The following is a 57,671-nucleotide window of genomic DNA, read 5'->3' as shown; positions in this document are numbered from 1 at the left end:
CCTCGGCGGGCTCGATCTCTTCCTCGATGGTCTGCACCTCGACCGGCAGGTCGCCCGGCAGTTCCTCGATCTCCTGCTCCGGTTCTTCGTAGCGGCGCGGCTCCGGCCTGCGGCCGCCCGGCAGCAGCGCGCTGCCGTCGAGCCGGCCGCTGTCGAGCGCGGCGCGGAAGAAGTCGCCCACCAGCAGCGCGGCGTTGTGGCCGCCCTGGCCCCAGTAGGAGCTGCGGATCGTCACGCGGTTGTCGTTGAAGCCGACCCAGGCGCCGGCCACCAGGTTGGGATGCATCAGGATGAACCAGCCATCGGTGTTGTTCTGGGTGGTGCCGGTCTTGCCGGCCACGTCGCCCTGGATGCCGAAGCGGTAGCGCACCCCGCCGCCGGTGCCGCGGTTGACCACGCCGCGCATCATGTCGATCAGGGCCAGCGCCGATTCCTGCGACAGCGCGCGCTCGGGCACGGCGGTCGAGAAGTCGGCCACGACCCCGCCGTCGCGGTCGAGGATGCGGCGCACGAACACCGGCTTGCGGTATTCGCCCTCGGCCGCGATGGTGGAATAGGTGCTGACCATCTCCAGCAGCGTGACCGGGCTGGTGCCGAGGGCCAGCGAGGGCACCGCGGACAGCTTGCTCTGGCGGATGCCCATGCCCTCGGCCAGGCGCACGATCGGCGACAGGCCGACATCCTGCATCACCTGGGCGGTGATGGTGTTCTTCGAGTACACCAGGCCGTCGCTCAGGGTCATCGAGCGCCCGCTGTTGCCCGACATGTCAGTCGGGCGCCACACGCTGCCGTCGGCGGCGCGGATATCCTGCACCGCGTCGCGGTAGGTCTTGTCGGGCGAGATGCCGCGTTCCAGCGCGGCGGCGTAGACGATGGGCTTGAAGGTGGAGCCGGGCTGGCGCGCGGCCTGGGCCACGTGGTCGAACTGGTCGCGCTCGAAATCGCGGCTGCCGACCCAGGCCTTGACCTCGCCGCTGGCCGGATCGATGGCGACGAAGCCCGCCTCCAGGCGCGACTTGGCGGTCTTGAGCGTGTTCATGAAGCCGCGGTCGGCCTTCAGGCGCTTGAGCGCGGCGGCCGGCGCCTCGCCATCCTCGACCGCGCGCCGGTATTCCCCGCTCTCGCGCACGAAGGCGTCGAGGGTGCGCCCGTGCGAGCTCCAGTAGTAGGAGAAGGGCTTGACCTCGTCGCGCATCTGCATGTACATGCCGGTCGAGGTCGAGCGCATCAGGCTGGGCGAACCCCATTCGACGTCGGCGATCGCCTGCAGGGCGTTGGCCTGGCGCTCGACGGCGCGCTCGGCCGCTTCCTGCAGCGCCAGGTCGAGCGTGGTTTCGACCTGCAGCCCGTCGAGCTGGAGGTCGTAGTCGTTCTCGTCGGCCCACTCGAGCAGCCACTTGCGCACGTGGGCGGTGAAATGGTTGTCGCGGCCGCTGCGGTCGGCCAGGCGCGCGAAGCGCACCCGCAGCGGGCGCTTGGCCAGCTGGCGGTAGCGCGCGTCGCTGAAGGCGCCGTGCTTGCGCATCTGGGACAGCACCACGTTGCGGCGCGTGAGCGAGCGTTCCGGATTGGTGACCGGGTTGTAGTAGTTGGTCCCCTTCAGCATGCCGACCAGGGTGGCCGCTTCCAGCACGTCGAGGCGCAGGGCCGGCTTGCCGAAATAGGTGCGCGCCGCCATCTCGATGCCGTAGGCGTTGTACAGGAAGGGCACCGTGTTCAGGTAGGCCTCGAGGATCTCGGTCTTGCTGTAGGTGTTCTCGATCTTGATGGCGGTGATCAGTTCCTTCATCTTGCGGTTGATGCTGCGCGCGCGGCCGATCTCCTCGGGGAACATGTTGCGCGCGAGCTGCTGCGTGATGGTCGATCCGCCCTGCGAATCGCCCTTCAGCGTGGCCAGCAGCGCGCCGGCGATGCGGGTGAAGTCGACCCCGTGGTGCTCGTAGAAGCGGTGGTCCTCGGTCGAGATCAGGGCCTTGATCACGTGCGGCGAGACCTGCGACAGCTTGACGCGCTCCTGCAGGCCCCGTTCGAAGGTGCCGAGTTCCCTGCCGTCGGCGGACAGGATCTTGGTCGGCCGCGCGGCGCGCGCCTGGTGCAGGTCGGAGATGCCGGGCGTGAGCGGGATCAGCGCGACCAGGTAGACCAGGAAGGCCATCAGGAAGGCGGCCAGCGACCATAGCCCGACCAGGGCGAGCTGCACGGGCAGCGGCCGGTCGCGAAGGCGGGCGCGGGCGCGCGCATATCCGGCCTGGGCGGTGCGTGTCGCGCCCTGGACCAGGCGCTTGCCCTGGCGGGTTACCGGGTTGTCTGTCTTTTCTTCCTGTTCCACTGAATGTCCTTGCCTGCAAGATGATACGTCATGCAGCAAGTATAGCTGACACGTGCAGGATCCAAGGGCACGGCAGGCCGCTCACACGTCGACAGGGGCCGGCTGGAAGCGCCCGGCGCGCAGCAGGGCCTCGACGATCGCCACCGGCTGCGGCTGGCTGAAGATATGGCCCTGCACTTCGTCGCAGCCGCAGTTGCGCAGGTAATCGAGCTGCTCCAGCGTTTCCACGCCCTCGGCGATCACCTGCATGCGCAGTCCGTGCGCCAGCGAGATGATGGCGTCGACCATGGCCGCGCTGTCGGCGCTGCTGACGATGTCGTGCACGAAGGAGCGGTCGATCTTCAGGACGTCGACCGGCAGCCGTTTCAGGTACGAGAGGCTGGAGTAGCCGGTCCCGAAATCGTCGATCGAGAGCTTGACGCCCATGCGCTTCAGGCAGCGCATGGTCTCGATGGCGGCTTCGACGTCGGCCATCATCATGCTTTCGGTAAGTTCGATCTCCAGCATGTCGGCCGGCAGTCCGGTGTCGTGCAGCGCCCGCGCGACCGTCTCGACCAGGTCGGGCTCGGCGAACTGGCGCGCCGACAGGTTGACCGCCACCCGCAGCGGGCCCACGCCGTCATGCCGCCAGCGCTCGTTCTGGCGGCAGGCGGTGCGCAGCGCCCAGGCGCCGATCGGCACGATCAGCCCGGTTTCCTCGGCCAGCGCGATGAAGCGGTCGGGCCGCACGGTGCCGAGCTGCGGATGGCGCCAGCGGATCAGGGCCTCGGTGCCGACCACGAAGCCGCTGGCCAGGTCGATCTGGGGCTGGAAATACAGCTCGAACTGGTCGTCGCGCAGCGCGTGGCGCAGCGCGCCCTCGAGGGCCAGGCGATCGGTCGCGTGCGCATTCATGTGGGGGGCGTAGAACTGGAGCCCGTTGCGGCCGATCTCCTTGGCGCGGTACATGGCGATCTCGGAGTGCTTGACCAGGGTCTCGGCGTCGGCGCCGTCGACCGGATAGCCGGCGATGCCCGCGGTGCAGGTCATCACCAGCACCTGCTTGTCGAGGGCGAGCGGCTCGGACACCGCCTCGCGCACCTCCTGCAGGCGCGCGGCGGCCTGGCGTTCGTCGGTGCAGCCGCACAGCACCAGCATGAAATTGTCGCCGCCGACGCGCGCCGCGGTGTCGGTCTGGCGCATCGTGCGGGCGATGCGGCTGGCGATCTCGCACAGCGCCCGGTCCCCTTCCCTGCGGCCCAGCGTATCGTTGATCAGCTTGAAGTGGTCGAGGTCGAGCGACACCGCCCACACCGGATTCTCGCGCGCGATCGCGATCGCGCGCTCCAGGCGGTCGGCCAGCAGCACCCGGTTGGCCAGCCCGGTCAGGGTGTCGTACTGGGCGCGGTGCTCGAGCTCCGCCTCGTAGTGCTTGGCGGTGGTGATGTCGTAGATCGAGACCACGAAGTGCTCGGTCACGCCGTCCGCGCGCCGCACCGGGGCGATGTAGATGTCGCACATCAGTTCCGCGCCTTCGCGGGTGAACTGGCGCAGCATCGCATGGCCCTCGCGCCGCTCCCGCAGCGCGCCGCGCAGTTCCTGCAGCGCCGGCTGGTTGGCCTCCTCGTCGGCGAAGGTCTCGAGCGGACGCCCGGCCAGCTCTTCTTCCTTGTAGCCGTAGGTGCGCTCGCAGGCGGGATTCACATACTCGATCGGGTAGTGCGGGCGCAGGGCGTTGATGATCAGGATGGGATTCGCGCTGGCCTCGATGGCGCGTTCGAACAGGCGCAGCGCGCTGCTGGCCTGTTCGAGCGCGGCGGTGCGCTGCTCGACCAGGGCCTCGATGCGCCGGGTGCGCACGCTGCGCTGCTGGACCAGTCCCGCGATCGAGAAGCTGAGCACCACGCCGAGCGCGAACACCGCCAGCTCGGCCAGGCTGCGGACGATGCCGTAGGCTTCCTGCTGTACCTCGACTTCCCACTGCTTGCCGGCCACGGTGAAGCTCTCGACATAGCGCAGCGGCGCGCCGAAGACGGTTTCGTGCAGCCAGGTGCGCTCGCCGGCGAAGTTGCCGGCCTGGTAGACCGGCACCACGGCGCCGTCGGTGCGCTGGCCGCTGAGCGTCAGCCCGAAGGACTTGTCGTCCAGCAGGCGGACGTTCTGCAGGCTGCCGCCGACCAGCAGGGCGACGTCGATCACGACCTCGGTGCTGCCGATCACGGAGCGGCGCCGCGCCGCGACGTCGACCAGGCTGGCCCCCGTGCGGTACACGGGCTGCACGATCACCACCCCGCGCCGCGTGCCGTCGCCCTGCAGCAGGTCGATCAGGGGGCTGGAGGTCGGCTCGCCGGTGTCGATGGCGCGCAGGATGTAGGCCCGCTGGTCGGGATTCGACAGGGAGTCGTAGCCATAGGCGATTTCGTTGCCGACGATCGGCACCACGAAGTCGTTGACCAGGTAGCGCAGGCGGTCTCCCGCCCGCACCAGGCCGCCGGGGCCGCGCTGCTTGATCTCGAAGCCGGGCCAGGTGCGCGCGCGGTCGGCCTCGAAGGCGGCCCGCTCGGGCGCGGTGACCATGCGCTGGAACACCAGCGCCTGCAGGTAGCCGTGCTGGCGCACCAGCGGCTGGGTGAAGGTGTCGAAGTCTTCATGGCTGACCTCGGTCGAGGCCTGGAACAGCAGGTTGACCGCGCGCACCGCGCCGGTCGCGTCGTTGAACGCGCGGGTGACCGCCGCCACCCGCATGCCCGAGCGCTGGTTGAATTCGGCGCTCATGCGCTGGGTTTCGATGTGTCGCATGCCGGCACACAACACCACGGTAATGGCCAAACACAGCAGGCAAGTCGCCACCGCGGCGCGCGACAGGTCGCGTGCCCTCTGGATAGACCCGATGGCTGGCAGGCTTCGCATTAACCGATGCTAGCAAAGAACGGTACGGCTCGGTGGGACGTTACGGAAAAGCAACCACGCCGGAGCGCGATGCATTATGATCACGCGATGCAAGCCGATGCCCCCTCTTTTTCGCCCGCCGATGTACCTTCGATCCGGGTCCTGCGCCAGTTCCGCGTAGTCTTCAATGCCGTCAAATCCCATTTCCGCCAGGTCGAGCGCGAAGCCGGACTGGGCGGCGCCCAGCTATGGGCGCTGTCGGTGATCGAGCGTCAGCCGGGCATAGGCGCAACCGGCCTGGCGCGCGAGCTGGATATCCACCAGTCCACCGCCAGCAACCTGGTGCGGACCTTGTGCGAGCGCGGCTTCGTGGCCGGCGCCCGGGACGGCGCGGACCGGCGCAGCATCGCGCTGCGCGTGCTGCCGCCGGGGCAGGAACTGCTGCGGCGCGCCCCGCTGCCGTTTGCCGGGGTGTTGCCGGAAGCGCTGGCCGGCCTGGACGACGCGACCCTGCTGCGGATGGAACAGGACCTGGCGCGCCTGATCGGGGAACTCGGGGCCGACGAGGAGAACGCGAAGGTGCCGCTGGCGCAGCTGTAGAGCGCATGACCATCGCTTGATTCGACTCGCATGGGACACAACGTTCCGCCCCGGCCCACGCAGGACTGCAAGATCAGCCCGGTGCAGTGGTTCATCACGATGGAGGCCGCGCATCGGCAGGCGGCTTTCCGGAAATCCGCTTCGACCTCATTCGGCGGTGCTCCTCGCAACTGTTGGAGTTTTTGCTTCGACAGGGCTACCTGGTCAAGCCAGTTCCGGCGTTCCTGGAAGAATTTTCCATACAATACCGTCTTCCCTACTCTCAACCTTGAAGGATGAATGTGATCACGATTCGTCAAGCCAGCGTGGCCGATGTCGCGCTCGTCGCGCCGCTGTTCAATGCCTACCGCCAGTTCTACGGCAAGCCGGACGATCTCCGGTTGGCGGAGCAGTTCCTGCGCGAACGTCTCCAGAACGGCGAGTCGACGGTTCTGCTGGCGCTCGATACGGATGGAAACGCCGCCGGCTTTACGCAGCTGTATCCATCCTTTTCGTCCGTCTCGGCGCGGCGGATCTATATCCTCAACGATCTGTTCGTAGCGCCCTTCGCCCGACGCGCATCGGTCGGCCGCCACTTGCTCGAGGCGGCAGCGGCATTCGGACGCGAACAGGGCGTGCCCCGTCTGTCCTTGTCCACGGCCCGGATCAACTCGACGGCCCAGGCGCTCTATGCATCGGCTGGTTGGGTACGCGACGATCAGTATTTCTCCTACTCACTGGAATTGTGATTCCCAATAAGACTTATGCGCAGGCACAATATGCTCGAACCGAACCTTCGATAGCTGAAAGATTCCGCGCGCGAATGGGTGGCGCGACCGGATGACATCCGCCGCCGCAACGCTTCCATGAAAGCCCACATCCTCGATTGCTGGGCCATTAAATAAACAGGGTCAGAGTCGAATTGCCGGGAAATTCCCCAGAATTTCCAATAATGCGACTCTGACCCTATTTTTTTTCATTACACCAATCCCACCGATAATTAGGGTCAGAGTCGAATTGTTTGACAACTCTGCGATATTTCCCATTAAATCGACTCTGACCCTCATTATTTTCTTGCGCATTTGGACATAACTTAGGGCTTTCCGTAGTAAAACGGCCGTCAAAATTCCTCAATGCAAGCATATCGCCTGCTCTGCTCGCCCTAAATAATCAGGGTCAGAGTCGATTTATTGGGAAACAAGGCAAAGTTGTCAAACAATTTGACTCTGACCCTAATTTTGATTCGGAGAAAGCCGTCAAAAACAAATAGGGTCAGAGTTCAATTAAGGGAAATGTTGGGGAATTTCCCGATAATTTGACTCTGACCCTATTTGTTTACTGGAGCGGTGTGAGGGGATTTTGCTATGGCTGTCGAGAAGCCGTGCCTAGCGCGAACCTGCCCCGTTCCGGCTCCGCGCGAGTTCGCGGTCGAGCGCGTTGGCGAAGTTCTGGCGGTCGGCCTGGCTGAATGCGGGCGGGCCGCCGGTGTCGACGCCGCTGCCGCGCAGCTCTTCCATGAAGGCCCGCATCGTCAGTTGCTGGGCAATGGTGTCCCTGGTGTACCACTCGCCGCGCGGATTGAGCGGCAAGCCGCCCTTTTCCAGCACCAGGGCGGCCAGCGGAATGTCGCCGGTCACGACGATGTCGCCGGGACTGACGCGCTCGACGATCTCGGCGTCGGCCGCGTCAGCGCCCGCCGGGACCTGGAGCGCGCGGATGAAGCGCGAGCCCGGCACGCGCATCAGCTGGTTGGCGACCAGCGTGACCTGGAGCTGCAGGCGTTCGGCCACCCGGAACAGGATGTCCTTGATGACGGCGGGACAGGCGTCGGCGTCGACCCAGATGTGCATGGAGTAGATTGGATGAGATCAGCAGGAAGGCGCCATTGTAAAGCAACAGCCTAGCGCTCGTAGCCGTTGCGGAAGCTGCCCAGCGCAAAGTCCACCATCGACTCCACGCTGCCCTGCTCTTCATGCGTGCGGCGCAGCTGTGCGGCGTCGCCGCCGGTCTCCAGCATGGCGCGCAGGCCGGCCAGCGCCTCCGTCGAACCCAGGCGCGCCGCATGCGCTTCGATGCGCCCGAGCGTGCCGCGGATGTCGTCGCGCAGCGACACCGCCTCGTGCTCCTGCGGCAGCACGATCGAGCCATCCAGCCCGAAGCGGCAGGCCTGGAAGCGGTTGTAGTTGTAGACCAGGTAGTCGTCTTCCTTCGGCGCCGGCTCGTTCCCCTCCAGCAGGTAGCTGCACAGGGCCTGCAGGTAGCAGGCCAGCGCCGCCGCATGCTCGACGCTCAGCGGCGTGTCGCACACGCGCAGCTCGATCGTGCCGTATTCCGGCTTCGGCCGCAGGTCCCAGTAGAAGTCCTTCATGCTGCGCACGATGCCGGTATCTTCCATGCGCGCGAAGTAGTCGCGCTCGAAGGCGTCCCAGCTGAGGAGGAACGGCGCCCGGCCCGACAGCGGGAAGGCGAACACGGAGTTCAGGCGCGCCGACTGGAACTGGGTGTCGCTGCCCTGCAGGAAGGGAGAGGACGCCGACAGCGCGATGAAGTGCGGAATGTAGCGGTTCAGCGCATGCAGCAGGAACAGCGCCTGGTCGCCGGACGAGCAGCCGATGTGCACGTGCTGGCCGAACACGGTGAACTGCTTGGCCAGGTAGCCGTACAGCGCCGACACTTCGCGGAAGCGCGGCTTTTCATAGATGCGGCGCTGCGACCATTGCTGGAACGGGTGGGTGCCGCCGCCGCACAGCCCGACGTTCAGGCGGTCGCCGGCGCGCAGCAGGGTGTCGCGGATGACGCGCAGTTCGTCCACCAGGGTGCCGTGCTCGCGGTGGATGCTGCTGTTAATCTCGATCATGCTTTCGGTGATCTCGGGCGTGACGTTACCCGGGAAAGGCGCACGGCCGAGCAGCTCGAGCATGTCCGGCGAGGCCGGCGCGAGGTCGAAGTCGGACAGATTGACCAGCTGGAGCTCGAGCTCCACACCCATGGTCAGGGATTCCGATTTGGTGAATTCAGGCAGCGACATGGCTCACCCCCTTTTCTTTTTCTTTCTTGAAGTGCGATTCGCGCGCTCCGCTCAGGGCGTGCTGGGTCAGGATCGGCGCCAGCACTTCCAGCAGCAGGGTCATCGCCGCCAGCGGCGCCAGGCTGTCGAACAGGTCGATGCCCAGGCGGCGGGTCTGCTCCAGCAGCAGGATCGCGAACACGGCCATCGGCATCATCGCCACCCCGGTCAGGGCGCCCTTGCGCGCACTGATGCCCGAGACCCGCGCGGTCGCGGTGCAGACGCCCACCTTGACCAGGGCGCGCACCAGCACCAGCAGCAGGCCGAGCGCGATCCCGTCGGCGGTCGGCGCCCAGTCGATGCGGGTCGCGACAAAGAAGAACAACAGCACCGCCAGCAGGTCGCCCAGCGCGCCGAAATTGCGCTGCGCGGGGCTGAGCGTGATGCGGCGGTGGCGCGCCACCAGGCCGAAGGTGAGCGCGGCCAGCACCGGCGACAGCATCAGCACGTGGGTGACCGCCACCAGGAAGAACACGGCCACCGCGAAGGTCAGCGTGGCGTCGCCGCTGGTGCTGCCGATGCGGCGTTGCCACAGCGGCACCAGCACGCCCAGCAAGGCGCCCAGGCCGCCCGACACCACCAGCACGACCAGGCTGGTCCAGCCGGCGTGGACGATGTCGCCCGAGGTCTGGAACACGCCGATGCCGACCGTGACGTTGAACACGAATACCGCCAGCACGCAGTTCAGCGCCGCCAGGTGCATGGCGCGCTCGGTGACCTGGCCGCCGCCGCCCTGCTCGTTGATCACGCGGATCAGGCCGGCCGGAGAAGTCGCCATCGCGAGCGCCGCCAGCAGGCAGGCCGAGAGCGGATCGGTATTGCAGACGCGGGCCACGGCATACACGGCGCCCCAGGTCAGGCCCGCCTCGAGCACCGAGGTGGCGACCATCCAGGGGTTGGCGCGCAGCCAGCGCAGGTTGATGCGGTAGCCCAGTTCGAACAGCATCAGGCCGAAGCCCAGGTTGGCAAGCATCATGAAATTGTCGGCCTGGGCCGGCGGCAGGTAGCCGGCGGCCAGGTTGCCGAAGACGAAGCCACACAGTCCGTAGACGGCGATCCGGGGCAGGTTCGCCCAGCGGTACAGCAGTTCGCCGGCCATCCAGGCCAGGGCAAGCGCAAGCGGCCAGGCCAGCGCATAAGTCAGGGAAAGTAATTCGCTCATGGATCCTCCGGTGGGGGCGCGCTCGAGGGCGGCGGATAGCCGCACAGGCGCGGTGGGCCGGCAGGCGCAGGGAGTGCGCCAGCCGCGGCAGGCAGGGCCGCGGCACCGAAAAAATCCCCCCGACACAGGCGGGGGGATGAAAAGAAACGGCTGAACCGCCTCATCGCTGATCGTGCGCCAGGATGTGCGCAACTCAGCTATACTGCCCGAAAAATACATCGGTGGCAATCACATTTGTCCGAATGTATTGACTGTCAATGCACTTTTGCCAGCTCGCAGCGCGAGCGTTTTCCCTCCACGAAGCAGCGGTTGCGGCGCTCGCCGTAGCGATCCCGGACCGTCACCTCCCAGCGCTCCGGGCCGCTGCGTTCCAGGGTCATGAAGCCGAAACCGTCGACCCAGGAACTGAAGTGCTCGACCACCGCGCCGGGCGCCGGGCTGGTCCCGGCGGGATCGCGTCCGGCAGCGGCGCGGTGTCCTCGGCCGTGCCAGAGAAGCCGCTGACGAACTGGGTCGGATGCGGGCTCGAGAAGCTCACCTGCTCCCACAGGTGGACGTGGCCCGACAGCAGCATGCTCAGGCCGGACGGCAGGTAGTGCGGATCGTGGTCGCCGAAGGCGTCCAGCAGGCCGCGGTCGCCGCCGAACAGGGTCACGGCGCCGGTCTGCGGATCGCGGTTGGCGCCCAGCGCGAGCAGCGGATGGTGGGCGACGCCGATGTTGTAGCGCGCATCGCGGCTCAGGAGGTCGATCCTGCGCCAGGCGTCGCCGTAGATGGCGCGCCGCGGATCCTGCGGCGGCAGGCCGCGCCAGCTGGTGTTGGCGGTGTCGAACACGATCAGCTGGGCGTCTCCGCCCAGCGGCACCGCGTACGGGTCGCCATGGTCGCCGGTCCGGTCCCGGGATGGCAGGTCGCAGTCGCGGCCCGGTACGTAGGGGCGCGGGTCGAGGTAGCGCCAGTAGCCCTGCCCTGCGCGTGCGCAGGATTCATGGTTCCCGCGCGTCATCACCCAGGGCGCCGCGCGCAGCAGCGCCGCGCCGGGGGCGAACAGGTCGGCGCGCCAGGCGTCCCAGCCATAGCCCCAGGGCGAACCGGCGCAACCCGGCCGTTCGGCGGGACACGGATCCTCGCGGTAGTGGTAGTCGCCGACGTGGACCACCAGGTCCGGCTTCCAGGCGGCGGCCGCCGCTGCCACCTGGGCGAACGGATAGGCATCCGGGTCCTCGCAGTCCTGGAAATGTGGTTGCTTCAGGCGGCAGCCGGTGTCGCCGATGACCACGATGCGGCGCGCTTCCCGGCGCGGCAGCGGCAGCGGCTGGCCGCGCACCGAGGCCGAGGCGGCGCCTGGCGGCAAGTCCGCTTCGCAGGCCAGCACGGCGCCGCCCGGCGCCTGCGCCAGGGCGGCCGGCGCACCCGGGCGCAGCGGAATCGCGCCGTACGGCACCCGCACGCGCATCGGCGTCGCGCGTCCGTCCAGCACGATCTCGGGGCAGGCCGCGGCGCGGGTCAGCAGGCGCGCGCTGGCCCGGCCCTGTTCGCCCAGCACCACGAAGGCCGGTTCGTCAGCCGGCGCCCCGGGCGTGGAGACGCAGCCGGCCGCAAGGAGGCCGAGGGCAAGCGCGCCCGCGGCATGGATAGGTCGAAGTGACATCATGTTCGGTCAAGGACAACAGCCGTGTTGCGGCCGGGGAAATGCAGGTCTTACTGCTGGCGCATGTGCAGCAGCGGATACGGACGGCCCGCATCGTCGAGGGGCGAGCGCCCGACGCAGCGGAAGCCCATGCGCTCGTAGAAGGCCACCGCCGGGGCGTTCTGCTCGTTGACGTCCACGCTCAGGGCGCCGGCGATGGCGGCCGCGTGGGCCAGCATGGCGCGCCCGATGCCCTTCCCGCGCAGCGCGGGATCGACGAACAGCGCATCCACGTGCGAGCCGCTCAGGCCCATGAAGCCGGCCGGACGGCCATCGGCCAGGAACACCCACAGCGGCGCCTGCGGCAGGTAATCCTGCTGCACGATGCGCTCGATCGCCACGAAGTCGCGCTCGGACAGGAAGCCGTGGGTGGCGCGCACGCTGCGGCGCCAGATGTCGGCCAGCGCCGCGACGTCGGCGGGTCCGGAAAGGCGGATGGTCGCCATGCTTGTCCCATAAGTGCCAATGTGTCCATTGTGCCCGACCTGCGCGAGCGTGGGAATCGACCAAAGGTGCATTCGTACGGCCGGGTTGGCGCCATGTGGTTATCATGCAGCGACGAGGAGGCGGCGGATGGAGGCGATACCGGCATGGCTGCAGGCGGGATTCTGGGGACTGGTGGCGGGCGCCGCCCTGCTGCTCGGCGCCTGGATCGGCTACCGCCTCAGCGTGCCGCAGCGCCTCACCGCCGCCGTCATGGCATTCGGCAGCGGCGTCCTGATCTCCGCGCTGTCCTTCGAACTGATGGACGAAGCCTATGCCACCGACGGACTGGCGTCGACCGCGACCGGCTTCCTTGCCGGCGCGGCCGCCTTCACCCTCGCCAACTGGCTGCTGTGCCGCCAGGGTGCGCGCCACCGCAAGCGTTCCGGCCCGCACCAGCCGACCGCGCAGCAGGACGGCGGCAGCGGGCTGGCGATCGCCATCGGCGCCCTGCTCGACGGGATTCCGGAATCGATCGTGATCGGCCTGTCCATGCTCGGCGGCCACGGCGTGAGCCTGGTCGCGGTGGCCGCGATCTTCATGTCGAATTTTCCCGAGGGCTTGTCGAGCGCCGCCGGCATGAAACGGGCCGGGCGCAGCGCCCATTACATCTTCGGGATCTGGGGCGGCATCGCGCTGGCCTCGGGCATCGCGGCCCTGGTCGGCTACAGCGTGTTCCAGCACTCCTCGCCCGAGGTGGTGGCCGCGACCATGGCGATCGCCGCCGGCGCCGTGCTGGCCATGCTGGTGGACACGATGATCCCGGAAGCCTTCGAGCAGACCCACGACTTCGCCGGCCTGATCACGGTGCTCGGCTTCCTCGCCGCCTTCGCGCTGAGCAAGGCGGCCGAAGGACGCTAGCGCGCCGCGCGCGGCGCCGTCGCCGGGGCCGCGTGGGAGCGCAGGTAGGCCAGCAGGTCGGCGATCTGGCGCTCGTTGTTGAGGCCCCAGAAACGCATCTTGTTGCCGGGCACCACCCGGTCGGGATCGCGCAGGAAGGCGGCGAGCGACTTCTCGTCCCACACGATGCGGGAGTTCTTCATCGCCGGCGAATACGCATAGTCGCCCGCCGCGCCGGCGCGCCGGCCGATGATGCCGTTGAGCTGGGGGCCGAAGGCGCTGTGCGCGTTCGGGCCGACCTGGTGGCAGTTGGCGCAGCGGTTGAAGACGCGCCTGCCGGCTTCCAGCGGGTCGGCGCCGTGGGCCGCGCCGGCGGCGGCCAACAGCAGCGGCAACATGGCGAGGCGGCGCATGTCCACCCTATTTCACGCGCTGCTTTTCCAGCTTGCGCGCCAGGGTGCGGCGGTGCATGCCGAGGCGGCGCGCCGCTTCCGAGATATTGAAGTCGGTCTCGGCCAGCACCGCGTGGATACGCTCCCACTCCAGGGTCTTGATCGAGGTCGAGCGGTTGGTGACCTCGATCTCGGTGCTGCCGGCCACGTGGCCGAACGCGGCCTCGATGTCGTCGGCGTCGGAGGGCTTGGCCAGGTATTGCACCGCGCCCAGCTTGATCGCCTCGACCGCGGTGGCGATGCTGGCGAAGCCGGTCAGCACCACGATCAGCATGTCCGGCTCGTGCTCGTGCAGCAGCTGGACACAGGCCAGCCCCGAGGTATTCCCCTTGAGCTTGAGGTCGACCACGGCGTAGCCCGGCGTGTGCTGTTCCAGCAGCGCCGCCGCTTCCTCGTAGCCGGAAGCGCCCAGCACCTGGTAGCCGCGCCGCTCGAAGGAGCGGCTCAGGGTGCGGGCGAAGGCCTCATCGTCTTCGATGACGAGCAGCAGGCGCTCAGTGTTGGTCATGGTGCATTTCCTCTTCCAGTTCAATCGCCGACAGCGGCAGGGTGAGCGTGACTTCCGCCCCGCCCTCGGGACGGTTGCGCGCCGTGACCGTGCCGCCGAGCTTGCGCACGACGTTCACCACCAGGAACAGGCCCAGGCCGCTGCCGGGCTTGCCCTTGGTCGACTGGTAGGGCTTGCCCAGCTGGGCCAGCATGCCGGGGGCGAAGCCGGGCCCCTGGTCGGCCACCATCACGCTCAGGACGCCGTCCTCGATGTAGGCGTTCAGGCCGACCCAGTCGGGAGAGGCTTCGAGCGCGTTGTCGAGCAGGTTGTCGATGGTCTGCTTGAGCGCGGAGTCGGACGCCACCGGCAGGTCGTCGGCAATCCGGTTATTGTAGTTGAAGCCGCGCACCGGGCGGCTTTGCTGCCATTGTTCGACCAGGCCGTCGAGGAAGCTCCGGATCGTGGTGCGCACCGCCGATTCGCCGCGCGCCTCGCCGGCCGAGAGCAGGATGCCGCTGACGATCGACTTGCAGCGCTTGAGCTGGGTCTGCATCTCGGTGATTTCTTCCAGCAGCTCGGGATGATTGCGGAATTCGGGCATGCGCTTCCAGTCGCCCAGGATCACCGAGACCGTCGCCAGCGGCGTGCCGAGTTCGTGGGCCGCGCCGGTGGCCAGCAGGCCCATGCGGACGATGTGCTCCTCCTCGGCGGCGCGCTGGCGCAATGCGGCCAGCTGGGCCGCCTTTTCGCGCAGGGTGTCGGAGATGCGCGAGATGAACATCACCAGCAGCGCCGCATTCAGGGCGAAGCACACCAGCAGCCCCTGCACGTACAGGCTGGCGATGCCGCGCGCATGGTCGAACGGCAGCGCCAGCGGCTCGGCGTACATGGCCAGGCCCGCCATGCAGACGATCGTGATCAGGACGATGGACCAGGTCCAGAGCACGTCCAGCAGCACCACCGAGATGATCACCTGCAGCAGGTAGAGGAAGGCGAAGGGATTGGTGGTGCCGCCCGAGAGGTAGAGCAGCACCGTCAGGCTGGCCACGTCGACCAGCAGGGCCATGAACATCTCGCCGTTCGAGACCGGCCGGCGCTCGTGCCAGCGCAGGTGGCTGGCGATGTTGAAGGCGATCAGGCAGGCCAGCACCTGCAGCATGTGCAGCAGCGGCAGTTCGATCCGGAAGATCAGGATCGCGGCGGCGATGGTGGTGACCTGGCCGATCACGGCGATCCAGCGCAGCTCGATCAGCTGCAGCATGTTCTTGTGGCCGGCCGCGAATTCGACATTCGCGGCGGCCGCGGACGGCGAACTGCGCGCCGCCTTGGCGAAGAAATCCAGGGGTGATTGCATCGAAACCTGTCTCGTTGGGGTCAGTCGTCGGCGCTATTGGCGCCATGGCGGCCGACCCACCACCAGGCGCCGGCCACCATCAGGGCCAGAGCATACCAAGTGAGAGCGTAGACGAGGTGGTTATTCTGGAAAGCGATGACGGTCAGGCCGCCCACGGCGCGTTCCGGCGCAGCAGGCGGGTCCTGGTCCTTGCCGGCGTCGACGAAGTACGGGGCGACCCGGGACAGGCCGCGCGCCGCGGCCATGCCGGCGACATCGCGCGAGTACCAGCGGTTGTTGACCGGATCGTTCTCGCGCAGGAAGCCGCCGCCCGGCTCGGCGATGCGCAGCAAACCGGTGACTGTGACCGGCGCTTCTTGCGCGGTGGCGCAGGCGCCCGCATCGGCGCGGCGCGCCGGATAGCGGCCGGCCTTGTTGGCGGCGGCGGGGATGAAACCGCGGTTGATGAAGACGATGTGGCCCTCCGCCGTGCACAACGGCGTGAGCAGCCAGAAGCCTGCGCCCAGTTCGGAAACCGCCTGGACGGGCGTGGTGAATTCGTAGAGATAGCGGCCCGACAGGCGCACGCGCCGGTATTCGTCGGACTGCTTTGACACCTGCGGCCAGCGCGCCGCCGGCGGCGGCGCGGCGGGTTCCGCATGCACGCGTGCGTTCACGCGTGCGATCAGGTCCAGTTTCCATTGCAGGCGAACCACCTGCCAGGTCCCCAGACCCGCGAACAGCACGATCAGCAGCAGGGCCAGCGCCACCAGCATGCGGCGCGCGAACGCGCCGCGCGGCTGGGCGGAGGCCGGACCTGCCGGCCGATCGTGCATCGCCTCCATTACGGCATGTCGTGGGTGCCGTGGGTGGTGGCACCCGCGCCCATGCCAGGCATCATGTTGGCGTTCATGTGGTACATGACCCAGATGGAGCCGGACAGCACGATCACCAGCAGGATCACGGTCAGGATCAGCGCCATCATGTTCCAGCCTTCCTCCGACTTCGCGTTCAGGTGGAGGAAGTAGATCATCTGGACCACCATCTGCACGCCCGCGAAGCCGAGGATGACGAAGCGGGTCGTTTCCGGCGGCAGCACGTTGCCCATCACCAGCCAGAACGGGATCGCGGTCAGGATCAGCGACAGCACGAAGCCGATCGCGTAATCCTTGGGGCTGTAGTGCGTCACGTAGACGTCGTGGCCATGGTGGCCGTGGTTGTCGTGGTGGTCGCTCATGGCAGCACTCCCATCAGGTAGACAAAGGTAAACACGAAGATCCAGACCACGTCCAGGAAGTGCCAGAACAGCGACAGGCATTGCAGGCGACGGAAGTTTTCACCGGTCAGGCCATGCTTCTTCAGCTGGACCGCCAGGGTCACCAGCCACACGAAGCCGAACAGCACGTGCAGGCCGTGGGTGCCGACCAGCGAGAAGAACGCGGTCAGGAAGCCGCTGCGGTTCGGACCGGCGCCCTGGTGGATCAGGTGCAGGAACTCGTAGATTTCCAGCGACAGGAAGGCCAGGCCCAGCGCGCCGGTGACCGCCATCCAGAAGATGGTCTTGCCCAGGTGTTTCGCCTGGGCCGAGATCATGGCGAAGCCGAAGGTGATCGACGACAGCAGCAGGAAGCCCGTGTTCAGGGCGATCAGGCTGAGGTCGAACAGCTCGGCGCCGGTCGGACCGCCGGCGTAGTTACGGCCCAGCACCGCATAGGTGGCGAACAGGGACGCGAAGATGAGGCAGTCGCTCATCAGGTAGATCCAGAAACCAAGCAGGGTGCCGTTTTCCGGATGGTGCTCGCGCACCAGGTAGCGCGAGCTCATGTCGACGGCAGCGCCGCCATTCATCGTTGCTTTAATTTCAGACATGGCTTTCCAGCAAACGGGTATGCGCGTTTTCGGTACGGGTCACTTCTTCCGCCGAAATGTAGTAGTCGCGCTTGTAGTTGAAGGTGTGGATGATGACCGCGGCCATCATGGCGACGAAGGACAGGCCGGTCAGCAGCCACATGTGCCAGATGATCGCAAAGCCCAGCACCATCGCCAGCGCGGAGATGCCGAAGCCCGCCCAGGTGTTCTTGGGCATGTGGATCGGGACATAGTCCTTCAGCGGGCGCTGGTAGCCGTTCTTCTTCATGTCGGCGAAGGTGTCGTTGTCATGCACGACCGGGGTGAACGCGAAGTTGTAGTCCGGCGGCGGCGACGAGGTCGACCATTCCAGGGTACGGCCATCCCACGGATCGCCGGTGACGTCGCGCAGCGCCTTGCGGTCGCGCCAGGTCATGAAGAACTGCATCAGCAGCGCGCCGATACCGCCGGCGATCATCAGGGTGCCCACGAACGAGATCTGGAACAGCCACTGGACCGACGGATCCTCGAAGTGGCTCACGCGACGGGTATAGCCCATGAAGCCCAGGATGTACGGCGGGGTGAAGGCGACCCAGAAACCGATCGACCACAGCCAGAACGAGACCTTGCCCCAGAACTGGTTCAGCTTGTAGCCGAAGGCTTTCGGGAACCAGTAGTTGATGCCGGCGAACAGGCCGAACACGACACCGCCGATGATCACGTTGTGGAAGTGGGCGATCAGGAACAGCGAGTTGTGCAGCACGAAGTCGGCCGCCGGGATCGCCAGCATCACGCCGGTCATGCCGCCGATGACGAAGGTCAGCATGAACGACACGGTCCACATCATCGGCAGCTCGAAGCGGATACGGCCGCGGTACATCGTGAACAGCCAGTTGAAGATCTTGGCGCCGGTCGGGATCGAGATGATCATCGTGGTGATGCCGAAGAACGAGTTGACGCTCGCGCCCGAACCCATGGTGAAGAAGTGGTGCAGCCAGACCAGGTAGGACAGGACCATGATCACGACGGTCGCGTACACCATCGAGGTGTAGCCGAACAGGCGCTTGCCGCAGAAGGTCGAGACGACTTCCGAGAAGATGCCGAAGGCCGGCAGGATCAGGATGTACACCTCCGGGTGGCCCCAGATCCAGATCAGGTTCACGTACATCATGGCGTTGCCGCCACGGTCGTTGGTGAAGAACGCGGTGTCGAACAGGCGGTCCATGCCCAGCATGGCCAGCACGGCGGTCAGGATCGGGAAGCTCATCACGATCAGGATGTTGGTGCACAGCGAGGTCCAGACGAACACCGGCATCTTCATCAGGCCCATGCCCGGAGCGCGCATCTTGACGATGGTGACGATCAGGTTGACACCGGACAGCAAGGTGCCGACACCCGCGATCTGCAGCGACCAGATGTAGTAGTCGACGCCGACGCCCGGGCTGGCGAGGATGCCCGACAGCGGCGGATAGGCCAGCCAGCCGGTGCGTGCGAACTCGCCCACGAACAGCGAGGCCATCACGAGCACGGCGCCCATGGTGGTCATCCAGAACGAGAAGTTGTTCAGGAACGGGAACGCGACGTCGCGCGCGCCGATCTGCAGCGGCACGACATAGTTCATCAGGCCGGTCACCAGCGGCATCGCCACGAAGAAGATCATGATCACGCCGTGGGCGGTGAAGACCTGGTCGTAGTGGTCCGGCGGCAGGAAGCCGTGGTTGGAGCCGAAGGCGAGCGCCTGCTGGGCGCGCATCATCAGCGCATCGGCGAAGCCGCGCAGCAGCATCACCAGGCCCAGGATCATGTACATGATCCCGATTTTCTTGTGGTCGATGGAGGTGATCCAGTCGCGCCACAGGGTGCCCCACAGGCGGAAGTAGGAGATCAGGCCCACCAGGGCCAGGCCACCCACGATCACGCCGGCGAAGGTAGCGATCAGGATCGGCTCATGGAAGGGAATCGCATCCCAGCCGAGCCGACCGAAGATAAGCTTCGTCAAGTCGAGAGAGTCTTGCATGGTTACTTCTTCACAGAATTATTAGGGGTGACGCACATTTCCAGGGCTTGCGCCAGCTGGGAAGCGCCGTCCTTCGGCAGGCGACGGATCTCGGCGGCCACCTGGTTGCGCTTGGCGTCCGCGGCCATCTGCTCGTTCATGCACATGGTGCCTTCGGCCACGCAGCGGTTCAGGACACGGTTGTACAGCGCCGGTTCGACCTGGCCGTAGTAGCGCACCGGCTCACGCGAGGACGGCTTTTCCAGCTCCAGGTAGTCGGTACGGTTCAGCACGCCCGGATTGGTCTTCATCTTCTGCACCCAGCCGTCGAAGTCGGCGGCGGTCACGCCCTTGTAGGCGAATTTCATGTGCGAGAAGCCTTCGCCGCTGAAGTTGGCCGAGAGGCCCTGGTAGTCGCCGGTCTTGTTCAGCACGGCGTTCAGGGTGGTCTCCATGCCCGGCATCGCGTAGATCATGCCGGCCAGCGTCGGGATGTAGAAGGTGTTCATCACGGTCGACGAGGTGATCTTGAAGCGCACCGGCACGTCGATCGGGGTGACCAGTTCGTTCACCGAGGCGATGCCCTGCTCCGGATAGATGAACAGCCACTTCCAGTCCAGCGCCACGACCTGCACTTCGAGCGCCTTGGTCGAGGCCGGGATCGGACGGTTTTCATCGATGCGGTCCAGCGGACGGTAGGGGTCCAGCTTGTGGGTCGAGACCCAGGTGATCAGGCCCAGCACGATGATGATCAGGAGCGGCGCGCCCCAGATCACGAGTTCGAGCTTGGTCGAATGGTCCCAGTCGGGTTCGTATTTCGCATTGGCGCCCTTGCGGTAGCGCCAGGCGAACAGGACCGTGAGGATCATCACCGGGACAATAATAATCAACATCAGCAGGACCGACACGGTGATCAGGTCGGCCTGCTGCTTCGCAATATCGCCGGTAGGGTTCATCACGACCGTATTACAGCCGGACAGCACTGCAATCAGAAGTAATGGAAGTCCGCGGCGGACAATTTTAGGAATCATGCTAGGTATCTAACGTTACATGGGAATAAGAACATGCTACTGTAATGCCAACGGCCGTTAATGGACATTGGACGTTTTGTCCCACCCCTCGCCATCATGTGGTTGGCAAGCCTGGTGTGACGGCCGTGCGACCTATGGAGACGAAGAATATGCAAAGCTCGACGACGTACGGCGACGCAGGCGCCGCTCCCATTTCCCACCCGCACAGCGGGGCTCGCAACATCAATGCCCGGGATTCCCACATATCCCCGGGTGAAATTGCCGTTGGCGTGGTCATTGGCCGCGTCTCCGAATATTTCGACTTCTTCGTCTATGCAATCGCCTCGGTGCTGGTATTCCCGGCAGTCTTTTTCCCATGGGCCGACCGGCTCGAGGCAACGCTGTACTCGTTTATCGTCTTTTCCTTCGCGTTCATCGCGCGCCCGCTCGGGACCGTGGTGTTCATGTGGATCCAGACCCGCTTCAGCCGGGAGATCAAGCTGACCATCGCCCTGTTCATCATGGGCACGAGTACCGTGGTCATTTCCTTCCTGCCCACCTATGGGCAGATCGGCGCGGCCTCGATCGTGGTCCTGTCCCTGATGCGGATCGGCCAGGGCGTGGCCCAGGGCGGCTCGTGGGACGGACTGCCTTCGCTGCTGGCCCTGAACGCTCCCCAGAACAAGCGCGGATGGTACGCGATGCTGGGACAACTGAGCGCACCGATCGGCTTCCTGATCGCGGCCGGCCTGTTTGCCTATTTATTGACCAACCTGAGCTCGGATGATTTCCTGGTGTGGGGCTGGCGTTATCCGTTCTTCTGCGCCTTCGCGATCAACGTGGTGGCCCTGTTCGCGCGCCTGCGCCTGGTGTCGACCACGGAATATTCGCGCCTGCTGGACGCCCACGAACTGGACCCGGCCCCGGTCGGCGAACTGGTGCGCACCCAGGGCAGCAATATCGTGATCGGCGCGCTGGCCGCGCTGGCCAGCTACGCCCTGTTCCACCTGGTGACGGTCTTCCCGCTGTCCTGGATCCAGCTGTATGACACCCGCCCGGTGGCCGAGTTCCTGCACGTCCAGATGTGGGGCGCGGTCCTGGCCCTGGTCGCGCTGCTGGCCTCGGGCATCATCGCCGACAAGGTCGGCCGCCGCACCACCCTGGGCACCCTGGCGGCCCTGATCGCCCTGTTCTCCGCCTTCGTGCCGACCCTGCTGGACGGCGGCGTGGCCGGCCAGAACACCTTCATCCTGGTCGGCTTCACCCTGCTCGGCCTGTCCTACGGCCAGGCCGCCGGCGCCGTGACCGCCAACTTCCAGCAGCGCTTCCGCTACACCGGCGCGGCCCTGACCTCGGACCTGGCCTGGCTGGTGGGCGCCGCCTTCGCCCCGCTGGTCGCCCTGGGCCTGTCGGCGCACTTCGGCCTGGGCTATGTCAGCCTCTACCTGCTGTCGGGCGCGGTCGGCTCGCTGGCGGCGCTGAGCCTGAACCGGGCGCTGGAGATCCGCGACTGAGCACGATCCGTATGTAATCAGCAACAAGCCAACGGCCCCGCTCGGGGCCGTTGTCGTTACCGGGAGCCGGTGTCAGGCGCGCGCCGCCAGGCGGGCGCCCAGGAAGGCCGCCGCCCGCCGCGCCAGCGCCGCATCCTCGATGATGCGGCGGTGCCCCGCCCCCGGCGCCGGCTCCAGCAGCGCCTGCGGCCAGGCCGCGGCCAGCGCCTCCGATTCCGCATAGGGCACTTCGGGATCCTCCGGGTCGTGCAGCAGCAGGGCCGGATGGCGCAGCCCGTGCGCCAGGCGCTCGAGGTCCATCGTCGCCGCCGGGTGGCCGAGCCGGTCTTCGAAGCGGGCGCGGAACAGGGCGGCGGCCGGCGGCGGCAGGCGCGCATGGCGTTCGGCACGCTCCAGCGCGCGCACCAGCGACGCCGGTCCGGACAGGTGCACGCTGGCCGCCACGTCCAGCCCGTGCGCAAAGGCGTACAGGCTGGCGGGCGAACCGAGCGAATGCGCCACCAGCGCATCCACCCGCCCCAGCCGGGAGCCGACCGTCACCAGCGCCTTGCCCATCGCCACCACGTCGGTGGCGGCGCCGGGCGAATCGCCATGGGCCGGGAAATCGAGCGCGACCACCTGCCACCCGGCCGCCGCCAGCACCGGCACGAAGGCATGCCAGGCGGCCGCCCTGCTCTCCCAGCCATGCGCCAGCAGCACGCGCGGGCGGACCTCGCCCGGCCCGGTCCCGCCCCAGGCATGGCCCGCGAGCGTCGCCCCCTCGACGGTGAACGCGAGCCGCTCGGCCTGGGCGAGCAGCGCCGCCTGCGCTTCGCCCAGGGGCATGCGGCGCGGGCGCGTCATCCGCTGCAGCAGCAGCCCGGCCGCGGTCACGGCGTCGGCCGCCGCGGCCAGTCGCGCGGCGTTCATGATGCCTGGCGCGGCACGGTATAGATGCCGGGTTCGGCCGACAGGCCGCCCTTCACCTGTTTCGTGAGCTCGTCGATCATCACTTCGCTGGCGCCCGCTTCCAGCGCCGCGTAGCCATGCTCCACCACATAGTCGACGCTCAGCTTGGGCGCGTCGAAGCCGCGGGTCAGGTCGGTGTCGATGAAGCCGACGTGCAGGGCCAGCACCTGGGTCTGCTGTTCGCGCAGCTCGTTGCGCAAGGCATTGGTCAGGCTCCAGGCGGCCGCCTTCGACACGCCGTAGGACGCCAGCACCGGCGAGCTGATCCAGCTGGCGACCGACAGGATGTTCAGCAGGGCGCCGCCGCCGTTGCGGGCCAGCACCGGCGCGAACGCCCGGCTCACGTTCAGGATGCCGAACACGTTGGTCTCCAGCATGCGGCGCGCCGCGTCGCCGCCGTCCGGATCGAGGATCTTCTTGAGCTCCGCGATGCCGGCATTGTTGATCACCAGGTCGACATCGCCCAGGTCGTGCGCCAGCGCGGCCGCCTGGGCGGCATCGGTCACGTCGAGCCGCACCGGCACGACACCGTCGAGTTTCACGGTCGATGGATCGCGCGCCGCCGCGTAGACCTTCTTCGCGCCGCGGGCCAGCGCCTGGCGGGCGAATTCGAGGCCGAGTCCGCGGTTGGCGCCGGTGACAAGGACGGTTGCGTTTTCGAGTTTCATGACTTTCCCTTTCGTTGATGTCGGCGTCCGGTCAGCCCATTGCCCCGCTGGCGCCATCGAATATGACAAGCATCATATTTCAGAACCAAAGAATGGCCGCCCGCGAGCGGCCCTTCCCTATTTATCAGCTGCGTATTGCGCCACCAGCGCATTGCGCGCCTGTTCCAGCATCGCCAGCCCTTCCGCGTCGCGGCCATGCACCCGCGCCAGCTGCAGGACGCCGACCATGGCGCCCGCGATGGCCAGCGCCTGGCCGGGCGGCGCATCCGGCGGCAGGGCCTGCGCCACCCGCCTGACCAGGCGCTCGACCCGCTGGCGCGAGATGTCGCGCAGCGCATCCTTCTGGCGCCCCATCTCCGAGCCCAGCGCGCTGACCACGCAGCCATGCTCGGTGGCCAGCAGGTGTTCCTCGCACAGGTAAGTCTCGAGCAGGGCCTGCAGCGGCGACAGGCCGCGCGCGAGCGCGGCCTCCAGGCGGCCGCGGAACATGGCGTCGCTGCGGGCGTCGGCATGCTGGATCGCTTCCAGCAGCAAGGCCTCGCGCGAGTCGAAGTGCGCATAGAAGCCGCCGTGCGTCAGGCCGGCCTGCTTCATCACCTCGGCCACGCCGACGCCGGCGAAGCCCTCGCGGCGCAGGGCGCGCGCGGCGCTGTCGACGATGCGCTCGTGGGTCTGTTCGCGTTTGCTGGGAGAAACCATGATGCCCGCTCAAAATATGATGGAGCTCATATTATGTCCATCATATTCGGCGGTCAAGCGAAATCGTGCGCGTGATCTCAGGACAAGGCCGTGTCGAGCACCGTCATCAGGACGAAACCGCCGACCAGCGCGATGCTGGCCGCGGTACCGTTGCCGCTCTGGTGCGATTCCGGGATCACGTCGTGCACGATCACCAGCAGCATCGCCCCGGCGGCGGCCGCCAGCGCAAAGGGCAGCAAGCCGGCCGAGATGCCGATCAGGGCCACCCCGAAGGCCGCGGCCAGCGGCTCGATCAGGCCGGAGACGACGCCGCCGGCGACGGCCAGCAGGCGGCCATAGCCGACGCTGCGCAGGGCCAGCGCCACCACCAGCCCTTCCGGCACGTCCTGGATCGAGATCCCGGTGGTGAGCGAATGGGCTTTTTCGAGGTCGATGCCGGCATAGGCGACGCCGATCGCCAGGCCTTCGGGCAGGTTGTGCAGGGCGACCGCCCACACGAACAGCCAGGCGCGGCGCAGCGAGATGCCCTCGGGGCTGGTGGGCAGGATCCCCTCGGGCCGCACCGCGCGGCTCATCAGCATGATGATGCCGGCCCCCGCCATGATGCCGGCGCCGGCCATCAGGCTGGCTTCCCAGCTCCCCGCGCCCGCCGCCCTGGCCGCATTCAGGGCCGGGATCACGAGCGAGAATGCGGTGGCGCCCAGCATCACCCCGGCGCCGAAGCCGAGGAAGCAGTCGAAGGTTCTTTTCGTGAAATTCTGCGCCAGCAGGACCGGCAGGGTCCCGAGCGCGGTGGCCGCCGCCGCCGTGCCGCCGCCCAGCAGGGCCGCGTGCATCTTGGGGTTGGCGTTCATGAGCTGCTCGACCAGGCTGCCGAGCAGGACCAGACATCCGACGGTGCAGATCGCGAAGCCGACCACACGCCGCAGCGTCAGCAGGCGCAGGAGGGAACGGGTGTTGCCGGCTTTTTCCGAGCGGATGTCGTCCATGCGGTGTCCTGTTCAAACCACCGCGCGGCGCCTGCCGCGCGGTGCGAGGCCTTGCTCTACTTCTTCGGAGACTTGCTGCTGCCCTTCGGGTTGCCTTTACCGGTATCGTCGAGCTTGCCGCCCCTCGACGCGACCGTCGCGCCACCCATTGCACTGCCGCTTTGTCCAGCCATGGTACCACCGCCAGCGGACTGCAGGCTCATGCCAAGTTCGGCGCCGGTGCGCGGGTTTCCGGCCGGGTTCGACTGGGTGCGCATCGCCATCTGCTTGAGCACGTCGATGTCCTCGCCCGGCAGGGCCACCTGGGCCTCGCCGGAGCCGCCATCCACGGCCACCTGCTTCTCGCGGTCGCTGACGAAGTCCCAGTCGTCGCCCTGGTTCCACGAACCGCGCATTTCGCCCGGCCCCTGCGACATGTTGTAGTAAACACTCGCAAAGCGGGGATCGGCGGCCATTTTGCCCGGAGGGAAGTTCGGCTCGATGGCGTACAGCGCCTTCTCGAAGGATTTCTGGTGCGCCACTTCACGCGTCATCAGGAAGCCCAGGGCCTCCTTGACGCCCGGGTCGTCGGTCAGGCCGATCAGGCGCTCGTAGACGATCTTGGCGCGCGCCTCGGCCGCGATGTTCGAGCGCAGGTCGGCGGTCGGCTCGGTGATCGAATCGATGTAGGCCGCGGTCCAGGGCACGCCCGCCGAGTTGACCAGCGGCGTGCCGGCGCCATACAGCACCTGGGTGATGTGGCTGTCGTTGCCCGGCCCCGTGATGTTCCTGTACATCTCGGCCTCGCTGTCGACGGCCTCGGACAGGCGGCCCTTGGCGCCCTTGTTCAGCATGGCGACGATGTGGCCGATGATTTCCAGGTGGCTCAGCTCTTCGGTGGCGATATCGAACAGCATGTCCTTGCGGCCTGGATCGTCTTCCGAGACGGCCTGGGTGAAGTAGCGCATCGCCGCCGCCAGTTCGCCCTGCGGGCCGCCGAACTGTTCCAGCATCAGGTTCGCAAGTGCAGGATTCGGCTCGCTGACGCGGACCGTGTACTGCAGGCGCTTGTTGTGTGCAAACATGAACGTTTCCCTCCGATGGATGATTGAACCCGGCTGCCACGCGAGCTGCGCGCGCAGCGGGAGAACCGGTTGCCGCAGGGGCCGGCAACCAGACACGTTCATGTTCGCAGGCCACCCATCGGCGAGTCATCAGGTGTGCGCCCGTCTGGTTGTAGGACTAGTGCGACAAGCTGCCAAGGCGGGTCGATACGGTGACGGGGCTGGACGTGCGGCCACGCCCAATCCCCTGCTCGCGGTGGGGAAATCGTGCGCGCCCCATCCCGGAAACACCCTAGCATGCAGTCTGAACAGCCGGCGTGCCGGTCAGACAACCGTGAAGGAGAAGGACGATGTTCAACCTGAAACAGCTGAGCCCGACGATCACCAACATGATCCGCTTCGACCACTCCCACGTGATGGTCACTTTCCACCAGTATTCCCGGGACAAGCGCCCGAGCGTGAAGAAGGCGCTGGCCGACACCATCTGCGACGCGCTGGAAATCCATGCCACGCTCGAGGAGGAAATCTTCTATCCGGCCATGCGCGAGCGCGACGCCAAGGAACCCTTCATCCACAAGGCCGAACCCGAGCACAACGAGATGCGCCGCCTCATCGCCGAACTGCGCCGCACCAGCGGGGCCGATGCGCGCCATGACGACCTGGTGATGGAGCTGATGCGCGACGTGATCCACCACGTGGCCGACGAGGAAACCACGCTGCTGCCGCAGGCGGAAGCGATCTTCAGCAACCAGGTCCTGTCCGAGATGGGCGCCCGCATGACCAGGCGCCGCATGCAGCTGGTCGGGCCCAAGGCCGGCCAGCTGGCCAAGAGCCATGCCGTCGGCTTCTCGGGCAGCACCGCCGCCATGGTGGTCGGCCTGGCGAGCGCGCTGTTCGCCGCCAAGGCCCTGGGACCGAAGAAGACCTGGAAGTCGACCCCGGTCTGAGGTGTGTCCGATGCGGGTCCGGCGTCGCGGCGCCGGTCCCGCGCACCCTAGACCTTGTCCGGGAAATACACCGGCATCGGATCGAGGGTGGAGCGCACCCCGATCTGGTCGCCGTGTTCCCTCAGCCAGTTCTCGGCCGTCTCGACGCCGAGGTCGTGCAGCTTCTGCAGGAATCCCAGCTCCGCATTGAATTTCGCCGAGATCCGGGTGTCGGCGATCACGTGGTTGCCGCTGATCAGATGCAGGCGCACCGGGTCGCGCGTGGCGGTGGCGCTGCGCTCCTCGTCCGGCACGCCGTGCAGGTGCTGCAAGGCGCCGATCTCGCGCACGAAACTGATATTGAAGGCGATCTCGTTGGCCCGGTTGCTGATGTCGGCCATGTTGCGCGGCACCTCGGCGCGCGCGATCGGGCTGTTCTGCACGATCAGGAGGTCGCGCGCCGACGCGCCGTCGATCAGGGGGGCGAGCGGCGGATTGGCCACGAAGCTGCCATCCCAGTAGGTTTCGCCATCGACTTCGACGGCCGCGAAGACCGTCGGCAGGCAGGCCGAGGCCAGCACCTTCTGGACGTCCAGTTCGGCGCGCCGGAATACCTTGCCGGTGCCGGTGCGGACATTGGTGGCCATGACGAACAGTTCGAGCTCCTCGCAATCGCGCACGCGCGCGAAATCGATCGTCGCCGCCAGCAGGTTGCGCAAGGGGTTGAGGCTGACCGGGATGTCGAACACCGGCCCGGCCAGCGCCCCCGCCATCTCGAGCAGCTGGTAGGCGGGCGAATGTTCCATCGTGAAGCCGCCCGCCAGGCGGTCGAGCGGGGTGCGCTGCAACGGACTCAGGATCGCGGCCTGCCCCAGCGTGCGCCAGAAGCGGTCGAGCGCCTTGCGCGCCCCTGCGCGTCCGCCGCCGCGCGCGTAGCCGTCCGCCAGCACGACCGCGTTGATCGCGCCGGCGCTGACGCCGCTGACCGCCTCGATGACCAGCCACTCTTCCTGTAAAAGACGGTCGAGCACGCCCCAGCCGAAGGCGCCGTAGGTACCGCCGCCCTGCAGCCCGAGGCTGATGTTCCTATAGTTGGTCAAGATGGACTCCGTGGTTAGCTTGGTCACTGGAAGTCTATCGGGAACCTGCCTGGTGCGGCGCAGCATTGGCCGCGCCCGCGCTAGGCCATCCAGCGCACCACGATCGGCACCAGCCACGGCGCGACCAGGGCCGTGAGCGCGCCGTTCAGGCCCATCGCCAGGCCGGCGAAGGCGCCCATCTCGGGGCTGATCTGGAATGCGCGCGCCGTGCCGACACCGTGCGAGGCCAGGCCCAGCGCGAAGCCGCGCGCGGCGTGCGATTCGATGCGCAGGAAATCGAACACGTACTTGCCGAAGACGGCGCCGAAGATGCCGGTGCCGATCACCATCGCCGCGGTCAGCGCCGGAATCCCGCCCAGGCGCTCCGAGATCGCCATCGCGATCGGCGAGGTCGCCGATTTCGGCCCCAGGCTGAAGGCCAGCTCCGGCGTCGCCCCCAGCAGCAGCGCCACCGCGACCGCCGCCACGATGGCGGTGACGCAGCCGGCCAGCAGCGCGCTGGCCAGCGGCAGGAAGGAGCGCCGCAGGCGCGGCAGCTGGCGCACCAGCGGCACGGCGAGCGCCACGGTGGCCGGTCCGAGCAGGAAGTGGACGAACTGGGCGCCGGCGAAATAGCGCTGGTAGGACATGCCCGACAAGATCAGCACGGCGGCGAGCAGGGCGATCGAGATCGCCACCGGATTGGCCAGCGGCGAGCCCTTGCAGCGGGCGAAGATCCATTGCGCCGCCAGGTAGGCGCACAGGGTCATCGTCAGCCCCAGCAGGGGCGACGCGGAGAGATAGACCCAGAAATGGCTGAATTCGGCGAAGTCAGGCATCGCCGTCCTTCGCTTCCTTGCCCATCGAGCGCAGCAGCAGGCCGGTGACCGCCAGCGCCAGCACGGCGCTCGCCACCAGCGAGACCAGGATCGCGATCCAGTGCCCGCTGCCGCTGGCGGCGGCCGCCACGATGCCGACGCCGGCCGGCACGAACAGCAGCGACAGGTGCGACAGCAGGGTGTTGGCGGCCTGCTCCACCAGCGCCTGCAGCTTCGGCCAGGCCAGCAGCGCCGCCATCAGGAGCAGCATGCCGGCCACCGGCCCCGGGACCGGCAGTCCCAGCATGAATACGATGCCCTCTCCCAGGCACTGGAACACCAACAGGACCGCGAACGCAGCCAGCATGCAACCTCCTGAGTAAATACAAAGGCGGCCGAGGACGGCCGCCGATCAGCGTCAGGATAACAAAATCGCTGCGCCTGCGTGGTCGAGCCGAAGGAATCAGGCCGCGGCGGCCGCCGGGATCGCCCCGCGCTTCAGCTGGTCGCGCTCGATCGACTCGAACAGGGCCTTGAAGTTGCCTTCGCCGAAGCCATCGTCGCCCTTGCGCTGGATGAACTCGAAGAACACGGGACCGAGCTGGGTCTCCGAGAAGATCTGCAGCAGCAGGCGCGGCTTGCCGTCCTTGGCCGATCCGTCCAGCAGCAGGCCGCGCGCCTTCAGTTCGTCCACGTTCTCGCCGTGGCCCGGAATGCGCTCGTCCAGCATCTCGTAGTAGGTCGCGGGCGGAGCCGTCATCAGGGGCACGCCGGCGGCGCGCAGGCTGTCCACGGTCTCGAGCAGGTCATCGCTCAGGAGCGCGATGTGCTGGATGCCTTCGCCGTTGAACTGCATCAGGAATTCCTCGATCTGGCCGCCACCCGCCTTGCCCTCTTCGTTCAGCGGAATCCGGATCTTGCCGTCCGGCGCCGTCATCGCCTTCGACGTCAGGCCGGTGTACTCGCCCTTGATGTCGAAGTAGCGGATCTCGCGGAAGTTGAACAGCTTCTCGTAGAAGCCGGCCCAGTAGGTCATGCGGCCGCGGTAGACGTTGTGGGTCAGGTGGTCGATGATCTGCAGGCCGTGGCCGGCCGGATTGCGGTCGACGCCTTCGATGAATTCGAAGTCGATGTCGTAGATCGATTTACCCTCTTCGAAGCGGTCGATCAGGTACAGCGGCGCGCCGCCGATGCCCTTGATGGCCGGCAGGCGCAGTTCCATCGGGCCGGTCGGGATCTCGACCGCCTGGGCGCCCAGTTCCAGCGCGCGCGCATAGGCCTTGTGCGCATCCTTGACGCGGAAGGCCATGCCGCAGGCCGACGGGCCGTGCTCGGCGGCGAAATAGGCGGCGTAGCTCTTCGGCTCGTTGTTGATGATGAAGTTGATGCCGCCCTGGCGGTACAGCGTCACGTCCTTGGAGCGGTGCACCGCCACCCTGGTGAAGCCCAGTGCTGCGAACACCGGTTCCAGCACGCCCGGCGTGGGCGATGCGAATTCGACGAACTCGAAGCCCATCAGGCCCATGGGGTTCTCAAACAGGTCTGCCATATTCTCTTCCTTGTTGTGACGTTGCTCTGGTCAAAGCCGTGCGCAGGGATAACCGCGCCGGCGCTTGGGTAGCGGGCCGCATGTGGCGCGTCCCGGGTTGGGGTTTACTCTCTTCATTCCGCGAACACGTCCGCCAGCAGTCCGCGCAGCCACTGGTTGCCGGGATCCTGGTTGAAGCGCCGGTGCCAGAAGATGTTCGTCTGCAGCGGCGGCAGGTCCAGCGGCGGCGTCACCCACTCGAGTCCGAACGGCGCGCTGGCGCGCTCGGCCAGCTTCTGCGGCACGGTGACGACCAGGTCGGAGCTGCTGACGATATAGGGCACCGCCGTGAAGTGCGGCACCCGGAAGCGTACCGAGGGACCGATGCCGGCGCGCGCCAGCACCTGGTTGATGCGGTCGTACGGGCTGTCCGACGAATCCACCAGCAGGTGCTCGGCGCGCACGAAGCGCTCCAGGCTCAGTTCGCCGCGTCCCAGCGGATGGCCCTTGCGGAACATGCTGACGTAGGGCTGGCGGAACAGCTGGCGGTGGTACAGGGCCTCGGACACGTCCTCGAACGGGCCGATCGCCAGGTCGACATGCCCGCCTTCCATTTCTTCCTTCAGGTTGAGCGTGCCGGCGCGCCGCGAGCTGAGCTGCACCTGGGGCGCCAGCTGGCGGCAACGCTCGCCCAGGGGCGGCATGAAGTAGATCTCGCCGACATCGGTCATCGCCAGCGTGAAACGGCGGCTGCTGGTGGCCGGGTCGAAGCGGCTGCGCTGGTTCAGCGCCAGGCTCACCTGGGCCATCGCCACCCCGATCGGCTCGGCCATCTGCACCGCCAGCGGGGTCGGCTGCATGCCGGTGGCGGTGCGCACGAACAGCTCGTCGCCGAAGCTGCGGCGCAGCCGCGCCAGCGCATTGCTGACCGCCGACTGGCTCAGCCCGAGCTTGCGCGCGGCGGACGAGATCTGCCGCTCCCGGTAGACTTCCTGGAACACGGACAGCAGGTTCAGGTCGATGGTGTGCGGTTCGATCATGGTGATGGGGGCGAGCGCCGGCCCGGCGGGCATTGGTGCGACGAGCATTGTCGTGCGCCCCCGCGCGGCGGAACAGCAATATTTATCCAGTGAATAGTCTACATTTTTCTATTCATCTCGTAAAATCCGCCGAATTCTTCTAGAGTTGGCGGCTATGCATCCACGTCAGGAGAATCCAGCATGAGCCAGCACCCCGGCTACCAGTCCGGTTTCGGCAACGAATTCGCCACCGAAGCCCTGCCCGGCGCCTTGCCGCTGCACCGCAACTCGCCGCAGCGCGTGGCCTACGGCCTGTACGCCGAACAACTGTCCGGCACCGCCTTCACCGCGCCGCGCAGCCACAACCGCCGCTCCTGGCTGTACCGCATCCGCCCGGCCGCCGTGCACGGCAGCTTCGCGCCCATGGACAGCGGCCGCATCGTAAGCCGCTTCGACAACCCCGCCCCGCCCGACCAGCTGCGCTGGAGCCCGCTGCCGATGCCCGCGGCGCCGACCGACTTCATCGAGGGCTGGGTGACGATGGCCGGCAACGGCTCGCCCGACAGCATGAGCGGCTGCGCGATCCACGTCTACGCCGCCAACCGCGACATGGAAGGCCGCTACTTCTACTGCGCCGACGGCGAGCTGCTGGTCGTGCCGCAGCAGGGCCGCCTGGCCATCGCCACCGAGCTGGGGCTGGTCGAGGTGGAACCGCAGGAAATCGCCGTGATCCCGCGCGGCGTCCGCTTCCGGGTCGCGCTGCCGGACGGCCAGGCGCGCGGCTACATCTGCGAGAACTTCGGCGCCCAGCTGCAACTGCCCGACATGGGGCCGATCGGCTCGAACGGCCTGGCCAACCCGCGCGACTTCCTCACGCCGGTGGCGCGCTACGAGGACGTGGAAGGCGAGTTCGAGCTGGTGGCCAAGTTCGGCGGCCGCCTGTGGCGCGCCGCGATCGACCATTCGCCGCTCGACGTGGTGGCCTGGCACGGCAACTACGCCCCCTATAAATACGACCTGCGCCACTTCAACACCATCGGCTCGATCAGCTACGACCACCCGGACCCCTCGATCTTCCTGGTGCTGCAGGCGCCGTCGGACACGCCGGGCGTGGACACGCTGGACTTCGTGATCTTCCCGCCGCGCTGGCTGGTCGGCGAGGATACCTTCCGTCCGCCCTGGTTCCACCGCAACGTGGCCAGCGAGTTCATGGGCCTGATCCACGGCGCCTACGACGCCAAGGCGGAAGGCTTCGTACCCGGCGGCGCCAGCCTGCACAACTGCATGAGCGGCCATGGCCCCGATGCCGCCACCTTCGACAAGGCGAGCGCCGGCGACACCACGGCCCCGCACAAGATCGGCGACACCATGGCCTTCATGTTCGAGACCCGCCACGTGATCGTGCCGACCGGACAGGCGCTGGCGTCACCGCAGCGCCAGGCCGACTACCAGCAATGCTGGGCCGGAATCCGTAAATATTTCCGACCATCAGCGTAGGGCTTTCGTGTTCCCTTCCTTTGCCGGGCGTGCGATGATGCGCCGTGCGCCAGCGTGGCGCGCCCGGAAACGGCCCGGAGCGACCGCATAAAGGGCCTCTGCCCCACATGTCAGACATATTGATCATTCTCGTTCTCATCCTGATGAACGGGGTGTTCGCGATGAGCGAACTTGCGCTCGTCTCAGCAAAACGCATGCGCCTCGAACGGCACGCGGACGAAGGCAGCCGCGGAGCGCGCGCCGCGCTCGAACTGGCCGACAATCCCAGCAACTTCCTTTCCACTGTCCAGGTGGGCATCACCCTGATCGGCATCTTCAACGGCGCCTTCGGCGAAGCCTCGCTGGTGTCGCGCCTGGCGCCCGACATCGAACGCTATCCCCTGCTCGCCCCCTATGCGACCGAGATCGCGCTCGCCATCGTCGTGATGGGCATCACCTTCGCCTCGATCATCCTGGGCGAACTGGTGCCGAAACGGATCGCCATGCAGTACCCGGAAGCGACCGCGACCCTGATCGCGCCCCCGCTGAGCGCGCTGTCCACCATCATGGCGCCCTTCGTCAAGGTGCTCTCGCTCACCACGGAAGCGATCGTGCGCATGCTCGGCATCCACGACCGCAAGGACGAGACCCCGACCGAGGAAGACATCACCGGCATGTTCAAGGAAGGCACCGACGCCGGCCTGTTCGAGAAGACCGAATACGACATCGTCTCGCGCGCGCTGCGCCTGGACGACCGCCACCTGAAAGCGCTCATGACGCCGCGCGTCGACCTGGTGGTGATCGACCTCGACGCCGACCGCAAGGCCAACCTGGAGCTGATCGCCTCCAACCCCTACAGCCGCTTCCCGGTGTACCGGGGCGACCGCGCCCACATCCTGGGCTACGTGATGGCGCGCGACCTGTTCGCGCAGTCGGTGCAGCATGGCTCGCTCGAAGCGGTCAGCCTGGAGGCGGCGATCCAGCCGCTGCTGTACGTGCCGGAGACCGTCAGCGCGATGGCCCTGCTGGAGCTGTTCAAGAAGAACCGCGCCGAACTGGCCCTGATCGTCGACGAGTACGGCGACATCCAGGGCCTGGTCACCCTCAGCGACGTGATGAGCGCCCTGGTCGGCGACGTCACCGTGATCGGCGAAGAGCACGATCCGGACGCGGTGCAGCGCCAGGACGGCAGCTGGCTGCTCGATGGCGGCATGCCGCTCGACCGCTTCCGCGACCTGATGGAAACCGCCGCCCACTTTCCGGACGAGGACAGCGGCGCCTACCACACGCTGGCCGGCTTCGTGCTGTACCAGCTCGGCTACATCCCGAAGACCTCGGAATTCTTCGACTGGGGCGACTACCGCTTCGAGGTGGTGGACATGGACGGCAACCGGATCGACCGCCTGCTGGTGAGCCACCGCGCGCCGGCGCCGGAAGGGGCCAAGGGCCGCTAACGGTCCGTGTTAACAGTCCTTTAATTTCTCCGCGTTATCATGAACCATCCTGACTATGTGGAGACCCCCTCTTGGACGCCCTGAACCTCGGCCCCTTCGTCCTGCCCATGCCGGTGGTCCTGGTGCTGCTGGCGATCTTCCTCGCCAACGGCGTCGCGGCCTGGTTCCAGCGCAAGCGCGGCGTCGATGCCGGCCCGCTGCTGTGGAAGATGATCTTCGCCGGCTTCCTGGCGGCGCGCGCCGCCTTCGTGCTGCGCCACCACGACCTCTATGCGGCGGCGCCGTGGACCGCGCTGAACATCCGCGACGGCGGCTTCGACGCCGGCGCCGGCCTGATCGTCGCCAGCGTGATCGGCGCCGAACTGACCCGGCGCCACGCCGCGCTGCGCCGCCCCTTGCTGGCGGCCACCCTGGCCGGCTGCGGCCTGTGGCTGGGCGGCACCCTGGTGAACCAGGCGCTGGCGCCGCGGCTCGCCCCCATGCCCGAGGTGCAGGTGCGGCGCCTCGACGGCGCCGAGGTGCCGCTGCGCAGCTACGGCGGACGGCCGCTGGTGGTGAACCTGTGGGCCACCTGGTGCCCGCCATGCCGGCGCGAGATGCCGGCCCTGAGCCGCGCGCAGCAGGCCAATCCCGGGGTCGGCTTCGTCTACGTCAACCAGGGCGAGTCGGCGGCCACCGTGGCGCGCTTCCTGGCCGACCAGGGGCTACGCATGGACAACGTCGTCACCGACCCGGCGCGCAGCCTGTCGGCGCGCACCGGATCGACCGGCTATCCGACCACGCTGTTCTACGACGCGCGCGGCGTGCTGCGCCACCGCCACGTGGGCGAGCTGTCGGAAGCGTCGCTGAGGGAAAAGCTGGAAGGACTGCGCTAGCGAATACTTTCCTCGTGCACATACTTGTGGTACAACATCGGCCGCCACCGAGGAGAAGCGCATGCAAGTGAATCCGTTCCAGCTGTTCGACGCCGAGTCGTCCACGTTTACCTATATCCTGGTCTCGCCCGACAACCGCGACGCGGTCATCATCGACCCGGTCGACCGCCACTTCGCGCGCGACATGGCCCACATCGAGCGGCTCGGCCTGACCCTGACCCATGTGCTGGAAACCCATGCCCACGCCGACCACGTGACCTCGGCCGGCAGGCTGCGCGCCCGCACCGGCGCCCGCGCCTGCGTGCCGAGCGGCTGCGACATCCCGCCGGCCGAAGTCCAGCTGGTGGACGGCGACGTGATCCGCTTCGGCGAACGCGAGCACATCGCCGTCATGCACACGCCCGGCCACACGGCCGGCAGCATGTGCTACCTGTGGCGCGGCAACCTGTTCACCGGCGACACCCTGCTCATCGACGGCTGCGGGCGCACCGACTTCCAGAGCGGCAGCGCGGGCGACCTGTACGACAGCGTCACCGGCAAGCTGTTCGCCCTCGACGACGCCACCCGGGTCTGGCCCGGCCACGACTACAAGGGCCAGTCGGTCTCCACCATCGGCTGGGAAAAGCGCCGCAACGCGCGCCTGGCCGGACGCAGCCGCGAGGACTTCATCGCCTTGATGGCCGCGCTCGACCTGCCGCGGCCGAAGCTGATGGACGTCGCCGTGCCGGCCAACCGCAATCTCGGGCTGGCCCACAGCGTGTAATGCCTCTCAGCGGCCGCCCGGGCCGCCGAATCCGGGGCCGCCCGGACCGCCCGGCCCACCCGGACCGCCGGGACCGCGCGGGCCGTTGCGTCCAAACGTGCCGAAGCGGTACGAGAAGCCCGCGAACACCACCCGGCCGTCGAAGCGCCGCAGGCTGGTCTCGCGCAGGGTGTCGGTTTCGGTGACGGTCTCGATCTTCTGCGAATCGAACACGTCGTTCACGTTCAGGACGAAGCTGAGCGCCGGGGTGATGCTGTAGCGGTAGTTGAAGTCGGCCGTGCGGGTCGGCTGGCGGTAGCCCTCGCCGAACAGCTGCTTGCCCTGGGCGTTCAGGACCAGCTGGAAGTGGTTTTTCGCATCCATCTGGTAGCTCAGGCGCGCGCGGCCCGAGATCGCGGTCGCGCTGCGCTTGCCGCCGTCCCGGTTGTCGCTGCCCAGCACCGACTGCTCGCTGTAGCCGACATTCCCGCTGGCGTTGATGCTCAGCTTTTCGGTCGCCTTGCCGCTCAGGGTGAATTCGATGCCGCCCGAACGGCTGCTGCCCGCGTTCTCGCGGGTCGTGAGCAGCACGTCGTCTTCCAGCACGAAGCGCCGCTCCGAAATCAGGTCGGTATCGCGCCGCGCATACACGCGCAGGTTGGTGTCGACCTTGCCGACCTTGGTCTCGATGCCGAATTCGAGCGAGTCCGATTCGCTCGGCTTCAGGTTCGGATTGCCCGACGAGACGTTCAGCTCGTCGCGGTAGATCACGAAGGGGTTCAGCTCGGCCGCGGTGGGGCGGCGGATGCGGTGCGCATAGCTGAGGCGCAGGGTGGTGTCGTCCGACAGGCCGTAGCTGACGAAGGCGCTCGGGATCAGGTCGGTGGAGCGGTTGGTGGCATGCAGGCCGGTGGTGACCTGTTCCATGTCCAGTTCGTTGTACTCGGCGCGCAGGCCGCCCAGCACGCTCCAGTCGCTGTTGATCCGGTACTGGTAGGAGCCGTACAGCGCCGCCGTGCTGTCTTCCAGCTCGAAGCGGTTGGTGCGCGAGCGGTTCAGGGTTTCGAGCAGGCTGCCCGGGTCGGTATCGAAGAACATGGTGCCGATGCTGTTCTCGGTGCGCGCCAGCTTGTAGCCGAGCTTGAGCAGCCCGCTGCCCAGCGGCCGCTCGTAGTCGCCGGTCAGGTCGGCCAGCCGGGTGTCGGTGGTATTGTCCTGGCGGCTCAGGCTATCAAGCGCGCCGGGCGGCCGCACGCTGTAGCGGCTGGCGAAGCGGGCATCGCTGTCGGCATCCGTGCCCGACAGGCGCAGGTCGAGCTTGAAGACTTCGCCCGGCAGCTCGCCCTTGTGGTCGAGGCGGGCGCCCAGGGTGTAGTTCCTGTTCTCGCCTTCCCTGGCGGTCGAGCGCGCGTATTCGCTGTCGACCACGCTGCCGGCATCGACGCTGCGGTAGCGCTCGAGCGAGTCGCTGTCGTTGCCGGACCGGACGTAGTTGGCGGTGAGGGCCACCACGTCGCGTTCGCCCAGGTTGTAGCTGAACGAACCGTTGAAACCGGCGGCATCGTTGCCGTTCTCGCTGCTTGACACCTGGGTGCTGCGCGCCACCGCGCCGGTGGCCGGGTCGATGCGCTCGCGCACCGTCTCCCCGGTCGAGTCGCGGCCGTCGTGGCGGCGGAAGACGCTGCCCTGCACGCTCATGCGCCCGGCCGTGTAGCCGCCGAAGGCCGAGGTGTTGAAACGCCCGGACGAGCCGAGGTTGGCGTTCACGGCCCCGAAGCCGCCGGGGCTGCGTTCGCGCCGCATCACCAGGTTGATGATCGGCCCGCCGCCGCCCTCGTTGCCGAACTGGGCGCCCGGGGTATTGATCACCTCGACCGATTCCAGGTCGGAGGCCGGCAAGGCGCTCAGCGCCGCGGCGCGGTTATCGCCCTGCATCATGGCCGAGGGCTTGCCGTCGACCAGGATCTGGACATTGCTCTTGCCGCGCAGGGTCACGGTGCCGTCCGGGTCCACCGCCAGCGACGGCACCTTGTTCAGGGTATCGGCCACCGAGTCGTTGGTGGTGGCCGGGTCGGCCTTGACGTCGTAGACCTGGCGGTCGATGCGGTTGGACAGCTTGGCGGCCGTCACCGAGACGGTCGCCGGCGCGGCGCCCTGCTCCTGGGAAGAAGCCTGGGCCTGTTGGGGCGGCTGGGCCTGCTGGGGCGGCTGCGGCTGCTGGGCCTCCTGGGCCCAGGCTGGGGCCGCCGCCACGACGGCGCCGGCCAGGAGCGGCAAGAGTTGGACCTTGTGACGGTTGCGTGGCGTAACGATGACGATTCTCCGAAAAACAGTGCAATGACGGGCCTGAAGCCGGCGGCATTGTCGCACATGATGCCTTCGGAAAATGTTGCAAACTGCAACAACTCAGCCACAAAAACTCGTCCACAGCGGCCATTCGCGCTGGCATCACATTTCCTCCAGCAAGGACGCCGCACTTGGATTACATTGATGAACAGACCCCAGCGATTTGCCATTTTCCGTGTGCAGGAGCGCTCCCGGCACCGGGGTGTAAAGTTAGGTAAATCCATCCGGGTTCCGCATGTCGAATCCACAGGAGATTGTGATGAGCCGTAAGACCCCTATTGAGCGGTACCGCAACATCGGCATCAGTGCGCACATCGACGCAGGCAAGACGACCACGACCGAGCGCATCCTGTTCTATACCGGTGTCAACCACAAGATCGGCGAAGTGCACAACGGCGCCGCCACGATGGACTGGATGGAGCAGGAACAGGAGCGCGGCATCACGATCACCTCGGCCGCGACCACCGCGTTCTGGAAAGGCATGGGCGGCAACCTCCCCGAGCACCGCATCAACATCATCGACACCCCGGGCCACGTCGACTTCACCATCGAGGTCGAGCGCTCGATGCGGGTGCTGGACGGCGCGGTGATGGTGTACGACTCGGTCGGCGGGGTGCAGCCGCAGTCCGAGACCGTGTGGCGCCAGGCGAACAAGTACAAGGTCCCGCGCATCGCCTTCATCAACAAGATGGACCGCGTCGGCGCCGATTTCTTCCGCGTGCACCAGCAGATCCGCGACCGCCTGAAGGGTGTGGCGGTGCCGATCCAGATCCCGCTCGGCGCCGAAGACCATTTCGAGGGCGTGATCGACCTGGTCAAGATGTGCGCCATCAAGTGGGACGACGCCAGCCAGGGCGTGAAGTTCAGCTACGAGGAGATCCCGGACTCGCTCAGGGAGCTGGCCCAGAAGTGGCACGACAACATGGTCGAGGCGGCGGCCGAGGCCACGCCCGAGCTGACCGAGAAATACCTGAACGGCGAGCCCTTCACCGAGGACGAGATCAAGCACGCCCTGCGCCTGCGCACGATCCACAACGAGATCGTGCCGATGCTGGCCGGCAGCGCGTTCAAGAACAAGGGGGTGCAGGCGATGCTCGACGCCGTGGTCGAGTACCTGCCCTCGCCGGTCGACGTGCCCGCGATCGCCGGCCACGACGAGCACGACAACGAGATCGAACGCCACCCGTGCGACGAAGAGCCGTTCGCGGCGCTCGCCTTCAAGATCATGACCGACCCCTTCGTCGGCCAGCTGACCTTCTTCCGCGTGTATTCGGGCGTGGTGAATTCGGGCGACACGGTCTACAACCCGACCAAGGCCCAGAAGGAGCGCCTGGGCCGCATCCTGCAGATGCACGCCAACGAGCGCAAGGAGATCAAGGAGGTATTCGCGGGCGACATCGCGGCGGCGGTCGGCCTGAAGGGCGTGACCACCGGCGACACGCTCAGCCATCCCGAGCACGTGATCGTGCTGGAGAAGATGAGCTTCCCCGAACCGGTGATCTCGCAGGCGGTCGAGCCGAAGACCAAGGCCGACCAGGAAAAGATGGGCATCGCCCTGAACCGCCTGGCCCAGGAAGACCCCTCGTTCCGCATCCATACCGACCAGGAATCGGGCCAGACCATCATGTCCGGCATGGGCGAGCTGCACCTGGAGATCCTGGTCGACCGCATGAAGCGCGAATTCGGCGTCGAGGCCACGGTCGGCAAGCCGCAGGTGGCCTACCGCGAGACCATCCAGAAGACGGTCGAGGACATCGAGGGCAAGTTCATCAAGCAGTCGGGCGGCAAGGGCCAGTACGGCCACGTGGTCCTCAAGCTGGAGCCGATGGAGCCCGGCAAGGGCTATGAATTCGTCGACGCCATCAAGGGCGGCGTGGTGCCGCGCGAGTACATCCCGGCGGTCGACAAGGGCATCCAGGAGACCCTGCAGAACGGGGTGCTGGCGGGCTACCCGGTGGTCGACGTGCGCGCCACGCTCACCTTCGGCTCCTACCACGACGTCGACTCGAACGAGAACGCGTTCCGGGTGGCGGCCTCGATGGCCTTCAAGGACGGCATGCGCAAGGCCGCGCCCGAGCTGCTCGAGCCGATGATGCAGGTCGAGGTCGAGACGCCGGAGGAATTCACCGGCAACGTGATGGGCGACCTGTCGGTCCGGCGCGGCATGGTGCAGGGCATGGACGAGATCCCGGGCGGCGGCGGCAAGCTGGTCAAGGCGCTGGTGCCGCTGGCCGAGATGTTCGGCTATTCGACCACCCTGCGCTCGCTGACCCAGGGCCGCGCGACCTATACGATGGAGTTCAAGCAGTACTCGGCGGTACCGAAGCACGTGCTGGAGCAGATTTCCAGCAGCCGTACGGCGCGCTAGGCCAGCGGCCGCGCCGCGTTTCCTTCGACAAGCAATGGGGAGGGCCTCATGGATCCCGTGTCATCATCGGTACCGAAAAAGGTCGCCAACTTCGGCGTGCCCTGGGAGAGCCAGTACGGCTACGCCCAGGCCGTCCAGGTCAAGGACACCGTCTACCTGTCCGGGCAACTCAGCCATGACAAGCTGGGCAACCTGGTCGCCCCCGCGGCGCTCGACGCCGCGGGCAAGCCGGTCGACTTCTCGGCCATGGAGCAGCAGATGCACCAGACCTACCTGAACGCGATCGAGCTGCTCGGGCAATTCGGCGCCAGCCTGGACGATGTGGTCGAGGAAACGCTGTACGTGCTCGACGTCGACGCCGCCTTCGCCGCGGCCGGCAAGGTGAGGAAGCTGATGTACGGCATGGATCGGCCGCAGTGCGCCAGCAACCTGATCGGTGTCGCGCGGCTGGCGTTTCCCGAACAGCTGGTGGAGATCACCTTCCGGGCCGTGCTCAAGCCAGGAAGCAGCCTCTGACGCCGCCTCGTTGCGGCGCGTGACATTCCGCGTATGTTCGTCACGACCAGCATGGCTGGCTCCGTCCAGCCGGTTCCGCCGGCACCTGCAGGCGGCAGGATTGTGCGCGCCAATTCCTGATCGTCGGTAAAGGGAGTGTGCTGTTCAAGCTGGTCGCAGCGTTCTTCCAGTTGGCAGTCATGATCATTGGACCGGGAACCTGGTCAGGAGCGAAGGCGTGCTGGACATGATCAACGGTTCGGACAAACATGCCGGTCCAACTCAACGCGGCAAGCTTCCGAACGGTGCGCCGGAACTATCCTCTGCCGACCTGTTCGCCACGAGTGGCTTACCGTATTCGCGCCGTTCGTGTGACCTATGCACGACCCTGTCGATGACGTGAGCCGGCACGCCCTCACGCTGGAGATATGCCCTGGCATCTGCCTCTCCCAGCATTTCGCAAAAAACGATCCCGACTTCCACCCTCTGTGCCATGAGGTGATTGGTCCGCAGACGATGTGCCATACAATTCCATTTGAAACTAACCCGGGCAGTATAGGCCTGTGCTTACAGCGGCATTCTCATCAATTGTAACGGGTCGCAGTATCGTGGCAGCGACTCCAGCTGGGCCCGAGCCGGCTTGCCGATATGGACCGGCCAGGTCCGGTCGTAGTCATGAACAGCGAACTAGACCATGCGTTTTACGTCGATGACGCCTCCTTTGGATCGCACATGGACGCCCCGGTTTGCCATGCACTGCTTTGTGATGGGCCAACAGATAATGATTGCACCCGTACATCCGGACTTGCCTCCAGCAGCAAAGCCCGGACATTCAGGGTCAGGTCTGTCATTCGGACATGGACGCACAACTCTTGCGAAATCTCAAAACGGTTTTAAGTATGTCGCGACTTTTTTCCTCGTTCCGACATGGTCCGTGATGTGCGGGTTTCGGTGACAAATGGGAGCCGAACATTGACGAGTTCGGTATAAACAGACCAGCATGTCGAGATAGAGCAAAGGTGCTCGATCGGTGTCCGAATGACAGATCTGACCCCGACTGGCGCGGCCCATATTGCTGTGCGCCGGGGTGTCAGGCTTTGGCCGGCACGTGGCGCCGCCGCTGGAGTAGCGCCAGGCCTGCCGCGCCAAGGCTGAACAGCGCAATGCTGCCTGGTTCCGGGACTGTGCCCCCATCCGGTGGCGGCCTGAGGAAGCCACGGATTTCTCCAGCAGGGAACAGTTCGGTATGGATGTTGAGATAGCTGCGTCCCGATGCAATACCTGCCAGGAACGCCGCTTCGGCCTCGGCGACCGAACCTCCGCTGGCGGTGAGGAAGTCAGGATTGTAGGTGGCAGGATCGAGCAGGTCGAAACTCGCTTCGTAGAGCCCCGAGAACCTGTTGTCGGTCGGAAAATCCGGAAAGCTCGGCACCATGGTCGCCGGTATCGACGTGCCGGTGAACGGCTCCGTGGTGCAGCAGTGGATATGCGCGGCCGTCGTGCTGCTGGTCAAGCCGGCCCAGCTGAACCCGATCGACATCGTGTTGGCGACATCGTCGATGATCACGGTCGCGGTGCCCGATCCCCGCGACTCGTTCGGAGGCTCCTCATTGAGGCCCTCCAATAAAGTTCTGTAAGTAAGTATCGCCGCCTGCGCCGGGATGGCGCCAAGTAGCAGCAGGAACGTGGACAAGCAGAGCGCAAGACGTTTCATGACAAATCCCCCTAAGATAGGTGTCTCAAGACGCTGCATAAGCCGTGCCTGTACCTACCTGCGGGGCATTGTGCGCGTTTTACCCATGCATACTGGATTGGGCTGTAAATATTCCCGACAGCGCGTTCAACGCCGTCCCTAGCACCGGAAGCGACAATCCCATCGTCAGGAAAACCCATGTTCGTCTTGCCGAACTGGTTTCGGCTGCGCATTCAACTTGTCGACGCAACATGCGTGACATCGTTGTGCCGGTGTTTCCCAATGAGTGTTTTACCGGGCAGCATTGACAGGTATCCTCTTTGCTCTCAAGACCGGAATACCTCGAGCATACCTCGAGCATACCTGGCGCATGAGCTGGCGGCAGGTCGAACGGTCCTGTCAGGGCTCCAAGGCGCGAAACGCGCGGAACTACCAAGCGCCCCCGCTGCGCGTTCCGGGGTATCGTTATGAAAGCTGAGTCACAGCATGACTTCATTCCCTGGGGGTTTAATATGCGCAAGATGATCATGATGGCCGTCGCCGGCTTCCTCTGGAAGCAGATCCAGAAGCGCTTCCTGAAGCGAACCTACACGGTCCGCCCGCCGCGGCGTTACTGACCGGCGTGCGGCCGGGCGAGGCCTGGCCGCACCCGGCGTGGTTCAGCCAACGGGCCCGTGCGGGCACTACACCGCCTGGCCCCCTGGCGCCCATGCGCAGCCGCAGGTGGCTGCGTCGAGCAGGCCGAAGAACTCCTTGCGCACGCGGTATTCGCCGTTCTCCACTTTCCAGTAGCGCTGCCCCTGCGCAGATGCGAGGAAGCGCGCGCGCCTGTCCACCCTGCCCGCACCCAGCGCCGACTTCGAGATGACGTAGCGGAAGGCCCCATCCGGCGCGAGGATCACCGTGCTGCCCCCATACACCGGAAACGCGGCGCCGCCGTCCTTCGGCGCGACCAGGCAGCGCTGCACCACTTCGGCCACCAGGTCGAACACGATCTGGCGGTCCGGGCCGATGCGGCGCGCCGTCCGGATCGACATCACGGTCGGCAGTCCGATGCCCCCGGGTGCGAAACCCGGGGCGCCGGGCGGGACCAGGCCGAACTCCAGCGCCAGCTCCGGCTGCGCCACGTATTTCCCCAACTCGCGCGCCTGGCGCAGCAGCTCGACGTCGCTGGCCGGGCTGGCGGGATCGCCTTCGAAGCGCAGTTCGCGGAAGCTCAGCATCTCCAGGCGCGGGTGATCCAGGCGCGGCGGGCGCCACAGCAGCGCGTGCTCCGACAGGTTGTACACGCCGCGCGGCAGGATGTCGCGGCGCAGGAAGGCGTCGATCAGCGCCTCCCGGTAGCCCCAGGGATCGTCCGGCACCAGGTCATGGTCGGCCGTGATCAGGGCGCGCAGGAATTCGCCGAAGCGGATATCGACCGCTGGGCAGTAGTCGATGGCGCGGATGACCAGCGCCTGGAACTGGCTGGCCAGCGCGCTGATCTTGTCGGCCAGCAGGTCGGTCAGGTCGGGCGGCAGCTCGCCCGGGCGCAGCACGCCGCTGCCGTCCGTCGCCAGGCGCAGGTAGCGCGCCGTCTTGTGCTGGTAGATCGCGACGAAGGCGTCGAACACGGCCGCCACCAGCACATTCCCCAGGGCGTGCGCTTCCATCGCCTCGTCGTACCTGCGCGGTTCGGCCTCCTCGATCGCCTCGCGCAGCGCGGCGTTGCAGCCCGAGGCATAGCCGACCTGGCGCGCCAGTTCGAACAGCGACAGCGCCTGCCCCAGCTGGCCCCGGGCGCGGCCGATCGCGCCGCGCACCAGTTCGCGGTAGCTGAGGCGCTGGAAGATCGCGATCAGGTCGGCGATCGCCTCGTGAAAGGCGGCCGCATCGGGCCCGCTGGGGATACTGAAGTTGCTGCGCAAGCCGTCGAGGATGGCATGGGTCAGCTCGTGCGCGATGACGTCGTGCGACAGGCAGCTGAACACATACTCGCCCGGCAGGGTGCGGATCGCGCCGCGCAGGTCGGGCGCCTGCGCGTAGCCGAAGCAGAGCGAGCCTTCCTCCTTGTCGTAATACGCGTTCACGCCGCAAAAGGCGTGCGGCCGCAGCAGCAAGCGTCCGGGATCGTCGGTCCGGGCGAAGCCCCAGGTCACGTCGCGTCCCAGCGCGATGCGGAAGGCCGCATACACGTTGCAGCAGACCGCATACACCATCTGCTGGTGGAAACGCGGATCGGAGGGCGCCGGATCGTAGCCGCTGCTCAGCAGCGCGTAGGTGGAGTCCAGGTCGGCCCTGACCGAGTCCTGTCCGGTGCAGGCGTCGCGGTTGTCGACCCGGAACAGGCGGCCCACCGGGCCCGGTTTCAAGGGTTCATAGCGCACGTTGACGCAGGTGACCGCCCCTTCCAGCCGCGATGCGCTGGGATCGGAGGTATAGATGCGCAAGGGCCGGTACAGCGGCAGCTCGCGCTGCGGCGGCTGGGAACGCCCGACCGTCCGGGTGACGTCCGGGCCGATCGCATAGCCCTGCCCCGCTTCGCCGTGCGGCGCCGCGCGCCCGGCCGCCGGCGCCGCGGCGGGTGCGGCCTCGTCGCGGCTCTGCGCCGCGGCGGCCACGGGGGCGGTCGTGGACGCGATCTGCGTACTGTCGTCGGACATGGCGCCGCTCCCTCCTCAATGGTGCGCCAGCAGCTGGCTCGCGCGCGCCAGCTGGGCCGCCAGCTCGCTCAGCTCGCGGGCCGTCACCGGGCCCGCGGACCCGGCCTGGCCCAGGCCACGGCCGCCGACGCCGTACGGCTGCAGCCATGCCAGCGAGCGGCTGGCGTCGCTGCAATCCAGGTCGGCGTGCTGCTGCGGCGACTGGCCGAAGGCCTGCGTGACGCGCCGCGCGAAGTCGGCGTTGCTCATGCCGGAGACATCCTGGGCCAGCACCTGCATGGCGTAGCGCGTGAAGTCGCCCTGGCCGTTGCTTTCCAGCGCCACCTCGTAGGACTGGCAGGCCGAGAACACGACTTCGCGCATGGTCTCGTCGGTGGCCGGCGGCTCGCCCCGGGACGGCTTCGCCCGGCGCTTCGCCACGAACCGGTCGATCAGGTCGCGGCTGGCGCGAATGAAGCGGACCCGCTTGCCGAGCAGGTTCACGGACCGCCGCCCGCCGCCGGCCGCCATCCGGGTGATCGTCCCCGAGTGGCAGCAGTCGTAGAAGCAGGTCAGGTTGACGCCGTCCGGCAGGCGCCGGAAGATCTCGCGCTGGTCGTCGTCGATCAGCAGTTCGCCGGAATCGAAGTCGACCGGGCACAGGGCCTCGTCGTCGTCCGGGGTGTCGCCGCCGTATTCGTCCCCGCCCAGGTCGGGCACCTGGGTGCCGTGGCCCGAGTACTGGAACACGATCACGTCGCCCGCCCGGCTCTCGTCGACCAACGCCGCCAGGTGGCCCAGGATGGCCTCGCGCGTCGCCTGGTGGTCGAGCAGCGTGCGCGGCGTCTCGAAGCCCAGGCGCATCAACGCGCCGGACCAGGCGCGGGCATCGTTGACGCAACCTCCCAGCGGTGCGGTCGGATAGGCGTCGATGCCGACGCACAGCGCGAAGCGCCGTCCGCTGGCCGGTTGCGGATACGCTGGCGGCTGCATGAACGGCCCCGGCGGCGGCATTGGGGGCGCAGGGGCCCAGGCATCGGCGCCCTGCTCGGCCCACACATCGGCCCAGTAGTCGAACGACGGACTCCAGAGATCCCGGCCGCGCGAGCCCGAAGCCGGCAACTCTTCGATGCGGTCCGCATCGGCCTTGCCGAGCACCCGGCGCACGATGCTGCCCATCGTGGCCGGATCGTCGTCGAAGCCGCCATGGGTGCGCGAGCGGCTCGCGCCCAGGCCGCGATCGAGCCCGTTATCGGCCCAGACCACGTCGGCGCCGCCCTGGCCGGCGCCGATCCCGAACAGCTTCTTCAGGCCGGCATCGTCGCGCACGCAGCGCTCCAGGCCGAGAATGGGTTCGTCCTGGTCCGGCTCCAGTCCCCGGTAGATCAGGTACAGCAGCGACTTGCGGTACACGGCGCCGCAGTCATCGTCGCGCTCGAAGCCGTCCTCCATCGTGTACATCGTCAGCTTCTCGATGCCCTTGCCCTTGCCGACGCGCGACTCCAGCTGCTGGCGGAACAGGTCAACCCGCACCGCGGGGGCCAGCAGGTGCAGGCTCTGGAAGCGCGGCACGCCTTCCTTCAGCGCGCACGGAATGAAGTGCGCATGGAAGATGGCGCCGGCGCTGTGGCCGGCCGCATGCACCTCGACTTCGTCCTGCCGCTCCTTGCAGAACGCCGCCAGCTTCCTGGCCACGTAGAACGCCGCCCCCGGCCTGGCGCCCGGCGCGTCGCCGGCGCCACCCAGCAGGTTGGCCGCCGACGACTGCTGCGCGCTCCACTTCATCGCGCTCCAGATCTGCACGCCGCCCGCGCGGTGCGCGAAGGCTTCCACCAGCGGATCGCTGAACCGGTCCGAGAAGAAATTGCGCGGCGCCGCGCCGCGGCCCTGCCTCCAGCGCTCCAGCATCTGCACCAGCACCTCGGCCAGGCCGGTCTCCCAGATGAAGTGGATCGGGTAGATGCCGTTCCTCTTCCACCAGCCGATCCGTTCGCGGGCCGAGAGCAGTGCGGCGCCTTCGCTGGTCAGTCCGCCATGCGCGTAGAACATCAGTTTCAGCCGGCGGCCTTCCGCCTTGGCCGCTTCCAGCGCCGCCGGCAGGTGGCGGTCGAAGATCGCATCGACGTCGGTGTGCGACGTGGTCCAGTCGCCGTTCGACGAGAACTGGCCCATGCGCAGGTTGACGATATGGGGCCGCATCGCCTGCAGGTCGGCGGCGTCGAACTGGATGCCGCGGGCGCCATCGCGCGCGCCGGCCGGTTCCTCCCAGGCCTGTTCGTGGCTGCACGGTTCCGCGTCGGCCGGATCGAGCGCGCGGCCGGTGTCGCGCTGCAGGTCCTCGATGGCCTCGCGCACGACCTGGCGCGACATCAGCTGCTCCGGCGAGAACGGACCTTCCGACTGCGGCGCGGCGCGCGTACCCGCCATCAGCTGGGTGTGCAGGCCCCCGACTTCCTTCAGCACGGTCTGGTAATCGATGCCGGTGCCGGGACAGCTCTTGGTGGACATCATTTTATGGAACTGCAGGGTCCCGGGAGGCAAGCCGAAACGCAGCTGGACCCGCGCGATGACTTCCAGCACCGTCTCGCGCTGCCTGCCGTTGAACGGATCCTTGCCCTCGTCGAAGTCGCCGATGATCTCGAACATGAAAGGGCCGGCTTTGGCATTGCCGTTATGGCCGGCGGCGCTGGCCGGCGGCCGGTTCCAGTCGCGCCCGAGCCAGATGCTGCCGTCGGGCGCAATGGAAATGTGCTGGGCAATGTCGGACCAGTGATTCGTCTGCGTGTGGAAGCGCCACATCCCCACGATCGTCTCGTGGCCCCGGTACTGGGAGCGATTCGGGCGCCATGTATGATGCATGTGCACCGCGTTGATGTTTCGCTCGAATGGAAACTTGGACAGCAGCTCAGCAAATTGTTCCTTGGTAATTTGCTTGAATGGTGCAGGCATGGCGTCCCCCTTGGCAGATAGCTAGACCGCGGTTTTTGATAATTATCAGAGTTATAAGCTTAGTTCATTCGACAGGGGTTTCAAGCGCTTGCAGGAATAAACAACAGGAGCAGAAGGGAGAGCGAAACAGGCTGCGTATTTCGGAACTAAACGAGCAGTTTTCTGTCCGCTGCAAGGGCTGCAAGCGGATGGCCAAACGGCTCCACACGCTTCGAAAAACCCGGTTTCGCCCGATCTCCATCCCTCGATGAATACGTCGCCTCGGCCATCTTCTTTTCCCCGGGGCGCCATGCCGGTTCGCCCGCCGGAATATCAAGCCCAGGCCGGCATTCCATGCCAATCCGGCGCCCAGTTGCAGTAGAATCCCTAGCTTTATGGCAATCCAATCGGGGCCGACGATGCACGACGGGAAGAACGAACTCAAACGCGGGCTGAAGAACCGCCACATCCAGCTGATCGCGCTCGGGGGCGCGATCGGCACCGGCCTGTTCCTCGGGATCGCCCAGACCATCCAGATGGCCGGCCCCTCGGTGCTGCTCGGCTATGCGATCGCCGGGGCGGTCGCCTTCCTGATCATGCGCCAGCTGGGCGAGATGATCGTCGACGAGCCGGTGGCCGGTTCGTTCAGCCATTTCGCCGACAAGTACTGCGGCCAGCTGGCCGGCTTCGTCTCCGGCTGGAACTACTGGGTCATGTACATCCTCGTCAGCCTGGCCGAGCTCTCGGCCCTGGGCATCTACATGCAGTACTGGCTCCCCGAGGTGCCGACCTGGGTCTCGGCGCTCGGCTTCTTCGTGCTGGTCAACGCCATCAGCCTGCTCAACGTGAAGGCCTTCGGCGAGATGGAATTCTGGTTCGCGGTGATCAAAGTGGCGGCCGTGGTCGGCATGATCGTGTTCGGCCTGTATCTCCTCGCCAGCGGCGGCGCCGGCCCCGAGGCCGGGGTGTCGAACCTGTGGCGCCATGGCGGCTTCTTCCCCAACGGCGTGTCGGGCCTGGCGATGGCGATGGCCGTCATCATGTTCTCGTACGGCGGCCTGGAACTGATCGGCATCACCGCCGCCGAGGCCGACGATCCGAGCCGCACCATCCCGCGCGCCACCAACAACGCCATCTACCGCATCCTGATCTTCTACGTCGGCGCGCTCGCCGTGCTGCTGGCGCTGTACCCGTGGCAGAAGGTGGTCACGGGCGGCAGCCCCTTCGTCCTGATCTTCCAGGCGCTGGACAGCACCCTGGTCGCCAATGTGCTGAACCTGGTGGTGCTCACCGCCGCGCTGTCGGTGTACAACGGCTGCGTCTACGCCAACAGCCGCATGCTGTACGGCCTGGCCACCCAGGGCAACGCCCCGGCGCTGCTGCTCAAGACCTCGCGCCGCGGCGTGCCCCTGAACGCCCTCGGCGTCTCGGCCCTGGCCACCCTGGCGGCGATCAGCGTCAATTACTTCCTGCCGAAGGAAGCCTTCGGCATGATGATGGGCCTGGCCGTCGCGGCCCTGGTGATCAACTGGGGCATGATCTCGTGGAGCCACCTGCGCTTCCGCCGCCACAAGGAGCTGGCCGGGCAGGCGACCCTGTTCCGCAGCCCCTGGTTCCCGCTGTCGAACTACCTGTGCCTGGCCTTCGTCGCCGGCCTGCTGGTGGTGATGTACCTGACGCCGGGACTGCGCCTGTCCGTGTTCCTGATCCCGGCCTGGCTGCTGCTGCTCGCGGCCGGCTACCTGGTCCGCCAGCGCCGCGCCCGCGCCGCCGCCCTGTCGGCCTGACCCGCACCGGGCGGCGCGCCTCAGCGTCCGCCGGTCGCGTGCAGCGGCGTGGCCGCCGCCTGGCCGTGCTGCTCGATGTGGCGCACCAGCTCCTGGAAGGACATGGGCTTCCCGAACAGCCATCCCTGGGCGTACTGGACCCCGCGCTGGCGCAGGAACTCCGCCTGCGCCCTGCTTTCCACGCCTTCGGCGATCATGCGCAGGCCCAGGTCCTCGGCCATGCGGATGATGTGCTGGACCACCTGGCTGGTCGGCGCCCCCGTGCCGATCGCTTCGATGAAGCTGCGGTCGATCTTCAGGTAATCCAGCTCCAGCGACTCGAGGTAGGACAGGCTGGAGTAGCCGGTACCGAAATCGTCGATCGCGATCGCGAAGCCGCTGCGCCGCAGGGTGCCGGTCGTCTCCCTGGCAACCATCGGATCGAGCAGTCCACGTTCGGTGATCTCGAGCATGAGATTCGCCGGACCGGCCTTCATCGCGCGCAATGCCGCCTCCAGGCTGTCGAGCAGCCCGCTGGCATGGAAATCGGCCGGCGACACGTTGATCCCCACGTGAAAATCCGGATTTCTGGAAAGGAATGAGCCGGCATCCCTGACGACGAGTTCCAGCACGCGCCGGGTGAGGCGGACGATCAGGTGGTTCTGCTCGGCCACGGGAACGAAGATCTCAGGACTGACCAGTTCGCCTTCCGCCCGGCGCCACCTGAGCAGCGCTTCCGCGCCGCACACCTTCCCGCTTTGCAGCGCCACGACCGGCTGGTATTCGAGGAAGAATTCGTCGCGCTTGAGGCCCCAGCGGATGGCGGCCGGGATGGCCATCTGCTGGCGCGCCAGGAACAGGATCGCCACCACCAGGGCTGCGCCCGCGATGAGGCCGATCGGCAGCAGGCGCATGGCCAGGTCGCGCGAGCGCTGCTCCAGGTAGCGGGCAGGCACGGCCGCGACGGCGGCGGTCATGTAGAGCGGCGAGCGGACCACGGCGACGATATGGCCGCCGTCGGCGAACGCGACTTCGCGCCGCGTGCCGAGTCGCTCCAGCCAGCGCCGTTCGACATGGCCGCGCGATGCGATCGCGCTGTCGTCCTCCAGCGACAGGATCGCCAGCGACACGTCCGGCTCGGTCGCCGCCACGTCGATCGGCAAGTCCTTGTGGATGATCGCCGCGAAATCCGTGATCTCGATGACGATGAACGAACGCTGCGGCGCGAACGGAAAATGCACGTTGGTGCGGAACAGGGCGCCGCCGGCGGACCGGTAATCGACCTGGCCCAGGGGAAAGTCCATGGCGTCGCCCGCCATCGAGGAACAGACCAGGAGGCCGTCGCGCACATGGCCGATCGCCTGGATATAGCTGGAACCGAGGTCGATCTGGCGCATCTCGTCGATGCTGGCGCTCGAACACGGCGCCCGCGCATGCAGTTTCCGGAGCCTGGCAATCCCTGTCGCGACCTGGCTGGCGGTCGCCTCGGACCGGTACATCACGGTGCGCGCGTATTCCATGGCGCGCGCCGTCTCGACGACCAGGGCCTGGCGCCCCGCCTCGCGGACCGCGAGCCAGATCGGCAGGCCGATCGCCGTCAGCGCGACCAGCAATGCAACAAGAACGACGGCGGTTTTTTTCATGGTCCTGGCCCGGGGCGCCCGCATTCGTGGCCGATCGATACTACAGACACCGCGCGCTGCCTGCAAACGGATGCGGCTTGGACGCCCCAATCGGACGCTGCGCGGCCGAGTCCGCGGCCATGGCCGGGTTGCCGCTGCTGCAGCGCAGCGTGGACCGCGCGGCCCGCGCCTTGCCCATTTTCCTGTTCCAGTTCAACGGGTTCACGGTACGGGGATGCCGCTGCCGCTGCCCTTGGGCGCCCCGCAAAGGCTGCCGTATGGTGCATGGCAAAATGAAAATAGTCGGGTCGGTGTGCGCCGCGCCGCGCCACCCGGACTATCATGATTGCCGCATGTCACCTTACCAAGGGGAAGCGATAATGAGCCAGAGTAAGCCTCTGTCACTGCATGTCCCGGAGCCTACCGGCCGCCCGGGGTGCAAGACCGATTTTTCGTATTTGCAGGTGAGTCCCGCCGGCAGCGTCCGGCGTCCTCCCATCGATGTCGCGCCGCTCGACACGGGCGACATCGCATCGATGCTGATCCGCGTGCTCGACGAGCAGGGCAATGCCGTCGGTCCCTGGGCGCCCGAGCCCGACCGCGACCTGCTGCGCTTCGGCCTGCGCACCATGATGAAGACCCGCATCTTCGATGCGCGCATGGTGATCGCCCAGCGCCAGAAGAAGATGTCGTTCTACATGACCTCGCTCGGCGAGGAAGCCATCGGCACGGCGCACGCCCTCGCGCTGCAGGATGGCGACATGAATTTCCCGACCTACCGCCAGCAAAGCCTCCTGATGGCGCGCGAGGTGCCGCTGGTCGAGATGATCTGCCAGCTGCTGTCGAACGAGCGCGACCCGCTCAAGGGCCGCCAGCTGCCGGTGATGTATTCGGTGCGCCGCGCCGGCTTCTTCACCATCTCCGGCAACCTGGCCACCCAGTATCCGCAGGCGGTCGGCTGGGCCATGGCCTCGGCGATCAAGGGCGACACCAGGATCGCCTCGGGCTGGATCGGCGACGGCGCCACCGCGGAAAGCGACTTCTCGACCGCGCTCACCTTCGCCCACGTCTACCGCGCCCCGGTGATCCTCAACGTGGTCAACAACCAGTGGGCGATCTCGACCTTCCAGGCGATCGCCGGCGGCGAGTCGGTCACCTTCGCCACGCGCGGCATCGGCAGCGGCATCGCCTCGCTCAGGGTGGACGGCAACGACTTCCTGGCGGTCCTGGGGGCCTCGCGCTGGGCCGCCGAACGCGCGCGCAGCAACCTGGGGCCGACCCTGATCGAATGGGTCACCTACCGCGCCGGTCCGCACTCGACCTCGGACGACCCCTCGCGCTACCGCCCGGCCGACGACTGGACCCGCTTCCCGCTGGGCTGCCCGATCCAGCGCCTGCGCCAGCACCTGAGCAACCAGGGCTGGTGGTCGGATGCCGAGCACGAGGCGGTGCAGGCCGAGCTCGAGGCCGAGGTGCTCGCGGCGCAGAAGGAGGCCGAACAGTTCGGCACGCTGGGCGACGGCCGCGCGCCGAGCGCCGCGACGATGTTCGACGACGTCTACAAGGACATGCCGGAGCACCTGCGCCGGCAGCGCCAGCAACTGGGGGTATGATGGCACGTGATGATCAACACAGGGACACGGCCACCATGCCGATGACCATGATCCAGGCGCTGCGCTCGGCCATGGATGTCATGATGGAGCGCGACGACAACGTGGTGGTGTACGGCCAGGACGTCGGCTATTTCGGCGGCGTGTTCCGCGTCACCGACGGCCTGCAGGCCAAGTACGGCGCCTCGCGCGTGTTCGACGCGCCGATTTCCGAAGGCGGCATCGTCGGCACCGCGGTCGGGATGGCCGCCTACGGCCTGCGGCCGGTGGTCGAGATCCAGTTCGCCGACTATGTCTACCCGGCGATCGACCAGATCGTGTCGGAGGCGGCGCGCCTGCGCTACCGTTCGGCCAGCGAATTCACGGCCTCGATGGTGATCCGCATGCCTTGCGGCGGCGGCATCTACGGCGGCCAGACCCACAGCCAGAGCCCGGAAGCGATGTTCACCCAGGTGTGCGGCCTGCGCACCGTGATGCCGTCCAATCCCTACGACGCCAAGGGTCTGCTGATCGCCTCGATCGAGAACGACGACCCGGTGATCTTCCTCGAGCCCAAGCGCCTGTACAACGGCCCCTTCGACGGCCACCACGACCGTCCGGTCACGCCCTGGTCGGGCCACACGCTGGGCGAGGTGCCGACCGGCTACTACACGGTGCCGCTCGACTCGGCCGCCGTGTTCCGGCCAGGCGCCGCCGTGACAGTGCTGACCTACGGCACCATGGTCTGGGTGGCGGACGCCGCCGCGCGCGAGAGCGGCATCGACACCGAGATCATCGACCTGCGCAGCATCTGGCCGCTCGACCTGGACACCATCGTGCGCTCGGTGAACAAGACCGGCCGCTGCGTGGTCGTGCACGAGGCCACCCGCACCAGCAGCTTCGGCGCCGAGCTGACGGCGCTGGTGCAGGAGCACTGCTTCTACAGCCTGGAAGCCCCGATCGAACGTGTCACCGGCTGGGACACGCCCTACCCGCATGCGCAGGAATGGGCGTATTTCCCTGGACCGGACCGCGTCGGCGCGGCCCTGAAACGTGCCATGGAGGGTTGAGATGGGCATACACGCAATCAAGATGCCCGATCTGGGCGAAGGCATTGCCGAAGTCGAAGTCGTCGCCTGGCACGTCAAGCCGGGCGACCAGGTGCAGGAAGACCAGGTGCTGGCCGACGTCATGACCGACAAGGCCACGGTCGAGATTCCCTCGCCGGTCAAGGGCACCGTCGAGTCGCTGGGCTGCGAGGTCGGGGTGTCGATGGCGGTCGGCGCGGTGCTGATCCGCCTTGAGGTCGAAGGCGCCGGCAACGTGGCGGCGGGCGCGGCTCCGACGGCGCGCACCGAGGCGGCCAAGGCCCCGGCCCCGGCCGCGCCGGCCGAGATGGTGGCGGAACCGGAGCTGGCCGCCAGCGCCCATGCGGCAGCCCCTGCGCCCACGCGCAGCGCGCCTCCCGCACCGCCACGCTCCGCGCCGGCCCCGTCGCCGGCGCTGCGCGCCGAGGGCGACAAGCCGCTGGCCGCGCCGGCCGTGCGCCAGCGCGCCTGGGATCTCGGCGTCGAGCTCCAGTTCATCTCCGGCAGCGGGCCCGCCGGCCGCATCACCCATGGCGACCTGGATGCCTATGTGTCCGGGCGCCGCGAGGGCCTGCCGGCCGGACGCGGCGACAGGCGCTACGCCCAGATGCATGGCGAACATGCGGCGCCGCTGATCGGCATGCGCCGCAAGATCGCCGAGAAGATGCAGGAGGCCAAGCGCCACATCCCGCACTTCACCTATGTCGAGGAAATCGACGTCACCGAACTGGAAGTCCTGCGCGCCCAGCTCAACGCCCGCTACGGGGCCGGGCGCGGCAAGCTCACCCTGCTGCCGCTGCTGATGCGCGCCCTGGTGCTGGCGCTGCGCAGCTTCCCGCAGATGAATGCGCGCTTCGACGACGAGGCCAACCTGCTGACCACCTACAATCCGGTCCACATCGGGATTGCGACCCAGACCGAGACCGGCCTGATGGTGCCGGTGGTGCGCCATGCGGAAGCGCGCGACCCGTGGTCCTGCGCCGCCGAGCTGGCGCGCCTGGCCGATGCGGCGCGTAGCGCCAAGGCCACCCGCGAGGAACTGTCGGGCTCCACCATCACCATCACCAGCCTGGGTCCGCTGGGCGGCATCGTCACCACGCCGGTGATCAACCGTCCCGAAGTGGCGATCGTGGGCGTCAACCGCATCGTCGACCGTCCGGTGGTGCGCGACGGCGCCATGGTGGCACGCAAGATGATGAACCTGTCCTCGTCCTTCGACCATCGCGTGATCGACGGCATGGTGGCGGCCCAGTTCGTGCAGGCGATCCGCGGCTACCTCGAATGTCCGGCGACCCTGTTCGTGGAGTGAAGATGGAAACGCTCACCACCACCCTCCTCATCATCGGCGGCGGCCCGGGCGGCTACGTGGCCGGCATCCGCGCCGGCCAGCTGAACGTGCCGACCATCCTGGTCGAGGGCGCCCAGCCGGGCGGCACCTGCCTGACCATCGGCTGCATTCCGTCCAAGGCCCTGATCCACGCCGCCGACGAATTCAGCAAGGCGACGACGTATGCGGCGCAGGAGTCGCCGCTCGGCATCACGCTCGACAACCCGCGCATCGACCTCGACCGCACGGTGGCCTGGAAGGACGGCATCGTCAAGCGCCTGACCGGCGGCGTCGGCGCCCTGCTGAAGAAACACGGCGTGCGCGTGATCAAAGGCTGGGCGCGCGTCATCGACGGCAAGACCGTCGAGGTGCAGCCGCCCGCGGGCAGCGAGCAGGCGGTGTTCCGCATCCGCTGCGAGCACCTGCTGCTGGCGGCCGGTTCCGAGCCGGTCGAGCTGCCCTTCATGCCCTTCGGCGGGCCGGTGGTCTCCTCGACCGAGGCGCTGTCGCCGGATTCGATGCCGCGCCGCCTGGTCGTGGTCGGCGCCGGCTACATCGGCATGGAGCTGGGCACGGCCTACCGCAAGCTGGGCAGCAAGGTCACCGTGGTCGAGGCCTTCGACCGCATCCTGCCGGCCTATGACGCCGACCTGGCCAAGCCGGTCGCGGCCTCGCTGGCCCGGCTCGGCGTCGAACTGCGCCTCGGCACCTCGGTGCTCGGCATGGAGGATGGCCAGGTGCGGGTGCGCGACGCCTCCGGGGTCGAGTCCCGCCTCGAAGCCGACCGGGTGCTGGTGGCGGTCGGACGCAAGCCGCGCACCACCGGCTGGGGCCTGGAAAGCCTGATGCTCGACATGGATGGGCGCGCGCTGAAGGTCGACGCGCTGTGCCGGACCTCGATGCGCAACGTCTGGGCGATCGGCGACCTGGCGGGCGAGCCGATGCTGGCCCACCGCGCCATGGCCCAGGGCGAGATGGTGGCCGAGATCATCGCCGGCAAGTACCGCGAATTCGCGCCGGCCGCGATTCCGGCGGTGTGCTATACCGATCCCGAGATCGTCGTGGCCGGCATGACGCCGCTCGAGGCCGACCACGCCGGCGTCGAGTTCATCAGCGCACATTTCCCGTTCAGCGCGAACGGCCGCGCGATGACGATCGAAAGCCTGGACGGATTCGTGCGCGTGGTCGCCCGCAAGGACAACCATGTGATCCTCGGCTGGCAGGCAGTCGGCGCCGGCGTGTCCGAGCTGGCGGCCGGGTTCGCCCAGTCGATCGAGATGGGCGCCCAGCTCGAGGACGTCGCCCGCACCATCCACGCCCATCCGACCCTGGGCGAGGCGGTCCAGGAAGCGGCGCTGCGCGCCCTGGGCCACGCCCTGCACATCTGATCCCGGCGCCGTCCCGGCCGGGGCGGCGCTTCTTTCCTCCCCCGGTCAGCCCGGTTCTCCCACCCCATGTGTTCGTCGAATCGTTGGCAATCCCGGATTGTAACCAACATTCATATGCAGACATGTGCCGCACGGCAAATAATATTGGTGTATCCATTTGTTACGCGCGGCTGGCGATTGTGACATTGTCGTGTAAGATCGCGGCCCTGCGGATGTTCCGCAGCGGAAAAACTCAAGAGGTTCAACAATGTTCAAGCACATCGCAGTAGCAGCAGCCCTGGTCATCTCCTCGTCGGCATTCGCTGCCGCCCCGGGCACCTTCTACGCCGGCGTCGATGCCGGCGAAACCAAGTTCAAGGACTGGTCGGACCGCGAGACCAGCTACGGCTTCTTCGCCGGCTACAACTTCCTCCCGAACGTCGCGCTCGAAGGCGGCTTCCGCCGCCTGGGCGAGGCCGACGCGTTCGGCGTCGATGTCAAGGCCGACCAGGTCGCGCTGTCCCTGGTCGGCAGCC

At 67.2% G+C, this 57,671-nt stretch carries 48 protein-coding genes (2 of these 48 cut by a window edge); 17 read left to right on the top strand and 31 right to left on the bottom strand.

Translation table 11 applies throughout. From position 1 onward, the window contains the following. Together H162_RS0110640 and H162_RS0110635 are read right to left on the bottom strand one after the other, a co-directional pair. On the bottom strand, positions 1-2,329 hold the 5' portion of the coding sequence (locus H162_RS0110640) for a penicillin-binding protein 1A (protein WP_020653448.1). 104 nt of this gene lie to the left of the window's left edge; only the first 2,329 of its 2,433 coding nucleotides appear in the window; the start codon lies at positions 2,327-2,329; its stop codon lies off the left edge, out of view. Between the two features lie 81 nt (positions 2,330-2,410). Further along, positions 2,411-5,107, bottom strand: a complete 2,697-nt coding sequence (locus H162_RS0110635) for a bifunctional diguanylate cyclase/phosphodiesterase (RefSeq protein WP_229452011.1) — start codon at positions 5,105-5,107, stop codon at positions 2,411-2,413. Between the two features lie 198 nt (positions 5,108-5,305). On the opposite strand from H162_RS0110635, the gene H162_RS0110630 reads away from it, so the two are divergent. Further along, positions 5,306-5,797 (top strand): MarR family winged helix-turn-helix transcriptional regulator, encoded by a 492-nt coding sequence (locus H162_RS0110630; protein WP_156885548.1) that lies wholly within the window; start codon positions 5,306-5,308, stop codon positions 5,795-5,797. A 275-nt stretch (positions 5,798-6,072) separates the two neighbouring features. Beyond that, a complete protein-coding gene (locus H162_RS0110625; protein WP_020653445.1) occupies positions 6,073-6,525 on the top strand; it encodes a GNAT family N-acetyltransferase in 453 nt (150 codons plus the stop codon). Positions 6,526-7,161: 636 nt separating this feature from the next. Here the strand turns inward: H162_RS0110625 and H162_RS0110620 are convergent. The 6 genes from H162_RS0110620 to H162_RS0110600 form a co-directional block, all read right to left on the bottom strand. Then, positions 7,162-7,626 (bottom strand): YaiI/YqxD family protein, encoded by a 465-nt coding sequence (locus H162_RS0110620; protein WP_020653444.1) that lies wholly within the window; start codon positions 7,624-7,626, stop codon positions 7,162-7,164. Between the two features lie 50 nt (positions 7,627-7,676). Further along, a complete protein-coding gene (locus H162_RS0110615; protein WP_020653443.1) occupies positions 7,677-8,804 on the bottom strand; it encodes a YbdK family carboxylate-amine ligase in 1,128 nt (375 codons plus the stop codon). Then, entirely contained in the window at positions 8,791-10,005 is a 1,215-nt protein-coding gene (locus tag H162_RS0110610; protein ID WP_020653442.1) for a cation:proton antiporter, read from the bottom strand. The genes H162_RS0110615 and H162_RS0110610 overlap by 14 nt, the downstream gene beginning before the upstream one ends. Positions 10,006-10,259: 254 nt before the next feature. After that, positions 10,260-10,385 (bottom strand): hypothetical protein, encoded by a 126-nt coding sequence (locus H162_RS35555; protein ID WP_020653441.1) that lies wholly within the window; start codon positions 10,383-10,385, stop codon positions 10,260-10,262. Then, a complete protein-coding gene (locus tag H162_RS30590) occupies positions 10,382-11,659 on the bottom strand; it encodes a metallophosphoesterase family protein (RefSeq protein WP_229452009.1) in 1,278 nt (425 codons plus the stop codon). The genes H162_RS35555 and H162_RS30590 overlap by 4 nt, the downstream gene beginning before the upstream one ends. A gap of 47 nt (positions 11,660-11,706) precedes the next feature. After that, entirely contained in the window at positions 11,707-12,141 is a 435-nt protein-coding gene (locus tag H162_RS0110600; RefSeq protein WP_020653440.1) for an acetyltransferase, read from the bottom strand. 127 nt (positions 12,142-12,268) lie between these two features. On the opposite strand from H162_RS0110600, the gene H162_RS0110595 reads away from it, so the two are divergent. Then, positions 12,269-13,039, top strand: coding sequence for a ZIP family metal transporter (locus tag H162_RS0110595; RefSeq protein WP_020653439.1), 771 nt, complete (start codon positions 12,269-12,271; stop codon positions 13,037-13,039). Here H162_RS0110595 and H162_RS0110590 read toward each other — a convergent pair. From H162_RS0110590 to cyoA, 8 genes are read right to left on the bottom strand one after another with little or no spacing between them, the layout of a single operon-like run. After that, entirely contained in the window at positions 13,036-13,431 is a 396-nt protein-coding gene (locus H162_RS0110590) for a c-type cytochrome (RefSeq protein WP_020653438.1), read from the bottom strand. The two genes, H162_RS0110595 and H162_RS0110590, sit on opposite strands and share 4 nt — an antisense overlap. Before the next feature lie 7 nt (positions 13,432-13,438). Next, positions 13,439-13,978 carry a response regulator transcription factor gene (locus H162_RS0110585; protein WP_020653437.1) on the bottom strand — a complete coding sequence of 180 codons (540 nt, stop codon included), beginning with the start codon at positions 13,976-13,978 and terminating at the stop codon, positions 13,439-13,441. Next, positions 13,965-15,314, bottom strand: coding sequence for an ATP-binding protein (locus H162_RS0110580; RefSeq protein ID WP_020653436.1), 1,350 nt, complete (start codon positions 15,312-15,314; stop codon positions 13,965-13,967). Before H162_RS0110580 ends, H162_RS0110585 begins: the two co-directional genes overlap by 14 nt. 20 nt (positions 15,315-15,334) lie before the next feature. Further along, positions 15,335-16,138 (bottom strand): SURF1 family protein, encoded by an 804-nt coding sequence (locus H162_RS0110575; RefSeq protein ID WP_020653435.1) that lies wholly within the window; start codon positions 16,136-16,138, stop codon positions 15,335-15,337. After that, complete coding sequence (cyoD, locus tag H162_RS0110570; protein ID WP_020653434.1) at positions 16,138-16,530, bottom strand: cytochrome o ubiquinol oxidase subunit IV; 393 nt, start codon at positions 16,528-16,530, stop codon at positions 16,138-16,140. The genes H162_RS0110575 and cyoD overlap by 1 nt, the downstream gene beginning before the upstream one ends. Beyond that, positions 16,527-17,162, bottom strand: coding sequence for a cytochrome o ubiquinol oxidase subunit III (gene cyoC / locus H162_RS0110565; RefSeq protein ID WP_026354494.1), 636 nt, complete (start codon positions 17,160-17,162; stop codon positions 16,527-16,529). The genes cyoD and cyoC overlap by 4 nt, the downstream gene beginning before the upstream one ends. Then, a complete protein-coding gene (gene cyoB, locus H162_RS0110560; protein WP_026354493.1) occupies positions 17,155-19,158 on the bottom strand; it encodes a cytochrome o ubiquinol oxidase subunit I in 2,004 nt (667 codons plus the stop codon). The genes cyoC and cyoB overlap by 8 nt, the downstream gene beginning before the upstream one ends. Before the next feature lie 2 nt (positions 19,159-19,160). Beyond that, positions 19,161-20,168 (bottom strand): ubiquinol oxidase subunit II, encoded by a 1,008-nt coding sequence (gene cyoA / locus H162_RS0110555; protein WP_026354492.1) that lies wholly within the window; start codon positions 20,166-20,168, stop codon positions 19,161-19,163. A 149-nt stretch (positions 20,169-20,317) separates the two neighbouring features. On the opposite strand from cyoA, the gene H162_RS0110550 reads away from it, so the two are divergent. Then, positions 20,318-21,661 carry an MFS transporter gene (locus tag H162_RS0110550; protein ID WP_026354491.1) on the top strand — a complete coding sequence of 448 codons (1,344 nt, stop codon included), beginning with the start codon at positions 20,318-20,320 and terminating at the stop codon, positions 21,659-21,661. 72 nt (positions 21,662-21,733) lie between these two features. Here H162_RS0110550 and H162_RS30585 read toward each other — a convergent pair whose 3' ends face one another. The 5 genes from H162_RS30585 to H162_RS0110525 all read right to left on the bottom strand — a co-directional run bounded on the left by H162_RS30585 (position 21,734) and on the right by H162_RS0110525 (position 26,029). Beyond that, entirely contained in the window at positions 21,734-22,570 is an 837-nt protein-coding gene (locus tag H162_RS30585) for an alpha/beta fold hydrolase (RefSeq protein WP_020653429.1), read from the bottom strand. Beyond that, positions 22,567-23,277: an SDR family oxidoreductase gene (locus H162_RS0110540; RefSeq protein WP_020653428.1), complete on the bottom strand. Its 711-nt coding sequence runs from the start codon at positions 23,275-23,277 to the stop codon at positions 22,567-22,569. The genes H162_RS30585 and H162_RS0110540 overlap by 4 nt, the downstream gene beginning before the upstream one ends. Positions 23,278-23,394: 117 nt before the next feature. Continuing rightward, the gene (locus H162_RS0110535; RefSeq protein ID WP_020653427.1) at positions 23,395-23,976 is read right to left on the bottom strand and encodes a TetR/AcrR family transcriptional regulator; all 582 of its coding nucleotides are present in this window, start codon (positions 23,974-23,976) and stop codon (positions 23,395-23,397) included. 77 nt (positions 23,977-24,053) lie between these two features. Beyond that, on the bottom strand, positions 24,054-24,965 hold the full coding sequence (locus tag H162_RS0110530) for a ZIP family metal transporter (RefSeq protein WP_020653426.1): 912 nt from the start codon (positions 24,963-24,965) through the stop codon (positions 24,054-24,056). Positions 24,966-25,021: 56 nt separating this feature from the next. After that, positions 25,022-26,029, bottom strand: a complete 1,008-nt coding sequence (locus H162_RS0110525) for a manganese catalase family protein (RefSeq protein ID WP_020653425.1) — start codon at positions 26,027-26,029, stop codon at positions 25,022-25,024. 329 nt (positions 26,030-26,358) lie between these two features. Here H162_RS0110525 and H162_RS0110520 point away from each other — a divergent pair, with 329 nt between their 5' ends. After that, the gene (locus H162_RS0110520) at positions 26,359-26,955 is read left to right on the top strand and encodes a hemerythrin domain-containing protein (RefSeq protein WP_020653424.1); all 597 of its coding nucleotides are present in this window, start codon (positions 26,359-26,361) and stop codon (positions 26,953-26,955) included. A gap of 47 nt (positions 26,956-27,002) precedes the next feature. On the opposite strand, the gene H162_RS0110515 is transcribed toward H162_RS0110520, so the two are convergent. From H162_RS0110515 to H162_RS0110495, 5 genes are all read right to left on the bottom strand, one after another. Then, a complete protein-coding gene (locus H162_RS0110515; RefSeq protein WP_020653423.1) occupies positions 27,003-28,034 on the bottom strand; it encodes a patatin-like phospholipase family protein in 1,032 nt (343 codons plus the stop codon). 80 nt (positions 28,035-28,114) lie between these two features. Further along, positions 28,115-28,852 (bottom strand): LrgB family protein, encoded by a 738-nt coding sequence (locus H162_RS0110510; protein WP_020653422.1) that lies wholly within the window; start codon positions 28,850-28,852, stop codon positions 28,115-28,117. Next, positions 28,845-29,198: a CidA/LrgA family protein gene (locus H162_RS0110505; protein ID WP_020653421.1), complete on the bottom strand. Its 354-nt coding sequence runs from the start codon at positions 29,196-29,198 to the stop codon at positions 28,845-28,847. The genes H162_RS0110510 and H162_RS0110505 overlap by 8 nt, the downstream gene beginning before the upstream one ends. 96 nt (positions 29,199-29,294) lie before the next feature. Beyond that, the gene (gene hppD, locus H162_RS0110500; protein WP_026354490.1) at positions 29,295-30,380 is read right to left on the bottom strand and encodes a 4-hydroxyphenylpyruvate dioxygenase; all 1,086 of its coding nucleotides are present in this window, start codon (positions 30,378-30,380) and stop codon (positions 29,295-29,297) included. Between the two features lie 113 nt (positions 30,381-30,493). Further along, positions 30,494-31,399, bottom strand: a complete 906-nt coding sequence (locus tag H162_RS0110495; protein ID WP_026354489.1) for a LysR family transcriptional regulator — start codon at positions 31,397-31,399, stop codon at positions 30,494-30,496. 180 nt (positions 31,400-31,579) lie between these two features. On the opposite strand from H162_RS0110495, the gene hmgA reads away from it, so the two are divergent. The 4 genes from hmgA to H162_RS0110475 all read left to right on the top strand — a co-directional run bounded on the left by hmgA (position 31,580) and on the right by H162_RS0110475 (position 35,946). Beyond that, the gene (gene hmgA / locus H162_RS0110490; protein WP_020653418.1) at positions 31,580-32,875 is read left to right on the top strand and encodes a homogentisate 1,2-dioxygenase; all 1,296 of its coding nucleotides are present in this window, start codon (positions 31,580-31,582) and stop codon (positions 32,873-32,875) included. 107 nt (positions 32,876-32,982) lie between these two features. After that, a complete protein-coding gene (locus tag H162_RS0110485) occupies positions 32,983-34,308 on the top strand; it encodes a hemolysin family protein (RefSeq protein WP_040787039.1) in 1,326 nt (441 codons plus the stop codon). A gap of 71 nt (positions 34,309-34,379) precedes the next feature. Then, complete coding sequence (locus H162_RS0110480; RefSeq protein ID WP_020653416.1) at positions 34,380-35,183, top strand: TlpA disulfide reductase family protein; 804 nt, start codon at positions 34,380-34,382, stop codon at positions 35,181-35,183. A 61-nt stretch (positions 35,184-35,244) separates the two neighbouring features. Next, the gene (locus H162_RS0110475) at positions 35,245-35,946 is read left to right on the top strand and encodes an MBL fold metallo-hydrolase (RefSeq protein ID WP_020653415.1); all 702 of its coding nucleotides are present in this window, start codon (positions 35,245-35,247) and stop codon (positions 35,944-35,946) included. Positions 35,947-35,952: 6 nt separating this feature from the next. Here the strand turns inward: H162_RS0110475 and H162_RS0110470 are convergent, their stop codons facing one another. After that, positions 35,953-38,202, bottom strand: coding sequence for a TonB-dependent receptor domain-containing protein (locus H162_RS0110470; protein ID WP_020653414.1), 2,250 nt, complete (start codon positions 38,200-38,202; stop codon positions 35,953-35,955). A 328-nt stretch (positions 38,203-38,530) separates the two neighbouring features. Here H162_RS0110470 and fusA point away from each other — a divergent pair, with 328 nt between their 5' ends. Continuing rightward, a complete protein-coding gene (gene fusA, locus H162_RS0110465; RefSeq protein WP_020653413.1) occupies positions 38,531-40,639 on the top strand; it encodes an elongation factor G in 2,109 nt (702 codons plus the stop codon). A gap of 48 nt (positions 40,640-40,687) precedes the next feature. Further along, positions 40,688-41,155 (top strand): Rid family hydrolase, encoded by a 468-nt coding sequence (locus H162_RS0110460; RefSeq protein ID WP_020653412.1) that lies wholly within the window; start codon positions 40,688-40,690, stop codon positions 41,153-41,155. 1,069 nt (positions 41,156-42,224) lie between these two features. Here the strand turns inward: H162_RS0110460 and H162_RS0110455 are convergent. The 3 genes from H162_RS0110455 to H162_RS30575 form a co-directional block, all read right to left on the bottom strand. Then, the gene (locus tag H162_RS0110455; protein WP_040787036.1) at positions 42,225-42,848 is read right to left on the bottom strand and encodes a CHRD domain-containing protein; all 624 of its coding nucleotides are present in this window, start codon (positions 42,846-42,848) and stop codon (positions 42,225-42,227) included. A gap of 662 nt (positions 42,849-43,510) precedes the next feature. Continuing rightward, entirely contained in the window at positions 43,511-45,469 is a 1,959-nt protein-coding gene (locus H162_RS30580) for a gluzincin family metallopeptidase (RefSeq protein ID WP_020653409.1), read from the bottom strand. A gap of 15 nt (positions 45,470-45,484) precedes the next feature. Then, positions 45,485-48,397 carry a caspase family protein gene (locus H162_RS30575; RefSeq protein WP_084676987.1) on the bottom strand — a complete coding sequence of 971 codons (2,913 nt, stop codon included), beginning with the start codon at positions 48,395-48,397 and terminating at the stop codon, positions 45,485-45,487. Positions 48,398-48,795: 398 nt separating this feature from the next. Between H162_RS30575 and H162_RS0110435 the strand changes: the two genes are divergently transcribed. After that, positions 48,796-50,163: an amino acid permease gene (locus tag H162_RS0110435; protein WP_020653407.1), complete on the top strand. Its 1,368-nt coding sequence runs from the start codon at positions 48,796-48,798 to the stop codon at positions 50,161-50,163. Between the two features lie 20 nt (positions 50,164-50,183). Here H162_RS0110435 and H162_RS30570 read toward each other — a convergent pair whose 3' ends face one another. Next, complete coding sequence (locus H162_RS30570) at positions 50,184-51,785, bottom strand: EAL domain-containing protein (RefSeq protein WP_169444469.1); 1,602 nt, start codon at positions 51,783-51,785, stop codon at positions 50,184-50,186. Between the two features lie 359 nt (positions 51,786-52,144). On the opposite strand from H162_RS30570, the gene H162_RS0110420 reads away from it, so the two are divergent. The 5 genes from H162_RS0110420 to H162_RS0110400 all read left to right on the top strand — a co-directional run. Further along, positions 52,145-53,377: a 3-methyl-2-oxobutanoate dehydrogenase (2-methylpropanoyl-transferring) subunit alpha gene (locus H162_RS0110420; protein WP_026354487.1), complete on the top strand. Its 1,233-nt coding sequence runs from the start codon at positions 52,145-52,147 to the stop codon at positions 53,375-53,377. A 35-nt stretch (positions 53,378-53,412) separates the two neighbouring features. Then, positions 53,413-54,423, top strand: coding sequence for an alpha-ketoacid dehydrogenase subunit beta (locus tag H162_RS0110415; RefSeq protein ID WP_020653403.1), 1,011 nt, complete (start codon positions 53,413-53,415; stop codon positions 54,421-54,423). Position 54,424: 1 nt separating this feature from the next. Continuing rightward, positions 54,425-55,750: a dihydrolipoamide acetyltransferase family protein gene (locus tag H162_RS0110410; protein ID WP_020653402.1), complete on the top strand. Its 1,326-nt coding sequence runs from the start codon at positions 54,425-54,427 to the stop codon at positions 55,748-55,750. 2 nt (positions 55,751-55,752) lie between these two features. Further along, entirely contained in the window at positions 55,753-57,156 is a 1,404-nt protein-coding gene (gene lpdA / locus H162_RS0110405; RefSeq protein WP_020653401.1) for a dihydrolipoyl dehydrogenase, read from the top strand. Between the two features lie 247 nt (positions 57,157-57,403). Continuing rightward, a protein-coding gene (locus H162_RS0110400) for a porin family protein (protein ID WP_020653400.1) crosses the window boundary here: on the top strand, positions 57,404-57,671 show its 5' portion. It continues 224 nt past the right edge of the window; 268 of the gene's 492 nt are visible here — the first part of the coding sequence; it begins with the start codon at positions 57,404-57,406; the stop codon falls past the right edge of the window.

Source organism: Massilia niastensis DSM 21313, assembly GCF_000382345.1.
Classification (GTDB): Bacteria; Pseudomonadota; Gammaproteobacteria; order Burkholderiales; family Burkholderiaceae_D; genus Telluria; species Telluria niastensis.
This window is presented reverse-complemented; position numbering and strand designations above follow the sequence as displayed.

Excerpts from the sequence above, each read along its gene's own strand:
- H162_RS0110635 (WP_229452011.1), bottom strand. The coding sequence starts at position 5,107 with ATGCGACACATCGAAACCCAGCGCATGAGCGCCGAATTCAACCAGCGC.
- H162_RS0110630 (WP_156885548.1), top strand. The coding sequence starts at position 5,306 with ATGCAAGCCGATGCCCCCTCTTTTTCGCCCGCCGATGTACCTTCGATC.
- H162_RS0110625 (WP_020653445.1), top strand. The coding sequence starts at position 6,073 with ATGAATGTGATCACGATTCGTCAAGCCAGCGTGGCCGATGTCGCGCTC.
- H162_RS0110620 (WP_020653444.1), bottom strand. The coding sequence starts at position 7,626 with ATGCACATCTGGGTCGACGCCGACGCCTGTCCCGCCGTCATCAAGGAC.
- H162_RS0110615 (WP_020653443.1), bottom strand. The coding sequence starts at position 8,804 with ATGTCGCTGCCTGAATTCACCAAATCGGAATCCCTGACCATGGGTGTG.
- H162_RS0110610 (WP_020653442.1), bottom strand. The coding sequence starts at position 10,005 with ATGAGCGAATTACTTTCCCTGACTTATGCGCTGGCCTGGCCGCTTGCG.
- H162_RS35555 (WP_020653441.1), bottom strand. The coding sequence starts at position 10,385 with ATGACCCTGGAACGCAGCGGCCCGGAGCGCTGGGAGGTGACGGTCCGG.
- H162_RS30590 (WP_229452009.1), bottom strand. The coding sequence starts at position 11,659 with ATGATGTCACTTCGACCTATCCATGCCGCGGGCGCGCTTGCCCTCGGC.
- H162_RS0110600 (WP_020653440.1), bottom strand. The coding sequence starts at position 12,141 with ATGGCGACCATCCGCCTTTCCGGACCCGCCGACGTCGCGGCGCTGGCC.
- H162_RS0110595 (WP_020653439.1), top strand. The coding sequence starts at position 12,269 with ATGGAGGCGATACCGGCATGGCTGCAGGCGGGATTCTGGGGACTGGTG.
- H162_RS0110590 (WP_020653438.1), bottom strand. The coding sequence starts at position 13,431 with ATGCGCCGCCTCGCCATGTTGCCGCTGCTGTTGGCCGCCGCCGGCGCG.
- H162_RS0110585 (WP_020653437.1), bottom strand. The coding sequence starts at position 13,978 with ATGACCAACACTGAGCGCCTGCTGCTCGTCATCGAAGACGATGAGGCC.
- H162_RS0110580 (WP_020653436.1), bottom strand. The coding sequence starts at position 15,314 with ATGCAATCACCCCTGGATTTCTTCGCCAAGGCGGCGCGCAGTTCGCCG.
- H162_RS0110575 (WP_020653435.1), bottom strand. The coding sequence starts at position 16,138 with ATGGAGGCGATGCACGATCGGCCGGCAGGTCCGGCCTCCGCCCAGCCG.
- cyoD (WP_020653434.1), bottom strand. The coding sequence starts at position 16,530 with ATGAGCGACCACCACGACAACCACGGCCACCATGGCCACGACGTCTAC.
- cyoC (WP_026354494.1), bottom strand. The coding sequence starts at position 17,162 with ATGTCTGAAATTAAAGCAACGATGAATGGCGGCGCTGCCGTCGACATG.
- cyoB (WP_026354493.1), bottom strand. The coding sequence starts at position 19,158 with ATGCAAGACTCTCTCGACTTGACGAAGCTTATCTTCGGTCGGCTCGGC.
- cyoA (WP_026354492.1), bottom strand. The coding sequence starts at position 20,168 with ATGATTCCTAAAATTGTCCGCCGCGGACTTCCATTACTTCTGATTGCA.
- H162_RS0110550 (WP_026354491.1), top strand. The coding sequence starts at position 20,318 with ATGCAAAGCTCGACGACGTACGGCGACGCAGGCGCCGCTCCCATTTCC.
- H162_RS30585 (WP_020653429.1), bottom strand. The coding sequence starts at position 22,570 with ATGAACGCCGCGCGACTGGCCGCGGCGGCCGACGCCGTGACCGCGGCC.
- H162_RS0110540 (WP_020653428.1), bottom strand. The coding sequence starts at position 23,277 with ATGAAACTCGAAAACGCAACCGTCCTTGTCACCGGCGCCAACCGCGGA.
- H162_RS0110535 (WP_020653427.1), bottom strand. The coding sequence starts at position 23,976 with ATGGTTTCTCCCAGCAAACGCGAACAGACCCACGAGCGCATCGTCGAC.
- H162_RS0110530 (WP_020653426.1), bottom strand. The coding sequence starts at position 24,965 with ATGGACGACATCCGCTCGGAAAAAGCCGGCAACACCCGTTCCCTCCTG.
- H162_RS0110525 (WP_020653425.1), bottom strand. The coding sequence starts at position 26,029 with ATGTTTGCACACAACAAGCGCCTGCAGTACACGGTCCGCGTCAGCGAG.
- H162_RS0110520 (WP_020653424.1), top strand. The coding sequence starts at position 26,359 with ATGTTCAACCTGAAACAGCTGAGCCCGACGATCACCAACATGATCCGC.
- H162_RS0110510 (WP_020653422.1), bottom strand. The coding sequence starts at position 28,852 with ATGCCTGACTTCGCCGAATTCAGCCATTTCTGGGTCTATCTCTCCGCG.
- H162_RS0110505 (WP_020653421.1), bottom strand. The coding sequence starts at position 29,198 with ATGCTGGCTGCGTTCGCGGTCCTGTTGGTGTTCCAGTGCCTGGGAGAG.
- hppD (WP_026354490.1), bottom strand. The coding sequence starts at position 30,380 with ATGGCAGACCTGTTTGAGAACCCCATGGGCCTGATGGGCTTCGAGTTC.
- H162_RS0110495 (WP_026354489.1), bottom strand. The coding sequence starts at position 31,399 with ATGATCGAACCGCACACCATCGACCTGAACCTGCTGTCCGTGTTCCAG.
- hmgA (WP_020653418.1), top strand. The coding sequence starts at position 31,580 with ATGAGCCAGCACCCCGGCTACCAGTCCGGTTTCGGCAACGAATTCGCC.
- H162_RS0110485 (WP_040787039.1), top strand. The coding sequence starts at position 32,983 with ATGTCAGACATATTGATCATTCTCGTTCTCATCCTGATGAACGGGGTG.
- H162_RS0110475 (WP_020653415.1), top strand. The coding sequence starts at position 35,245 with ATGCAAGTGAATCCGTTCCAGCTGTTCGACGCCGAGTCGTCCACGTTT.
- fusA (WP_020653413.1), top strand. The coding sequence starts at position 38,531 with ATGAGCCGTAAGACCCCTATTGAGCGGTACCGCAACATCGGCATCAGT.
- H162_RS0110460 (WP_020653412.1), top strand. The coding sequence starts at position 40,688 with ATGGATCCCGTGTCATCATCGGTACCGAAAAAGGTCGCCAACTTCGGC.
- H162_RS0110455 (WP_040787036.1), bottom strand. The coding sequence starts at position 42,848 with ATGAAACGTCTTGCGCTCTGCTTGTCCACGTTCCTGCTGCTACTTGGC.
- H162_RS30580 (WP_020653409.1), bottom strand. The coding sequence starts at position 45,469 with ATGTCCGACGACAGTACGCAGATCGCGTCCACGACCGCCCCCGTGGCC.
- H162_RS30575 (WP_084676987.1), bottom strand. The coding sequence starts at position 48,397 with ATGCCTGCACCATTCAAGCAAATTACCAAGGAACAATTTGCTGAGCTG.
- H162_RS0110435 (WP_020653407.1), top strand. The coding sequence starts at position 48,796 with ATGCACGACGGGAAGAACGAACTCAAACGCGGGCTGAAGAACCGCCAC.
- H162_RS30570 (WP_169444469.1), bottom strand. The coding sequence starts at position 51,785 with ATGAAAAAAACCGCCGTCGTTCTTGTTGCATTGCTGGTCGCGCTGACG.
- H162_RS0110420 (WP_026354487.1), top strand. The coding sequence starts at position 52,145 with ATGAGCCAGAGTAAGCCTCTGTCACTGCATGTCCCGGAGCCTACCGGC.
- H162_RS0110415 (WP_020653403.1), top strand. The coding sequence starts at position 53,413 with ATGCCGATGACCATGATCCAGGCGCTGCGCTCGGCCATGGATGTCATG.
- H162_RS0110410 (WP_020653402.1), top strand. The coding sequence starts at position 54,425 with ATGGGCATACACGCAATCAAGATGCCCGATCTGGGCGAAGGCATTGCC.
- lpdA (WP_020653401.1), top strand. The coding sequence starts at position 55,753 with ATGGAAACGCTCACCACCACCCTCCTCATCATCGGCGGCGGCCCGGGC.